Annotated in this window: 37 protein-coding genes; 5 read left to right on the plus strand and 32 right to left on the minus strand. The window is 58.4% G+C overall.

The features are described 5' to 3' along the window. Positions 1–124: 124 nt before the first annotated feature. A complete protein-coding gene (locus JQ632_RS28975) occupies positions 125–748 on the minus strand; it encodes a GNAT family N-acetyltransferase (RefSeq protein WP_249152603.1) in 624 nt (207 codons plus the stop codon). An 84-nt stretch (positions 749–832) separates the two neighbouring features. Between JQ632_RS28975 and JQ632_RS28980 the strand changes: the two genes are divergently transcribed. The 3 genes from JQ632_RS28980 to JQ632_RS28990 all read left to right on the plus strand — a co-directional run bounded on the left by JQ632_RS28980 (position 833) and on the right by JQ632_RS28990 (position 6,436). Next, on the plus strand, positions 833–2,758 hold the full coding sequence (locus JQ632_RS28980) for an HAD family hydrolase (RefSeq protein ID WP_249152604.1): 1,926 nt from the start codon (positions 833–835) through the stop codon (positions 2,756–2,758). Continuing rightward, positions 2,745–2,987 (plus strand): acyl carrier protein, encoded by a 243-nt coding sequence (locus JQ632_RS28985; protein ID WP_212406060.1) that lies wholly within the window; start codon positions 2,745–2,747, stop codon positions 2,985–2,987. Before JQ632_RS28980 ends, JQ632_RS28985 begins: the two co-directional genes overlap by 14 nt. Before the next feature lie 314 nt (positions 2,988–3,301). Beyond that, a complete protein-coding gene (locus tag JQ632_RS28990; RefSeq protein WP_312015675.1) occupies positions 3,302–6,436 on the plus strand; it encodes a DUF4082 domain-containing protein in 3,135 nt (1,044 codons plus the stop codon). A 76-nt stretch (positions 6,437–6,512) separates the two neighbouring features. Here the strand turns inward: JQ632_RS28990 and JQ632_RS28995 are convergent, their stop codons facing one another. From JQ632_RS28995 to JQ632_RS29045, 11 genes are all read right to left on the minus strand, one after another. Further along, positions 6,513–7,181: a formyl transferase gene (locus JQ632_RS28995; RefSeq protein ID WP_212406061.1), complete on the minus strand. Its 669-nt coding sequence runs from the start codon at positions 7,179–7,181 to the stop codon at positions 6,513–6,515. A gap of 161 nt (positions 7,182–7,342) precedes the next feature. Further along, positions 7,343–8,257 carry a polysaccharide deacetylase family protein gene (locus tag JQ632_RS29000; protein WP_212406062.1) on the minus strand — a complete coding sequence of 305 codons (915 nt, stop codon included), beginning with the start codon at positions 8,255–8,257 and terminating at the stop codon, positions 7,343–7,345. A 6-nt stretch (positions 8,258–8,263) separates the two neighbouring features. Next, positions 8,264–9,337 carry a glycosyltransferase family 2 protein gene (locus JQ632_RS29005; protein WP_212406063.1) on the minus strand — a complete coding sequence of 358 codons (1,074 nt, stop codon included), beginning with the start codon at positions 9,335–9,337 and terminating at the stop codon, positions 8,264–8,266. A gap of 632 nt (positions 9,338–9,969) precedes the next feature. Beyond that, positions 9,970–10,776: a hypothetical protein gene (locus JQ632_RS29010; protein ID WP_212406064.1), complete on the minus strand. Its 807-nt coding sequence runs from the start codon at positions 10,774–10,776 to the stop codon at positions 9,970–9,972. Positions 10,777–10,876: 100 nt separating this feature from the next. After that, a complete protein-coding gene (locus JQ632_RS29015) occupies positions 10,877–11,488 on the minus strand; it encodes a transglutaminase-like cysteine peptidase (RefSeq protein ID WP_212406065.1) in 612 nt (203 codons plus the stop codon). A 1,019-nt stretch (positions 11,489–12,507) separates the two neighbouring features. Then, positions 12,508–13,185: a 2OG-Fe(II) oxygenase gene (locus tag JQ632_RS29020; protein ID WP_212406066.1), complete on the minus strand. Its 678-nt coding sequence runs from the start codon at positions 13,183–13,185 to the stop codon at positions 12,508–12,510. Between the two features lie 18 nt (positions 13,186–13,203). After that, the gene (locus JQ632_RS29025) at positions 13,204–14,517 is read right to left on the minus strand and encodes an HlyD family type I secretion periplasmic adaptor subunit (RefSeq protein WP_212406067.1); all 1,314 of its coding nucleotides are present in this window, start codon (positions 14,515–14,517) and stop codon (positions 13,204–13,206) included. Then, complete coding sequence (locus JQ632_RS29030) at positions 14,514–16,217, minus strand: type I secretion system permease/ATPase (RefSeq protein WP_212406092.1); 1,704 nt, start codon at positions 16,215–16,217, stop codon at positions 14,514–14,516. The genes JQ632_RS29025 and JQ632_RS29030 overlap by 4 nt, the downstream gene beginning before the upstream one ends. A 324-nt stretch (positions 16,218–16,541) precedes the next feature. Further along, positions 16,542–18,914, minus strand: coding sequence for an Ig-like domain-containing protein (locus JQ632_RS29035; protein ID WP_249152605.1), 2,373 nt, complete (start codon positions 18,912–18,914; stop codon positions 16,542–16,544). A gap of 688 nt (positions 18,915–19,602) precedes the next feature. Beyond that, positions 19,603–20,619, minus strand: coding sequence for an aldo/keto reductase (locus tag JQ632_RS29040; protein ID WP_212406068.1), 1,017 nt, complete (start codon positions 20,617–20,619; stop codon positions 19,603–19,605). After that, positions 20,616–22,283: a GMC family oxidoreductase gene (locus JQ632_RS29045; RefSeq protein ID WP_212406069.1), complete on the minus strand. Its 1,668-nt coding sequence runs from the start codon at positions 22,281–22,283 to the stop codon at positions 20,616–20,618. The genes JQ632_RS29040 and JQ632_RS29045 overlap by 4 nt, the downstream gene beginning before the upstream one ends. A gap of 317 nt (positions 22,284–22,600) precedes the next feature. Between JQ632_RS29045 and JQ632_RS29050 the strand changes: the two genes are divergently transcribed. Continuing rightward, a complete protein-coding gene (locus tag JQ632_RS29050) occupies positions 22,601–23,281 on the plus strand; it encodes a bifunctional 2-polyprenyl-6-hydroxyphenol methylase/3-demethylubiquinol 3-O-methyltransferase UbiG (protein WP_212406070.1) in 681 nt (226 codons plus the stop codon). A 109-nt stretch (positions 23,282–23,390) separates the two neighbouring features. Here the strand turns inward: JQ632_RS29050 and JQ632_RS29055 are convergent, their stop codons facing one another. The 5 genes from JQ632_RS29055 to JQ632_RS29075 form a co-directional block, all read right to left on the minus strand. Continuing rightward, positions 23,391–24,116, minus strand: coding sequence for a polysaccharide deacetylase family protein (locus tag JQ632_RS29055; protein WP_212406071.1), 726 nt, complete (start codon positions 24,114–24,116; stop codon positions 23,391–23,393). Then, positions 24,113–25,279 carry a glycosyltransferase family 4 protein gene (locus tag JQ632_RS29060; protein ID WP_212406072.1) on the minus strand — a complete coding sequence of 389 codons (1,167 nt, stop codon included), beginning with the start codon at positions 25,277–25,279 and terminating at the stop codon, positions 24,113–24,115. The genes JQ632_RS29055 and JQ632_RS29060 overlap by 4 nt, the downstream gene beginning before the upstream one ends. 48 nt (positions 25,280–25,327) lie before the next feature. Continuing rightward, positions 25,328–26,311: a glycosyltransferase gene (locus JQ632_RS29065; protein WP_212406073.1), complete on the minus strand. Its 984-nt coding sequence runs from the start codon at positions 26,309–26,311 to the stop codon at positions 25,328–25,330. 123 nt (positions 26,312–26,434) lie between these two features. After that, the gene (locus tag JQ632_RS29070) at positions 26,435–27,841 is read right to left on the minus strand and encodes an O-antigen ligase (RefSeq protein ID WP_212406074.1); all 1,407 of its coding nucleotides are present in this window, start codon (positions 27,839–27,841) and stop codon (positions 26,435–26,437) included. Positions 27,842–27,935: 94 nt separating this feature from the next. Further along, positions 27,936–29,054 carry a glycosyltransferase family A protein gene (locus JQ632_RS29075; RefSeq protein ID WP_212406075.1) on the minus strand — a complete coding sequence of 373 codons (1,119 nt, stop codon included), beginning with the start codon at positions 29,052–29,054 and terminating at the stop codon, positions 27,936–27,938. A gap of 864 nt (positions 29,055–29,918) precedes the next feature. Between JQ632_RS29075 and JQ632_RS29080 the strand changes: the two genes are divergently transcribed. After that, positions 29,919–30,833 (plus strand): class I SAM-dependent methyltransferase, encoded by a 915-nt coding sequence (locus JQ632_RS29080; protein WP_212406076.1) that lies wholly within the window; start codon positions 29,919–29,921, stop codon positions 30,831–30,833. A gap of 201 nt (positions 30,834–31,034) precedes the next feature. On the opposite strand, the gene JQ632_RS29085 is transcribed toward JQ632_RS29080, so the two are convergent. The 15 genes from JQ632_RS29085 to JQ632_RS29155 form a co-directional block, all read right to left on the minus strand. After that, complete coding sequence (locus tag JQ632_RS29085) at positions 31,035–32,312, minus strand: glycosyltransferase (protein WP_212406077.1); 1,278 nt, start codon at positions 32,310–32,312, stop codon at positions 31,035–31,037. A 52-nt stretch (positions 32,313–32,364) separates the two neighbouring features. Then, entirely contained in the window at positions 32,365–33,522 is a 1,158-nt protein-coding gene (locus tag JQ632_RS29090; protein ID WP_212406078.1) for a glycosyltransferase, read from the minus strand. A gap of 110 nt (positions 33,523–33,632) precedes the next feature. Beyond that, positions 33,633–34,784, minus strand: a complete 1,152-nt coding sequence (locus tag JQ632_RS29095; RefSeq protein WP_212406079.1) for a DegT/DnrJ/EryC1/StrS aminotransferase family protein — start codon at positions 34,782–34,784, stop codon at positions 33,633–33,635. A 181-nt stretch (positions 34,785–34,965) separates the two neighbouring features. Then, positions 34,966–35,478, minus strand: a complete 513-nt coding sequence (locus JQ632_RS29100; protein WP_249152606.1) for a UDP-N-acetylglucosamine--LPS N-acetylglucosamine transferase — start codon at positions 35,476–35,478, stop codon at positions 34,966–34,968. A gap of 182 nt (positions 35,479–35,660) precedes the next feature. Continuing rightward, entirely contained in the window at positions 35,661–36,518 is an 858-nt protein-coding gene (locus JQ632_RS29105) for a glycosyltransferase family 2 protein (RefSeq protein ID WP_212406080.1), read from the minus strand. Between the two features lie 308 nt (positions 36,519–36,826). Further along, positions 36,827–37,828: an NAD-dependent epimerase/dehydratase family protein gene (locus tag JQ632_RS29110; RefSeq protein WP_249152607.1), complete on the minus strand. Its 1,002-nt coding sequence runs from the start codon at positions 37,826–37,828 to the stop codon at positions 36,827–36,829. Next, positions 37,825–38,997, minus strand: a complete 1,173-nt coding sequence (locus tag JQ632_RS29115; RefSeq protein ID WP_212406082.1) for a DegT/DnrJ/EryC1/StrS aminotransferase family protein — start codon at positions 38,995–38,997, stop codon at positions 37,825–37,827. Before JQ632_RS29115 ends, JQ632_RS29110 begins: the two co-directional genes overlap by 4 nt. A 76-nt stretch (positions 38,998–39,073) precedes the next feature. Continuing rightward, positions 39,074–39,616, minus strand: a complete 543-nt coding sequence (locus JQ632_RS29120) for an acyltransferase (RefSeq protein WP_212406083.1) — start codon at positions 39,614–39,616, stop codon at positions 39,074–39,076. 15 nt (positions 39,617–39,631) lie between these two features. After that, entirely contained in the window at positions 39,632–41,104 is a 1,473-nt protein-coding gene (locus JQ632_RS29125) for an oligosaccharide flippase family protein (RefSeq protein WP_212406084.1), read from the minus strand. A gap of 48 nt (positions 41,105–41,152) precedes the next feature. Beyond that, positions 41,153–42,217, minus strand: coding sequence for a Gfo/Idh/MocA family protein (locus JQ632_RS29130; protein ID WP_212406085.1), 1,065 nt, complete (start codon positions 42,215–42,217; stop codon positions 41,153–41,155). A 196-nt stretch (positions 42,218–42,413) separates the two neighbouring features. Then, positions 42,414–42,905, minus strand: a complete 492-nt coding sequence (locus JQ632_RS29135; RefSeq protein ID WP_212406086.1) for a glycosyltransferase — start codon at positions 42,903–42,905, stop codon at positions 42,414–42,416. Between the two features lie 863 nt (positions 42,906–43,768). Then, positions 43,769–45,085, minus strand: a complete 1,317-nt coding sequence (locus JQ632_RS29140; protein ID WP_212406087.1) for an HlyD family type I secretion periplasmic adaptor subunit — start codon at positions 45,083–45,085, stop codon at positions 43,769–43,771. A gap of 107 nt (positions 45,086–45,192) precedes the next feature. Continuing rightward, positions 45,193–47,406: a peptidase domain-containing ABC transporter gene (locus JQ632_RS29145; protein WP_249152609.1), complete on the minus strand. Its 2,214-nt coding sequence runs from the start codon at positions 47,404–47,406 to the stop codon at positions 45,193–45,195. Then, on the minus strand, positions 47,384–47,701 hold the full coding sequence (locus tag JQ632_RS29150; RefSeq protein WP_212406088.1) for a hypothetical protein: 318 nt from the start codon (positions 47,699–47,701) through the stop codon (positions 47,384–47,386). The genes JQ632_RS29145 and JQ632_RS29150 overlap by 23 nt, the downstream gene beginning before the upstream one ends. A gap of 10 nt (positions 47,702–47,711) precedes the next feature. Then, on the minus strand, positions 47,712–50,887 hold a 3,176-nt coding region (locus JQ632_RS29155), incomplete at its 5' end, for a DUF4082 domain-containing protein (RefSeq protein WP_212406089.1).

A 50,887-nucleotide genomic window follows, 5' to 3' on the forward strand; every position in this document is an offset into this window, starting at 1 on the left:
TCCGACATCCGATCTCGACGCGCCCCTGCAAAAAGACCTAAATCACACAAAATCGAGACTTCTTCAGCAGCCTGCTAAAGCGCGATCCGCTGCTCCCGCTGCGCTGGCTGAGTTGGCGAGGCAGTTAATCTTCCCGCGCATCAAGAAGCAGCGCCGACCAGGCCTGCTTCAACCGCGGATAATCTTCGCGCGACATCCGAAACGTAATCACGTCGTCGCCGTTCCACCAAGCCTTCGGCGCAATCTTTTCGATTTCGAAACCAAGGCGAATATGGAAGTTCTTCGAGGGAACGTTCTTGCTTTGCACTTTGGCTACGACGACCGAAAGCCCTAGCTGCACGAACGCGAACGCGAAAAGCAGATCGAATATCTCGGCCAGAAAGAGGCGCGCGCCCGGATCGACGATCAACCGCGCCACCTCGCCGCGTTTCGCCGCGAAATCCAGGTTCGCAAGGGCGATGCTGCCAGCCGGTTTTCGCGAGCGCTTGAACTCGGCGATGAAATAGTAGTCGTCCGCCCTGGCCTGATAGTTTCGGAAAAACTCTTCCTGCTGGAACAAGGTCAGCTTTTCCCGGGTCATGAACTTGCCGAGAACGGGGTCGTTCCGCCACGCGATGATTTGCGCCGAGTCCTCCAGCCGGACCTCTCGGAGGACCAGGTTATTTCCTTCAGGAAGCCGTTTGAGATTCTCAGTCTTGGTGGATAGCGTGCCCGAACTCGGCGGTTCCAGTCCCGTATGCCCCATCATTTATTTATTTCACCTTAATTCAAGACATTTAAATATCTTTAATTGACCCGAACGTTAGCATTATTTAATGTGAGCGCCAATCAAATGATGCTGCTGTCCCCGAGGAGGCTCGCTATTCTCGCTGCTGCACCCGTCCTGCCGGACCGGCACGTCAATGATGCCGAACTCAAGTCCCTGGCGCTGTCCGGCGATACCGCGTTCTGGGGACATCTCGCCGCCCGCTCGCGGCAAGCGGCGAGTTTTTCCGAACTGTTCTTTCTGTCGACGCTTCGAAAAAAGGCGAAGCGACATGCGACCGAAAGTGTCCAGACAAGCCTCCGCCTCGCCTTGATCGGAGGCTACAACCTTTATCCGTTGCACGAACTGGTCGAACATCTGCTGGCTATTCGTGGAGTCGAGTGCGAACGCTTCCTTGGCGACTACGATAATTTCGTCTCGGAAATCCTCGACGGCTCGAGCCCACTCTACGCTTTCAAGCCGGATCTCGCCTTCATTCTTCCGAACGCGGGCCACTGCCGGTTTTCCGGCTCGCTCCTCGATGCCGTCGAATATCAGCGCGAAGCTGCAGTTGGCGCCGCGGAGCAGCTCCTCAACCTCGCCCAGACTTTCATCGCACGCTCGGGTGCAGCGGTGATCCTTGCCAATCTTGCGCTGCCCGGCGACCTCGATCTCGGCTCGTTTCGTTCACGCACGCTTGGCGCCGATTGGAGTTTCCGCAAGGCGGTAAACCTTGAGCTCGGGCTTCGGGCCCCAGCTGAGGTGCAAATCTGCGACGTCGAGTTCCTCTCGGCACGCCGGGGGATCAATGCCGCGGAGGATGCGCGAGCGTGGTATGAATCGAAGCAGCTCGGCTCGCCGGATTTCCTGGTGGACGTCGCGCAAGAGCTGAGCCACCTGATCGCCTCCCGCAAGCAAGGCCCCAAGAAGGTGCTGGCAATCGATCTCGATCACACGCTGTGGGGCGGCGTGATCGCGGAGGACGGTATCGAGGGCATCGAACTTGGCGACTCCTCTCCCCGCGGCGAAGCTTTCAAGGCTTTCCAGAAGTACCTCCTTGCGCTTTCCGAACGCGGCGTCCTGCTTGCGGTATGCAGCAAGAACGACCATGCGCGCGCGATCGAGGTATTCGAGAAGCATCCCGAGATGGTTCTCCGCCTGGAGCACTTCGCGGCCTTCAAGGCCAATTGGGACCCGAAGTCCGACAACCTGCAGCGGATCGCGGATGAACTCCGCGTCGGCCTGGACAGCTTCGTCTTCGCCGACGACAACCCGGCGGAGATCGAGATTGTGCGCCAGTTTCAGCCCCAGGTCGAAGGCGTGCTCCTCGGACCGGATCCCGCCGAATTCATCGGTCGCCTTCAGGCCGGGCGACATTTCGAGCCACGCAACGTCACCGAGGAGGACCTCGAGCGGACGGCACAGTATAGGCAGGAGCGGCGACGTACGGAGCTCGCGGCAACCGTAACCGACATGCCGGCCTACCTCGCCTCGCTCGAGATGCGAGGCGCGATCAAGGAATTCGACTCGCTCGACCTGCCCCGCATTGCCCAGCTGATCGCGCGCAGCAACCAGTTCAACCTGACGACGGTCCGTCGATCCGAAACTGAGATCCAGGGGCTCCTGCGAAGGCCGGACTATTTGTGCTTCACGATGCGGCTCGAGGACCGGTTCGGTGATTCCGGGCTCATCTCGGTGGTCATTGCAAAGATCGAGGGCGGCGTCTTCGTACTTGATACCTGGCTCATGAGCTGCCGCGTTCTTAAGCGCCAGGTCGAGGACGAGATCATGAATGAGATTTTCCGGCTTGCAGAGATCGCCGGCTGCGCAACAGTTCGTGGCATTTATCTTCCGACGGCAAAAAACGGAATCGTCGCCGGAATCTACGAGGAGTTTGGCTTCATACGTACGGAAGACTCCACCGCCCGAAAAGAGTTCGAGCTCGAGGTGGAGAAGTATCAGATGCGTTCGACAAAGATCAGCGTGACCCGGAGGGCTTATGAAGCAAGCTGAAGTACTGGCAAAGTTGCAGGAGGTCTTCGACGGCATCTTCCTTGAGAAGGTCGCGGCCAAGCCCGAACTGTCGGCGGCCGACGTCGAGGAGTGGGACTCGCTCAAGAATATCTCGCTGGTCATCGCCGTCGAGCAGAAGTTTCGCGTACGATTCCGCGTTGGTGAAGTCGAGGCGGCCCGGAACCTGGGTGAGTTCGCCGATCTAATCGCGAAACGGATGGAGCCATGAGAGCTGGACATCGCATGTGTGTGTTCGGGCTGGGCAAACTGCCCAGTCCGCTTCATCCAAATCTTTGACCCCGGCGCGGGATGCGGAACTGGTGCGCGAGATCAGTGACGCGCGCTTCTTCAAGTTCAAGAGAAATTGACGAGTGTCGCTTCTCCAAAGACAAAAACTGCTTTCGATTTAATCGTTTTAATGCTATTTAATATTTTTAATGCAAGCGCCATGGCAGCCTCGGCCGACACTACAACCCGCACAGTTGGGGCTACAACTTTAAGTCGTATCTTACTACGCTGACTAGCTCGGGGGAGTACACCAACGTGGCGGTGAAGCCCAATAACCGCGCCGGTATGGTGAGCGTCAGCGGGACGCCGACGCAGAACCAGACTTTGACCGCGACCGTGAGCGATGCGGACGGAGTGCCAGGCACCGTCACTTACCAGTGGCAGCGGAGCACGAACGGCAACTCATGGAGCAACATCTCTGGCGCAACGGCGAGCACGCTGGTCCTCGCGCAGGCCCAGGTCGGCAGCTTCATCCGTGTCACCGCCAGCTACACGGACCTCCTGGGCAGCACCGAGACCCCGGTGAGCGCCGCGACCGCCACGACAGTGGCCAACGTCAACGACGTCGGCGCCATCGCGATCAACGGCACGGCGACCCAGAGCCAGACGCTGACGACCAGCGTCACGGATCCTGACGGCGTCCCGGCCAGCATCACCTATCACTGGCAGAGCAGCCCCGACGGCACCACCTGGACGAATCTGGCCGCCACCACCTCGAGCCTCACCCTCGACAGCAGCCTGGTCGGCAAGCAGATCCGCGTCAATGCCACCTACACCGACCTGCTCGGCGCCAGCGAGAACGTGACCAGCACGGCCACGGCGACGGTTGCGGCTGCGAGTGCCACCACCACCCTGTTCACCACCCAGACGCCCGCCATAGCCAACGCCACCGACGGAGTGGGTTATGAGCTGGGGATGCGCTTCACCAGCAACAGCACCGGCGCGATCCAGGCGATCCGGTACTACAAGGCCCCGAGCGAGACGGGCACGCATATCGGCCACATCTGGTCGGCCACCGGCCAGGAGCTGGCGACGGTCACGTTCACCAACGAAGGCGCATCGGGCTGGCAGCAGCAGGCGCTCGCCACGCCGCTGACCATCCAGGCCGGCACGACCTACGTCGTCTCCGTCAACATCAACAGCTACTACGTCGCCACCACGCAAGGCTTCGCATCGGGCATCAGCAATGGTGGCCTGAACGCCCCGGTCGGGGCCGGTGTCTTCGACTTGACCAAGGGCGCCTTCCCGACCAACGCCTATCAGAACTCGAATTATTTCCGCGACGTCGTGTTCGCTGCGGGCAACGTCATCTCACTGCTTAACACTTCCACAATCTATGTCAGTGAAGCGGCGGGGACGGCCACCGTCACCGTCGTACGCTCTGGCGACCTCCAGTCTCAAACGACCGTGGAGTACACGACGAACGAAATCGGCACCGGCAGCACTGCTACGGCGGGCCTGGACTTCATCCAGCCCACGTTCAATGGCCGGTCGAACACCGGTCAGGTCGTCTTCAACCCCGGGGAGAGCACCAAGAGCTTCACCATCCCAATTGTGAACGATCAGCTCACCGAGGGTAACGAGACGTTCGCCGTCGGGATTCAGAATCCCGGTTCCGGCTCCCTCGGAGCCCCGCGTACTGTGCTCGTAACCATCATCGACGACGACTCGCCCGCCGCGATCTCAATGGCGGACGCGGCGGTGAGCGTTACGGAGAATACACAGACCGCGACGATCACGCTGCTGCGCAGCGGCAGCACCACTCAAGCAGCAACAGTCGGCTTCACGACAAGCAACGGCAGCGCGCTCGCGGGATCCGACTACACGGCCTCGTCGGGCACGGTGACTTTCGCTGCTGGCCAGGTGACCCAGACCATCACGGTCCCGATCATCAACGATACGACACCGGAGAACGACGAGACCTTCACTGTCACCTTGAGCAACCCGACCGGTGCCACTCTCGGCGCCCAGACGACGACGACGGTGAAAATCCTGGATAATGACAACCCCAATCTCGGCAATCTGGTGGGCGAGACGTTCGTGACGGGATTGAACCAGGGGTATGCCGGCGGACCAACGGCGATCGATTGGACTCCAGACGGCCGCTACATGCTGGTTGCCCAGAAGGACGGCGTGGTGCGCGTGGTGGACAACGGAACACTTCGATCGACTCCGCTCATCGACCTTTCGAGCGAGGTAAATGACGTCGATGATCGCGGGCTGCTGGGTATCGCGGTGAATCCGAATTTCGCAACCAACCACTATGTCTACCTGCTCTATACCTACGATCCACCCGAGACGGCGGGCCAGACCGGTCTTGCGGCCCCCGATCAGGCCGGCAACCGACCTGCGCGCCTGGTGAGGGTCACCGTCGACCCAACCACAATGATTGCCGATCCGGCGAGCGAGGTGGTGCTGGTCGGCAAGAACAGCATCTGGGCCTATACGAGCCGCCCCGACGTAAACAGCACAGGCGATCCCAGCATCGTTCCTTCCGGCATAGTCAACGGCACCACGATCACGGCTCCGGCGAGCCAGATCGAGGTTGGATCGCAGGACAATGATCCGGACCGGCCCGGCATCCAGAACCAGAACATCCGTGACTATCTGGCGACCGATAGTGATTCGCACAGCATAGGTGCTGTTCATTTCGGCCCGGACGGCTATCTCTACCTCACCGTCGGCGACGGCGTGTCGTACAACTTCGTCGATCCACGGGGAGTGCGGGTGCAAGACATCCACAATCTGTCGGGCAAGTTGTTGCGGATCGACCCCATTACAGGTGAGGGGGTGCCGGGCAATCCGTTTTATCAGGCAAGCGATCCAAACAGCAACGCGTCGAAGGTGTTCTACTACGGTGTTCGTAACGCGTACCGCTTCAGCTTCGATCCAGTTACCAATCTTCCTGTGCTCGGAGATGTGGGCTGGAACAGCTGGGAAGAGCTCGATACGGGGCCCGCGGGCTCGAATTTCGGATGGCCCTATTTCGAAGGCCCTGACAAGACCGCCAGCTACCAAACTCTCCCGCAGGCGATCACCTTCTACAATAATGGGAATCGGAACAATACGTCAGACCCGCCTGCCGTATTTCCGATCCTGTCCCGAAGCCACGGGGCTCCCGACAATGCCCACGTGATCACCGCAGGAGATTTCTACAATCAGAACATAATGTTTTTCGACGATGTCCAAAACGGAACGATCTTCGCCGCGACCTTGGACGCAAACCGGCAGATCACCAACGTCCAGTTGGTGGACAACGTACCATTCATCGTCGACATGCAGAAAGGTCCCGACGGCTGGATCTACGGGGCCGATTTGATTGATGGCACCATCCGACGTTGGGTGGACCCCTCAGCTGCTACGGCGCTGGGGCTCGCAGCGGCGTCCTAACGGCCGCCGGCCACGGCTTTCGTCCATCGATGATCACGACTTCGCCCGACAACGCGAATTTTTGCACGATTGCCCGTCAGCGGATTGCTCTGTCGTTTTGACCAATCATCGAGGCTTCGGCGATGGCCCTCAGACGAGCGAGCCGGCGTCGCGCCACCAGCTCCGGGCCAAGAGTCAAATCGGCTCCATGATACTCGCGCCCAAGATTAAGGTCTTGCGGAACGCCGCTCAAGGTGCCCGCCAGATAGCGTTGAACCACTCGTACATATGCCTCTGCACCGACCATAACCGCTCGGCCAAAAATCGTATGTAGGTCGTCCCCTGGTTCGTAACTTGAATGCACTGTCTCGAAGATGGGCCCGCTGTCAACGCCGGGCGTGCATTCATGAACGGTCGCCCCGAGCATGTCCAGCTCGTCATTGACTACCGGCCAAAAACTGCACGCTGTTCCACGATACTGGGGGCTAATACCTGTATGCAGGTTGACGCAGATGTCACTTGCAGAGTCGAGGACCGCATTCTTCACGACCGACGTACCGTAAATGAGAATTGCATCAGGACGTCTCTGCCGCAGGATTTCCAAGGTTTCGGCGCTGTTTATGCCGTTCACGTATTCAATTCGGCCAGTTGCGCAAAATGCTTGAGCCTTTTGCCCCAACACACTTTGAAGTGACCGCGTCCGGGCCTCATCATCTCGAACCATCTTGAGAAACACAGCACGCGTTGCCTTACCCAGGAAATGCACCAGCCCGTTCCGCACAGCACGCCGCAGTCTTGTTCTCCGTGGCGACAGATCCACAATGACACAATCAATGGAGAGTCCAGCGCAAAGCATGTTTACGACGTAGCGATGTTCCGGGCCATCTCGCGTCAGCACCACTATTCGCTTTCGCTCAGGTTGCGCAGCTACCATAACCAATCTCTCACACATCGTACTACAGGCATGATCCGGAGCTTGAACGGAATCTCTTCTGGCGCAGCATTCCCCAGGCTAATGCGATAAAAAATATCAGCAGCCGGTGTAAAGCGGTTGCTCTTCGCGTGCACCAGAAAGATCGCCTTATGACTACGCCGCGCGGCTCGCAGCGCCCCCTCGGTTGCATCAAGTGCGTTCCCGTAAGGAATACTCAGGCATTGGACCGTTTGTCCCGATAACTTCTCCAGAAGCTCGCGACTTTGTACGATCTCGGTCTCCAACTCGGTCGATGAAAGCGAACGAAAAAACGTGTGGCTCATCGAGTGGTTTCCTACTTCAATATCCAGGCTCGCAAACGTCTTGATATCGGTGGCGCCAAGGAAGAGCTTCGATGTACGCCGGAGTTCCAACTCACTCGTGCCCATTGCGACACACAGCCGCCGCTTTGCATCCGCGATTTGTGCCTGAGTCCACTTTGAAATCACGTTAGCGATCAGTCCGGGAACTGATGTGAGTCCTGTTTCGTTGATGTTCAGAAGAGCTATCACCTGCTGCTTACCGAGAACTTCTGCTGCCAACGAAAGGATATTGTCCACCGGCAGGCTGCTCCCGAGCAGCGTTGCAGGATTGACGAAGAACAGCGAGGGCGCATTTGCCGCTTTTAGGACAGTACTTGCGGTATCGAGAACTGAGCGATATGCGTCGTCGAAGGTGATGAGCAGAGGTTTGCGTGGTAGCGAGCCACGTACAAGGTCCGATCCGCTCACCATGTCAAAATGGCGCGCGAAATACCTGATGTGCTTCTCGAACACGTCCGGCCTTGTAACGACTCCAAGCTTGCTGGTTAACGGGTCTTCTTGGTCCGCGATATGATGATAGACCACAATGGTAACCTCGCGCCGCATCAGCAGCTACCCTTGGCGCGAGCGGGTTAACGCGTCCCCTGACGGGTGTTCCGCAACAGCTATCTCGTCTGACGCGTTGTTGCGTGGATTGCCGCGTGCGCTCCTCACGCCGACGTTGCTCCACCCGTTCACCCAGCGTTCACGATATTGCCAGACATGGCGCCAGTTTCGCGCCTTTTCGCGGAAATCACGTCTGCCCGAGACCACGCCGGCTGCTCCGTAAGCAAGCAACCGCAGGAGGGGAAGCATCATATACAATGTCTTGCCTGCGAGAATCGTTGGAGCAGAATTGTGATGCCGCAGCAGCGTGATCCGGCCAGCAAGGACCTTGATGCGTTGCTCTGCCTGATCGGGTTCGGAAGACTGGCCGTAGTGAATGATGGTAGCCGCAGGCGTGATGGTCGGGCATGCACCAAGCCTGCGCGCCCGGCGGCACAAGTCCGCTTCTTCGCCATACATAAAAAACTCAGGATCAAAGCCGTCAAGTTGCTTCCAGAGTTCGCGGTCTATGAGAAGAAAGCAGCCCGTCACGATGTCTACGGCGCGAATGCTGTCACGCTTCCAACCACCGTATCCCTCGGGGTTGAAAACCGCGCTGCTGCGCTTCAAGTTGGTCAGACCAGTAGCAAAACAGAAGATGCTCCATAAGGTAGCATCTCCCCAACACGAGCCAGGGTTCAAGCGGCCGTCAGACAGCACGGTGCGCCCGCCCCAAATCCCACAGCGTGGATTCGCATCAGCGAACTCGTACAGACGATCGATTGCGTGATTCAAGATCAGGGTGTCCGGATTGAGCAGGAGAAACCGGCGACCGCGCGCCCGCAGCGCGGCGATGTTGTTGGCGGAGGCAAACCCAAGATTTTCTTGCGAGGCGACAAGCTCGATTTGAGGGAAGTTTGCACGAATTGCTTCTGGAGACCCGTCTGTCGAAGCGTTATCGAAAACGATGACTTCGTAGAGTACTGTCGTTGTTTGCGCCAAGACAGACCGAATACACTCGAGCGTCATGACGCGTGTGTTGTAGCTCACGATGATGATCGAGATGTCCGGCTCAGCGCCTCGATAAATTGCATCCCGCATAGGGTTCCGCCTTGTGCGATACGTAAGGACCCACTCCCCCGCTCAATGTCCGGGTGAACGTATGCCCGACAACCATCTTGCTCGAGCATGATTCATCAGGCCCTCTTTCGCGATGGTCTCCAAACCATCCGGGATCGGCTCGTCAACGTGGTGAATGTCAGCCGGGCCCGACGCCGAGGGCAACCACGACCGTCGGAGAGTTGATCGTCGTGATAAATAATTCTGGAAATGCAGTTCAGCGGCTAGCCGTCGACGACCGTTAGTCGCTCCTTGCTCCGCCATGCCAAGTGCTCGCTTTGGCAAGCACGAGCTTCTCGGTTCATTAGCGACTGCACCGCCCGGGAGCTGGGCGCCGCGCGCGCCCACAAAACCGCATCCGCGCACCATTTTACCACGCGCTTCCACTGCAAATCCTGATTTCAAGCGGGAACGAGGGCTTTCTCGTCCCCCGCATGCCATAATTAATATTTACCCTAGCCGCTAATTAAACAGCTATAATATTATATTATTTAATTTGCAAGTCGTTATTTCCCGGCGGGCGGTCCCGGTCCGAGAATGCAAGTCGTCAGCTTGCCAATTTGAGGGTCTTCCCGAGACGTTCAGCCCATGCGGGACAAGGGCTGGGAAAGGGATCAGCGGTGGGTTCGAGGGTCAGGAATCAATTTGCCTGGCACGAGCTGGTCATTGACGATAGTTGCGCTCCTGACGTTTTCCCATTTGATGATCGTCATTGTTCCGCCGCCCGCATTGTTTATCAAGAATGCGCCGTATAGGAACGGGCCAACGAAATACACATCCTTCAGGGAAACAGTGACGTTCATGCCATCGGGATGCATTCGTAATCCGTAAGGCCCGCCCCAGAACAGGACGTTTTCAAAACTGACTGAGCCGCCTAATCCGTCAGCGTAAAAGAATCCGGCCGTTGCATTGGTGTTGTTATAGGTTTTGAATGTTGTATTGCGAACCGTGATGGTGTTGGTCTTGCCGGGATCATAACACTGAAGCCCGTCTGCGTGATCGCCCGGCAAGCCTTTCGTTTCGATGTAGACGCCATCAAGGTTGATGCCGCCAACGCCGCTGGAGCCAATACACCGGAATCCCTCATTGGATCGAATGCGGGAATCTTTCAAAGTACAATCGCCGCAGACGACCGAGCTTCCATCGTTATTGTAATCCCACGAACGATGCTCGACCACTTCACCGTTGCCGAAGAACTTGCCGTAACGGCTGTACGGCTCGGAGGTGTTTCCGGCGAAGCGGGGGTCATCAAATGAGAGTGGAGGAGGCGACGCCGGAGCAGGAAGAGGCGAAGGAGAGGAGGCAAGATAAGGCGCTTGGCTGGAGGAAAGCGCTTGATCTGCCAGCGCGGAACCGGAGTAACACAAGCCGGCGATTATTTGAGCCCAGCTGAAGCAGCGCCAACGCGATAATTTCGTCACGGATGTCCCTCTGTTTAGTTGATCGCGGCCGTGCGGATTATAAGTGCCACAAGCCACAGGCGATCTTCACCAGCGATCTGCCATTGAATGGTTGTCGGGTTCATGCCCCCTTCCCGTCGATCCTCGCCCACAGAATGTGGCTCGGCATTTGCACCCGAACCCAGCGATAGAGAACACGCGACCACGGTTTGATCTCGGGCGAGAGATTGTCGAGAACGAGATCGCCACTGCCGGTGCGTACGAGAAGCACCAGGTGGTGCTCTCCGGAACCGACGACGACTTCGCTCAATAGCAGGACTCGCGCAGGCCAGCCGCGCCGAAGCAACTCGTGGCGCTTGCTCACGGCGTAGTCATTGCAATCGCCGCGATCCGGGTTGATGACCCACTCCTCTCCGGCAAGGCCGCGTTCGTTGCGTGCCGGCACGATGGCGAGGTTCACCGCGCGATTGACCTCCTGCAGAGCCGCCCAGCGGTCCTCGGTCAGCCGGATCGGCCCACCGCGAAACGAGCGCCGCAGAAGACATTCCGCCTCGTAGCGCAGGCAGAACACGGTGTACGCAAAGGGCGGCAGCGTCGGGCTTCCGAGCTCGATGTGCTGAGTCCCTGCCCGCAGCGTCGCCGGCAGGGCCATGCGCCCTGCGCCCGCCCATTGAATTCCTCCGATCATGATCGCGAGCGCCGCGGCGACGACGGAGCCGGAGGTTCGATACATCTGCCCCCCTCGCAAACGCCAAACTGAGGCTCGGATCCGCTGGCTGCGCTGACACCGTCAGTACCGCGGCAACTATATTTCTCCTTTTAATTTATTTAATTTAATTGTCAATTAAATATAATACAACAAGGTAAAATGATTCATCCGTGCACATCGATGCCGCCGCAACCCGCTGGTCCCGCGCAGAGGCACTTCGAACGATCTTGCACCCCGCGGTAGCCACATCGCCGGCGCCAGGGCCGCCCCGCCTGGCGTTCAGAATTAAGGCAATAATTTAACGACTCGGACGATTTAATCGTTGATTCAATGCGAACACTCGGCAAATCGTATTCCGAACGGCTTCTCTTTCCTCACGATCGAGATTGCACATGCCGGAAGAACTGCTCGTCATTCTGGGGGTTGAGGCCACCCTGCTTGTCTTCGTCACAGCGATGACTCTGCACCGCAAGCGAACGGATGTGCTGAGCGGGCTGCACCGCCGAGCGGCCCGCAGGTCCGCCGGCCGGCACAACAAGCATTCGGCACACTCGATCCGTGCGGACGCACGGGCTTGGCTGTCGCTGCCGACCACGCGGATCGGTATTGGCAGGCTCATCCCAGCCAATCTCTGGCGGCTGCTCGGAAGCGCCCGATCAGGCCTGACGAAGGTGCGAAAGCTGTCTACCCTTGTGGTTCGTTCCTGGCGGCCTGAGGCCCCTCGAGCCACGCCCTCCGGCTCCAGACGCATTGCAGGGGCTGGTCGTCAGTTCGGTGCACGTTGATGCCGAGGCCCGAGTGGCTTCTGCCACTCGGGCCCGCGTCATTTCGCGTCTGGCAAAGGCTCAGCGTTCCCAAAACGCGCGCCCCGCCTCATAGATTTGATCGATGGCGGCGCGGCGCAATCTGGGGCTCCGGGCGGGCCGAGGCCTAACGATAGGCTTCGGATGCAACGCGACGAGCGGCGAGCCTTCCGCTGTGAGTAGCTATTCTCGCTGATCACCCAGCGCACAGCACGTCCGCAAGCTCGGCATTGCCCTTGTTCAGTTGAATTTCTTTTTCGTCTTGAACATCAATGTTATCCGCAGCAATGGACAGACTCTTGAGATTCCTCTTGCGGCGTGCGGAATATTCCCCTGGAAAAGCACCAACCGATTTGGACGTGGCAGAACTGCTGCGATGATGTCTGGCGGTGGTTGTTGGGTTAGGAAGACGGTCTCGCCCGCCCAATTGGGGTCCCAAGTTGGATTGGAATAGAAGACTGCCGTGTAGTCGCTGGGATTGGCTGAATCCAGATGGGCCGAACCTTCGCATCCGTATGGATAACCGTTTGCATAGCACCTCATCAGGGTGTGGCCTTTGAAGATCGTTTCCTCCAAGAGGCTCCACATTTTCCAGATGACCGGAGATTCTTTCAACAAGGCATCTGAACAATCTGACGTGTCAGCTTCGTCGTATCCCCCGGCAAAATGCTTGTACCAATAGCGATAACTGCCGGGTGCTTTGTATGATACTGCTCCAAATTTCCATGATGTATTTTGCAGATAGTCTTGAACATCGGCCAACAATTGTTGTTCCAGGACATCATCATAGAGACGAACAACGGGGTTTTGTGAGAGTATGATGGGTTGCGATGCCATTTGTCCAATAGCTCCCTGAGCGCGGGCTCGGTGCTCGTTGATGTACAGCCCCGGGTGCGGATGCACCCGGGGCTGTGTCATTTCATGTCCAGCAAAGGCTCAGCGCTCTTTGAATGCGCGCTCCGCCTGATCGTGTAGCGGCTTGAGCAGGTAGGACAGCGCGGTTCGACCTGCCGTCTTGATGAAGACCTCCACCGGCATGCCGGGCAGCAGCTTGGCCGACCCGAGTTTCGCCAGCTCTTCCGGCTTCAGCAGGACGCGCCCCGTGTAGTAGCTCGTTCCGGCGCGCTGATCCTGTGTAATGTCCGCCGAGACCATGCTGACTTCCCCGTCGATTTCGGGCGTGGTCTTCTGGTTGAACGCTGCGAACCGCATTGTCGCGGTCTGCCCGACATAGACCTGGTCGATATCGCGCGGCGCGATCTTGACCTCAACCGCAAGCGAGTCCGCATCGGGCACGATCAGCATGATTTGCTCGCCGGGAGAGATAACACCCCCAACCGTGTGGACGCTCAGCTCGTGGACCCGGCCGGATTGTGGTGCCCTGATATCGATCCGATTCAATTGATCGACCGCCGCAGTTTTGCGCTCGCCCAGCTCAGAGAGTTTCGAGCGCGTTTCGATCAGGTCCTTGCCGACTTCCGTCCGCAGGTCCTGGTCGATCTGAATGATCTGGAGTCCAATTTCGGAGATCTTGCCCTTCGACTGAGCAATCATTCCCGCCAATTGGCTGCGCTCGCCTTCCAGGCGGGCGGAATCGCGCTCAAGGGAATTAAGTCGGGTGATCGGCACCAGATTTTTTTGCCAGAGACTGCGCACGCCCTCCAGCTCTTGGCGGATAAATTCGACTTCCTTCTGTTTGGCCTCGGTCTGCCCCGTATAGCCCTTGATCTCATTTTCCAGCTGCGCACTTTTCTCCTGCAATTGCGCTTTTTGGCCGCTCCTCGCCTGACGACGCAGGTCGAACAGCTTCCGCTCCGCGGTGATTGCACGGGTCGCCTCGGAGTTGCTCTCCTTGGCCCGGTCGAGCAGAACCTTGGGAAACATAACCTGCTCGGCGCCATCGCGCTCGGCCTCGAGACGAGCCTGCCGCGCGAACAGCTCATCGATGCTGTTGGTGACGATGGTCGCATTTGCGAGCGTCTGCGTCTCGTCGAGGCGGATCAAAATGTCCCCTGCATTGACCCGGTCGCCTTGCCGCACGCGCAACTCGCCCACGATCCCACCAGTGGCGTGCTGGACCTTCTTGACGCTCGAATCCACCACGACCACGCCTTGGGCGATCACCGCGCCTGACAATTGGGTCGTTGTCGCCCAACCGCCGATCCCAAAGGTCACCAAGGCGAACATGATCATACCGACGATCATGTAACGTTGGATGGATTGCATCGCCGGTGCCACCTGGCCGTTCATCGGCTGCCTCCTTGAGCTTCCGCGACCACCCTGAGCGGCACAGGATTTCGCAAGACTCTCTTGAGAACCTCCTCCCTGTTGCCGAAGGATTGAACTTTGCCTTCCCCAAGGACCAGCACGTGATCGACGCCCTCGAGCGCCTTCGGGCGGTGCGCGACAACAGCCACGATGCCGCCGCGCCGACGCACGTTCAGGATCGCCTCCGTCAGGGCCTCCTCACCTTCCGCATCCAGGTTTGACGATGGCTCATCAAGGACCACCAGGAACGGCTTACCGTAGAACGCCCGCGCGAGCCCGATGCGCTGCCGTTGGCCAGCCGAGAGCGCCAGCCCTCCTTCGCCGATTTTCGTGCTGTAGCCTTCCGGTAGGGAGAGAATGAGCTCGTGTGCGCCCGCAGCATGCGACGCTTCCAGAACCGCGGCGGCCGTGGCCTGCGGATCGAACCGGGCAATGTTCATCGCGATGCTGCCGTCGAACAGTTCGACGTCCTGAGGCAGATAGCCGATGTGCTTCCCGAGGGCATCCGAAGACCAATGATCCAGCGCGGCATTGTCGAGTCTGATCCTGCCGTGAACGCAGGGCCACACCCCGACAAGCGCCCGCGCCAAGGTCGATTTGCCCGATCCGCTCGGACCGATGATTCCGACGGCCTGCCCGCTTCGCAGTTGGAATGAGACCTCGCTAAGGGTCGGCCTCTGCGAATTTGGTGCACCGACATAGAGATGCTCGACCGAAAGAGTGTCCACCGGTGCGGGCAGCGCGAGCGGTTCCTCTTCGGCGGGCAGCAGCTGCAGCAGTTGGTCCAATCGTTGTCCCGATTGCCGCGCCGCGACGAAGCCCTTCCAGTTCGCAATCGCCATTTCGACGGGCGCGAGTGCCCGTGCTGTCAAGATCGAACCGGCAATGATGATGCCGGCGGTCGATTCCTGATTGATGACAAGGACGGCTCCAACGGCGAGAACCAGCGATTGCAGGATCGACCGAAAGACCTTGGAAGCGCCGCCCAGGCCGCTTGCGACATCACTGGCCCGCTCGTGGGCGGCGAGGTACCTCGCATTGACCTCACGCCAACGCAAAGCCGCCTGTCGCCGCATGCCCATCGCGTGCAGAACTTCGGCATTTCGTCGCCCCTCGAGCGCCAAGGCAGTTCGCGACACGGCCAGCCGCGACGAGGCCTTTGTCGGCCCGCGCATTCGCGTTTCAGCCAGCATTGTAATGCCGACCAGAACCAATCCGCCGACCAGCGCAGTGACGCCGATCCAGAAATGGAAAAGGAAGCAGACGCCGAGATAAACCGGCATCCACGGGAGATCGAACAACGCCGTCGGCCCACCGCCGGACAGGAATCCACGGACCTGGTCGAGATCCCGCAACGGCTGGAGTCCGTCGCCATCGGCTTTCGTCTTGAGAGGGATACGCACGAGCGCGTCGAAGATGCGCGCGCTCAGCTTTTCATCGAGATACCGGCCGACGCGCACGCTGATCCTGCCCCTGACGAAGTCAAGTCCGCCCTGAAACAGGTAGAGCACGGTCGCCAGCACGATCAATGCAACCAGCGTCGGTATGCTGCGCCCGGGCAGCACCCGGTCGTAGACCTGCAGCATGAAGAACGAGCCGGTGAGCATCAGGAGATTGCTCATGCCACTGAAAGCCGCGAGAGCCCAGAAGATCCGGCGGCAGGACCGCAGGAAGGCCGACATCTCCGACCCCGGCTCGTTATACTCGTCAGCCGGCCGCGACCGATCGGAGAACAGTTTTTGCCGCAAGGCTTCGACCAGATGCCTTGCCAAGCCAATCAGCTGCGATGTCCGAAGTTCGGCACGTTCTACCCACCCTCTCGCGATGGCCGGCAGTCCTGCCAGGAATGGAAGCTGGATTCGGTGAGGATTTGCGGGCGGGGGGATCACCCCCCGCCGTGCGAAGTCAGTCATGGCACCCGCCCTTGAAGCACGCCTTGGTTACAGAGCCCCCACGAGGTCCCCAAGGCAGTTGTTGAGCACTACTCCGTGTGATTGGCCCGTCCGCTATGCGAAGTGGAAGTCGGCGCTGGTCAACGAACCGACCTTCATGTCCTTCAGCGTGAGCGTGTCGCTCCCCGTCGTGATCACGACGTCGGCGCCTGATTGGGCCGCGTGGGAGAGAACGCTGGCAAAACTGTCGAACACACTCTTGCTGAACTGAATCGTGTCGTGCGCAGGTCCGCGGGCAGTGAAGCCCTGGATGACGTCGTGGCCGAAGTTCGGGCCAAACACGAAAGTGTCGGGCTGGCTGGTGCCAACGAAGATGTCATTGCTTGAGGCAACGACCTGAGTGGTGCTACCGCCGGATACGGTGGACGACGTAGCTGTGCTGGAAGCACCGATCTGCCCGTCACCGTTGAGATCCTGCTGGAAGCTCGTCTCGAGCGATTTAAGGCCAGAGTTCGTACCCGACACGGCGCCGCCCGACGTGGAGCCGGTCAGGGTGCTGACGTGGGACACGTAGTTGCCGTTGGTGTCGGTGTTCCAGGCCGTGTACAGGCCGGTGCTCGCCTCCTTCCAGACAACCTGATAGCCCGTCGCCGTCTTCTCCGCGCCAATCGGTGCCCAGGTGCCATCTGACCCGTCCACAAAGTCCACACCGTGATACTTCAGCGTGGGGCCCGATCCGCTACTGTCCTTGAGGTAATATTTGTCGCCGCTCTCAACGAGAGTTGTCGCACCAGCCGACTCGATTACCTTGCTGGGGGTCGGCGTTGGCGACGTCGGTGCGGTTGCAGTGGAAGTACCGATCTGCCCGTCACCGTTGAGATCCTGCTGGAAGCTCGTCTCGAGCGATTTAAGGCCAGAGTCCGTACCCGACACCGCGCCGCCCGACGTGGAGCCGGTCAACGTGCTGACATGGGACACGTAGTTGCCGTTGGTGTCGGTGTTCCAGGCCGTGTACAGACCGGTGCCCGCCTCCTTCCAGACAACCTGATAGCCGGTCGCCGTCTTCTCCGCACCAATCGGTGCCCAGGCGCCATCTGACCCGTCCACAAAATCCACGCCCTGATACTTCAGCGTGGGGCCTGATCCGCTGCTGTTGTTGAGATAAAACTTGCCGCCGCTCTCCACGAGACTTGTCACACCAGCCGACTCGACTACCGTACCGGTAGTTGGCGATGTCGGTGTGGTAGGCGCCGAGGTGATGCTGGCCGTGACTACGGTCGAAGCCGCCCCGGTGTTGCCTGCCACGTCCATTGCCTTCGCGGTGAGGCTGTGCGAACCGGCCGCAAGAGTGCCTGAAGTATAGCTCCACACGCCACTGCTGTTGGTCGTCGCGGTCCCGATCTGGGTCGTGCCGTCGAACACCTTTACGACGCTGCTCGCTTCGGCATTGCCCGACATCACCATCTGATTGGCGCTGTTCACCGTTTTGCTGACAATGGTCGGCGCAGTCGGCGCCGTGGTATCGACGGTAACTGCCAACGCAGACGACGCCGCGCTGGTCTGACCCGACGAATTGGTCGCCGTTGCGGTGAGCGTATGCTTGGCGTCGGTCAGGACCTTGGTGATGTAGTCCCAGCCGCCGCTTGAATCCGCGGTCGTCGAGCCGATCTGGGTCGACCCGTCGTAGATCTTGACCGTGCTGCCGGCAGCAGCGGTGCCCTTGAGCTCGAGAGTATTGTCGTTGGTGATCTTGTCGCCAGCGACGCCGCTATCGGTCGAGAACGACGCGATAGTCGGAGCGCCCGGCACGGTCGGTGTCGTCGGCGCGGTGGGCGCGGTCGACCCTTCAACTGGAAGGGGAGCCGGGATGAGATCGCCCGGGATAAGTTGACCGTTCACGATCGTTGCGTAGCGAACATTCTCCCATTGCGTGATGTGTATGTTCGCGTTGACTTCCTCCAACCAAAGCGCGCCATACGCAAATGGCCCCACAAAATACACGTCTTTGAAGGCGAGGTAGTCATCGTGACCGGCTCCTGCATCCGCGGCAATACGCAGACCAAACGGGCCACCTTCGAACACCACGTTATTGAAAGTGAACGTTCCGCTATAACCATCTGCGATGAACATGCCGGCGGTGGCATTTTGGTCGTGCGACACAATAGTCGAATTTGTAATCGTCACATTCCCAGTGGCGCCGGGAGCATAGGCCTGAATTCCGTCGGCGTGATCGCCCGCTAGTCCCGTTGTCTCGATGTACGAGTTATTGATATTGACATCTCCGCTGCCCCCGATGCGCACACCTTCCCTTGAGATAATACGGACGTCGTCCATGGTGAACGAGCCACTCCCTCCGACGGCGACAGTGTCGCTCTGGTCGGAAATACTCACACCCGAAACCGTCTCCCCATTTTGAAGCCAGACCGTCCCCGAATTAGTCACACCGCTAAACAACGGATCATTCCATGTCAGAGGAATGGATGCCATCTAGTTTTCTCCTGTTAATTTCGATCTGGTTTGCCCCTGGTACGCGCCCAATTTTCCCCGAGCGACGCGACCCCAAGTGCGACCCTGCTGGCGCAGCGCCGTTGGGTTCGTCTTCTCGGTGGGTGGAGGCTTTTTTGCGACGACACGACGGCCCACCCAAGGTAATTTCTGAGCTACCCTCGCCAGATTCGCACGTGCGAATTTAAATGCGTCCACAATTCTCTAATTCAATCAACCACTCGCGCACTGCGTTGAAGGAGTGACAACGATCGAAGCATACGAAGGTATGCTGGAATCGAAGGCGCGCCGTCGCCACCAGAAAACAGCTTGCATCGACGACTCTACAGCAGAAAATCATTTAAATAGACCGCCTCTCGAGATTATCTACCGCCAGATATTGAATAATACTTGTCGCGACGATCATTTCATCTGTGGACATTCAAGAGCACGACCGTCCATCGACCTTCAGTTCGATGGCTGTTGGACGGCATTAGACAGACAATCGCCGTGCCGGCGGAGCCCTCCGCCATCTCAGCGAGTTCAAAACTATGGAGATGCTGATTGGGATCTTCGCAGATTAATCGAGCTGTTGCAGTTCGGGCGCGGCATCCCGCCGCACCATCTTGCCTTTGCCGGGGTCGAGCAAACCCACGACCCGACTCTTCCGGCCGACAAGGAACGAAACAGTTCAGAAGTTCAGACCTTGGAAGCTCGCCTCAAAAAACTCGGCAACGTGCTTTCTCGCCAACAATGCGTTCAAGCCCGCGATTTGCTTCTCATCGATAGCTCGACTGCTGACAGATTTCACGTTTGCCACAACATTTACCGGACTGGATGAGAAGAAGATGACGATCCCGTTTTGATTTTCATTCAGCGCATGAGCCAGAAGCAAATGGGCCAATTTTGTTGAATCACGCGGGTCGATCTGCGTCAGCGAATGCCATTCAGCTGCCATTCGTTCGTCCGACAACAATCGATCAAGCAATACGTTGAATCGACTGGTAAGAGAAGAATGCGTTATCACGAGGCCATCAATAGTCGGAAGCTTCCTAACGTTCATATTCCAGATGGCGCTCGGTATCTGCACAACGTCGAACAACGGTGCATGTCTTTTGAGGATAGACGTCGTCTCCTCCATGCCAGTCGCTATGCCAAGTGCGCGAATCTTCCCTTCACGCTTAAGATCATCGAGAAAGCGGAGCAGGTCCGGTTCCTCCAAGTCGGCGGCGCTGCACTCATGCAAGAGTAAGATATCGAGATAGTCTGTACGCAATTCCTTGAGACTGGTCTCGACACTCTTTCGGAATTCCACAAGTCCAAAGGCTCCGAAACGCGGCACGTAGGTGGACGGCACCGGCAGGTAATTCTTTGAACTTGGCGCGACCTTGTGCAGAAGCCGGATGCCGCGCCCCATTGCGCGTACATGAAGCGCTCGACTTTGTGGGAGGATGCCCGCCTTGCTCGCCAGAACCAGGCGCTCCCGCCTGCGCGCCGTCAACTCTCCCAAAATGCCCTCTGCGCGACCGGCACCATACATTCGCGCAGTATCAAAATATGTGACCCCACAATCCATAGCCGCTTCGAGCAACCTCAGAGCCTCACGGCGGGTTCGTCGCTTGCTTAACAGTGCACCGGATCCAAAACCAAGGGGGAGCATGTTTCGCGGAAGGATTTCTCGGAACGGCGCGGCCGTAGCAACCGTCATGACGCGGTGTCTCCGGCCAACCCGAATGCGGCTTCTCGCCTTGTTTGGGCGACGGTGCTCACCGCGTGATGGCATGCGCGCGCGGTCAGAGCGAGAATGGTCAAGGTGGGATTTTGCGTGCCCTGTGACGGGAAACAGGCACCATCCGTAACGTACAATCCCTGCGCGTCCCAGCACTGGTTATTTGGATCGAGCACGGAGGTCGCCGGGTCGATACCCATCCGGGCGGTCCCGCATTCATGAATCGCGGAGCCTGGGGGCGCCGGCCGGTCGTTAACGCGGCTCAACGTCACGCCAGCTGTTGCGGCGATCTCGCGGATGGCAGCCGCCTGATCGCGGGCACGCGCCAAGTCCGCTTCACTATAGCGACAGTCGATATGCAATACGGGGATTCCCCATACGTCCCGTCGTGTGGGATGTAGCGTTACACGGTTTTCGGCACGAGGGAGCATTTCACCGAAACTAACCGCCGTGAAATGGGAGCGCCCGTGCCCTCCTGGAAATTGATACAACTGCACGCCAAAACCTCGCCCGCCCAGGGGCGCGGGCCTGTCGCGCGCATCGAAGCGTGGAAGGTAGATCGCGCACCCATCTTCGAGCACTGGGCCGGGCTTCAGCGGCGCCCCTCCACCCCACCCGGTCACTACAATATGGTCCATCAAGTAGCGCCCCAGCGCGTCAGATTCTGCACCGAGCCCCTGGACCGCTTTTGATGAACGCGAAAGCAATAGTATTCGGGTTGACTCCAATGCCGACGCGCAAAGAAAGACCAATGGAGCGCAAGCGCGTACATCGCTTCCACTCTGTTGATCGAACCAGACCACGCCGCGTACTCGACCTGACCGATCAACATCGATCTGCCTTACGACTGCGCCCTCGCGGCATCGAAGACGCCCGGTAAGAGCAGCGCCCTCCAAGGCATCCAGTGGTGCCGCAAAGCGCGTGAGCATCGGCCGCGAGTGAGGCCATCGTGCGCCAATCGCTGCCATCAGCGCGAATTGATTCAGTGAAGGTTCAAGTTCTCGCGAGAGATCACTGTCAGGCTGCCATGGCACGCCATCCATGGCACCCGCAAGCCTTAGCCGTCGCTCGACCATCGAATACCAGGGATCCAACTCACCTGGCTCAAGCGGCCAAGGCGCGCTCAATCCGTCACACGGCGCAAGGTCGGATGAGTTCAGGCGATAATATTGCCGGCCGTGTCCTGGAAGGCCCACGCGACCGCCGAGCGTTCGCGCGCGTATCCAGACAAAAGGTTGGTTCCGTGGCGTGACATAAGGCAAGTCATGATCATCTACAAACGATTCCGGTGCTCGGCCCCAGATGCTGCAGCGAGATTGGATGGGCTGGCGCAACATGCCGAGGCCTCTCAAGGCCATCCTGCCAAAGGGAACAACCGCAGGAGGAAGCAAACGAAGTGTCGCAGGGTCCGCGAGCCTCCGGCTCATGCTGGCAATAGCTCGGCGCATCCCGGTCGCTCGCGGCGAATGCTGCCACCCGGCCTCGAGCACAAGCACGCGCAGACCAGCCTCGGCGAGTAAGAGCGCTGCCAATCCCCCGGCCGCTCCCCCGCCGATCACGATCGCATCCTGCGCTCCGACGCGCCGCAACTCCTCAATCGCCGTGGTACGCAATACACCTGAAAGCGCCGGCCCGATCTGCATGACAACTCCCTTCAGAAGAATTGGTCAGGTGCTAGCGTGCCAGGCGGGTGGCAATAGGCCATCAGTTGTAAGCAGCGACCCATGATAAATGCGTCGATTAATCCGATAGCCGAGCGACCCGTGTGCGAGCCTTAGGCGCAACCGCCCAAGCACCAATGAGGGGGGATTTATTGTTTCGGCACACTTGGCAAAACCATTACTCATGGCTTTGATTTTCTGCTACAAAATGCAAAGTACAAATAATGATAGGCGGAGCTAAATACACGCGTCAATGGTTAATACGTATTAATTACAGCATTGCACTTGGCAGGTTGGGAATGCTTGCAGCACTTCACTACCACGCATGGCGCCGCGTGCGCGCTGCGTACTATGCCTTCGGACTGGCCCGGCTGCCGTTTGGCGACGCGCTGGGACGCGCGGTCAGCGAGTGGGAGACCGCGCAGGGGTTCGGTGACAGCCCAAAAGCGAAGTCTACGTGGGACGCCGAATACAGCGACGGGCTCTGGACCTACATGCAGCGCGAGCTAGCTCGCCACTGGACGCTCATCGGTTTCATGGACGCTTTTAGGCGTGGCGGCGAGTACCTGGAAATCGGCTGCGGAGACGGCATGCTATTCGAGCACTTTAAGCAGCTCGGATATGAACGCTATGTCGGAGTTGACATCTCAGACGTGGCGATCGAGAAGCTCCGGCTGTACAACAACGATCGCACGAACTTTTCCCAGGCCGACGGCGACGTGTACGAGCCCGACGGCCGTTTCGATGTCATCGTCTTCAACGAGTCTCTTTTCTATTTGCGCGACCCCGTACGGTCGCTCGAGCGTTACGCACAGTCGCTCAAACCGGGGGGCTGCATCATCGTCTCGAACTACACGGCATCGCGGCGATCGTTGGCAGTGTTGCGGGAGGCAAAGCGAGCGTTCGAGGTGATCGACGAGGCCAAGACGACCCAACGGGCGATGTCTTGGCTTTGCACAGCGCTGAAACCGCCCAATTAAAGTCGCCGAGGAGCCCCGTCTAGTATGGGCGCACGGTCTCGATGCTCGCGTTCATCGTTTTGGCTATGGACCGGCACCGAGAAAAATCGTCGATCAACTGTCTACCTCGCTATCGGTACCGCCAGCGCATCAGTTGGCGATAGAGCCCGAGCTTTGTGCTGGTCCTCCAGGCAAAGCCGCGCATCCCATCCGGGTCAAGCAAGTGCCGGCGCAAGTACTCCGCGTCCATGTTGTTCGTCAGACAAAGGCGGGAATAGAGAAAGGCCTCGAATCCGCGATGATACCCAAGCTGGATCGTAAAGAGGTGCGTGTAGCCGGCCGTCAGAGCCGCGTCCCAAACCCGTCGGGAAAAGCGCCCGTATGGGAAAGCGAAGAGAGTAACCTGTTGCCCGAGGCGATCCTCCAGCATCGACTTCGACACCGTAAGCTCCCGACCGAGTTCGACATCCGAGACAGAGGTCAAATCGACGTGGGCCATCCCGTGTGAGCCAATCGCAACGCCGCCCCTGCTAAGCTCCCCAATCATCTCCCAGCTCATTCGTCCCGGCGCGCCCACAAAATTCACTGGAATAAAGGACATGAAACCCGGAATCCGACCGGTCTTCACATAACGCGCATAGACAAGCGTGTAGTCCGAAAGAAAGCCATCGTCGAAAGTGAGGACGACCGCGCCGGTACGGCTGGATTTCGGATCGGTGCAATGCTCCAGAAACCTCTGAGGCGAGACCAGGCTATCCCGACAAAGGGCAAGATGCTCATCGAATGCATCGTGCGTCAGGCACCACGTATTCGAAGGCGAGGCTTCCACCAGCTCGTGATAGTTCAGGACGATCATAGTGATTGTATCAGATCTGAAACGCGCCGGCCCCAAGCCTGCCAGTTCAGTCGGGATTCGAAGGCGTCGCGACTCGATTGTCTCAGGCGTGCCATTTGGCCCGGGTTCGCAAAGGTCTCGAAGATGACCGCCGCATAGTCCGCCTTCGTCGCTTTCGGTGGCAACAACAAGCCCGTCTCCCCGTTGCGGATAGCGCAGGGGACGCCGCCAGTGGCCGGCGCAATGCTCGGTACTCCGTGGGCCGCGGCTTCACAGAACACGATTCCGTAGCAATCTGCCCGGGTCGGCAGCAGAAAGAAATCCGCGTCGCGATAGAGTTGATCCAATCGGTTGCGCTGTTCGCGATCACTCTTGTCGAGATAAGGGATGATCGTCAGACCGGCCTGAGTAACTGGCTTACGCGGAGTACATCCGCAGATCACGAGCTTCGCCTCCATGCCCCTGTTCCTTAGTTCAGCGAGGGCCCCGACCGCGATGTCCGCGCCCTTCTCTTCCCAGTTGGCGCCGATGAAGAGGAGCCGGCAGGGGCCCGGCTTGCGGCATCCAAGCACGGATGCACGATCCGGCGCTTCTTCGAGGTTGGCGCCCCAAGGAATGACATGCACCCGATTACGGTCGGCACCGTAATCCCTGATGGCAGATTCGGCTGCCCATTCCGACGGGTAGAGGATCAGATCCGCGCGCGCGATCGTGTCGCGTTCCAGGCGTTCAGCGATGTCCCGAGCACCGCGCGACAAGTTTCGATAGTTAGGATGGTAGTTCTCAACGAGCCGAAAGGTCGCATCGGACGCATAGACGAGCGGAACGCCGTCAGGCACACTCCATGCAAAGGTGGAGCCAGCCGGCGCGAAGACGACATCGGGCGACACCGCGCGGATTTTGCGCGCTGAGTCCGCTGCATACTGTGCAACAACAGCCCCCGCATGGAACGGGGAAGGGCCGCGTCTACGAAAGGTACGGCAAAGCCTGGAATACGTCTTAAATAGAGGCAGGATCGGTGCGCTCAAGGGGCCGATATGGACCACCTCGTGACCTTCACCTGCGAGCGATTTCGACATGTGAAACGGGGTACCGGACCAGAACCTGACCTCGCGCCCATCGCCGACCGTGGCGAATGCAATCCGCCGCGCCGCCTGGCTGTCGCAGATGTGGCTCTGAGTCATTCCATTCCCGTACATGCGGCGCAACCGCCTACTCGCTCGACATGCGCCTCATCGAGCAAGCGAGCGATCGCTGGATAGAAGTACCTTTTTCAAACCGGCAGTAAGAGAAAGGGGCATAAGAGCCACACCGGCTCGCATAATGAGAGGGACGTGGCCCGTTTCCGCAAATCCCCGAGCGTAGGTTGAGATCGATTTCATCCGCCTTCCCGAGTGCAGATAGATCCACCCCAAATCCTTGCAATGCCGCGCGATTGCACGATTTGCCGCCTCGAGTGCTTCGCGATCTCGCCGAAGCCCCCTCTTCTCGCTCACTGCCAGCCGCAGTAACGAGAACTTATCCTCTTCCTGGAACTTCGAAAGGGTCGAATCGTCGAGAACTCGCATAACCGCAAGCTTGCGATCGACGTATCCAAATCCATGGTGCTTCGAGATTCTGAGGTACAGCTCCCAGTCCTCGCCAGAACACCATGACTCATCGTAACCTCTAAACTCATCCAGAATAGTGCGCCGGATCAACACTGCAGTCGGCTTGATGGGCACTTCCTCCAACAAACATAGATACATCTCTCGGCTGCTGAAAAGAAACACGCCAGACTCCGGGTGCGCGTGCGATGCAAGCAGCTTCGGAAATGCCCGCATGCTCGAGATAATCGACGAGACGGATTTGCCGCGATCGACTTCAACGTCACAGAATACCGCGCCAACCTGACGGTGGCGCCGCAGAACGTCAACGAGACTGCCGAGCATCTCCGGCTTCCACAGGTCATCTGAATCCAGATGAGCAATGATATCGCCTCTGGCGGCCCTTATACCCGTGTTGCCCGCCGCACTGACCCCGCAATTCCGATCGTGCCGAATGTAACGAATCTTGTCGCTTCGAAATCTTTCCACCGCTTCGGCCGTGCCGTCCGAGGATCCATCATCAACGACGATTATTTCAAAATTGCCATACGTCTGATTCAAGGCACTCTCGATCGCTTCCCCAATGATGTACCCGCGATTGTAAGTTCGTATGATAATGGAAACCTTCATGCGTCAGTCCTGCGCACCGCCAAAACTCCTGATCGGCATACCTGCCGGCGCTTCCTTGCAATCAGCCCGGAAAGGCGGCTCCTCCGCTTGGCGCGCGCGTCCCGGCCTCGCAGTCAAACGTTCTCAGTAGATGCCTCCAGCAATCGGGTCACACATCGTTTGCGCTGCTCGTGCGGCTCTATCGCGCAATATCGCGGCTTCCGCGAGGTTCGCTCGCATCCCGGTAAAGACAGCGATAAGGATCCAACAGATGCCCCAAAAGTGCACCATGAACCCTAGAAGAACGATCGTCGTTATGACAATTCCGAGCGCCACTGATAGCCGTCCCTCTTCGGGAGTGAGGTGAGGCGATTTGTCAATCGAGCCGAGCCAGCATGCGCTGGCAATTGTCAAAAGGATCAACGCGCTTCCGGGAATTCCATACGACATTGCGGTCGCAAGCCAAAAGGCATCCACGCTCGAACTCACGAGCGCGCCGTGCGACTGCCAATTCCAGTCGCCGTTCAAACCAATTCCGAAGATCGGCGAACCGAGGACCACAGGTCCCCCCGTGTCCCAGATCGCTTGACGTGCCCAGGCCGCCTCCGGGCTTACTCCGCTAAGTCGCACAAGCGTTGCGACAGGACTGCCAGAGAAAGTGAAGACAGTAAGGAGCACGACGGTCACAGCCAATCCAACTAACTTCCATCGAGCTGTGAAGCGAGGGCTTGCAGCATAGAAAATCGCCAGCGCAAATCCGATCACATAGCCCAGCAACGGACTGCGCGCCTGCGAAAACCACACACCGATGAGGGCGATGCCTGCAATACCCCAGCCGAGTACCTGGTGCCTGAACGTAGTGAAGGCCACGATCCCGAACCAAACGCAAACAGCACCGAACAATATCGAATGCTCCAGCGGCCCCATGGCGCGAACGACACCGTCCCGATAGAACGTGTCAGCCTTCATCGCTAATGGCCCATCATAACTGAGCTTCGCATAGCCGGTAATACCTTTGACAAACTCATAGGTGAACAGCTTGTCACTCAACGGGTCGAGAAGAGCGATGCCGACAATCAGAATGATCAGCTTGCAGGAGAAGCGTGCGAGCCGCACGGAACTGTCGACGGGACCGAGAAGAAACCGGAACGTCAGGTATGCACCCGTGAATTCAATTGTCTCGATTCCAGCCCCTTTAAAGCCCGCAAGACCATCAGTGACCGTGGCAGCCAGCATCATCCAAACGCCCGCAAGCGGAGCCAAGATGTCTGATGGGACGCAGACTACAGCTCCCGTGCTCAGGCGCCGGGCCAGCTGCTGTATCGCGGCGATGGAGAAAGCAAAAATCAGAACCCGAGAAACCGAGAGGCGAAAATCGCCGACGAAGAAAGACAGGCCTTCGGGCAAAAAAATCGCGACCAACAATAGCTTCAAATACAGTTCCGTCCCTGAGCGCGAGGCGCGCGCAGCACGCCCAACTGGACCCCGCCGCCGATCGTACAGATAGGTGAGCTCAAAACCCGAATTCAATTCCAAGCTTTTGCGGCTCAACGCGAATACCTCTAATGTCTGGGACGTTCCGCAAACCAGCAGCGCTCAAGACCGAGGCGCCGCATCAAGCGACGGTTCCCTGCCAAGAAGCGTTTCATTTCATCGTCTCCAAGGGAGTAGCCAGGAAGTCACGACGTAGCCGGCTCGCTACGCTGGGCGAAATCAGCGCATAAACCAGCGCCTTGTAATAGTGCGGATCCGCGGGGTGCAGACATGCACATTGCCAACCCGTCCTTAACGCCGACAAGCGACGGTTTGACCGACGCCAATCCAGCACGCTCCTTATGAAATGGGCGGCGAGGTTGTTGTCCAGCAAACTGTTGCGAGACCGCCTGTAGCCGCACATCGCATCCGCGCATTCCTGCTCAAACCGCAAACCGCGCCGCTCGCACGCTCGCCTGAAGACATCGACCTCAAACCGCTTGCGCCACGTTGGCGCACGTCGGCTAAGTGAATTGGGAAGAATGCGGTAGGCGTAAAGGCACTCGCCCAAAACGATCATCGGATGCACCTCCCCGATTCTCCATATGTAATCGCAGGTCTCGGCAACCTTCAATGACGGCTCGAACCGCAGATCGCCAACCAATGACATTCGAAACATTCCCGTGGGATCAAGGGCAGGCATTTGAAAGGCCCTGATCTCGGACCGGCAGTCGCCCTCGCTCTTCGGCGCAAAAACGGGGGCCATGAACCTCTCGTTAATGATGAGCTCGTTACCGCAAAATACGGCAGCCAAATGCGGACTGTTGAGCAGCGCACGAACCTGTTTTTCAATTCTCGTTGGATGGCTGATGTCATCCGCGTCTTGAATTGCGTAAAACTCGCCGCGGATCCGATCGAGCGCTCGATTGACAGCGACAGGCTTGCCTGAGTTAGCTTGATGGATCACGCGAACACGCTCATCTACCAGCAAATCCTGAATTGAACTGAAACAGCCGTCCGTACTGCCATCGTCGACAATGAGAATATCCAAGTTTCTGTATGTCTGATTAATTATGCTCAACAGCGAAGGCCGAAAATACTTGCCTGCGTTGTACACGCACATCACGACAGTGACCAAGGGGCCTTCAACCATCCCTTCAGCCTTGGGCGGATGTGCCTGGGACATCACGAAATGCTCCTCGTCAATCGAGTCCAACACGCTAGCGCCTTCTGCAAGACCCTCCCAGTTCGCTCGGCAGACCTTTGCACGATGCCTCAGCGCGCTGGCCAAGAATGTCTTTTTCGAATTCCGTCAGCGATGCCGTCCGCACGCACATGGAATTCCAGTTGCTCACTGTCTGTCTGCGTTCTGCGTCCTACGCTGCGTCCACAATAGAACTCGGCGTCATCGCAGGCGGCATGGCACACCGCCTGTCAGACCCGAGACGATGCTTCGTGCCCTGGATCAAGTCGGAAGGCTCCTCGCCGCCCCAACATAAATAAATCTATTTTAACTTTCAATTGCCGTCCAATTAAATAATCGCGCTGACCGTCACCTCGGTTAACTTAACATATGCAGATTTAATTTGGACACGGAAGAGGAGCCGACACACGTATTGTTCCCGGGGCGTGGATCGCCAGATCGCAGCGAAACTCGGCCGTAACACTAGCCTCGCGAGCCGCGCCAGCCTTCCTCCTTCCGGGATTCGACCGGCAAAGGCCCGCGTTTGCACGATTTACCCCCTGCTGGCGCAGTGTGCGCCGCACTCGATATCCGCGAGTTTCGGTTAACTTCTAGAGCCTACTCCCTCGAAATTCAATTAAACACGAAAATCAACCGTCCAAGTTTGGACAGAGTCGCTTTTATTTTGTATATTATATCCCCGTGCGACAACCGACCCCGGGCATTATTCGGCATTCAGTTAAACCTCATGCTGGTGCGACCGTGCCCCGGCGGGAACGATTGGCGGGGCATATGTTGCAAAGTGACAGGATCCATGACCCGATCAAAAGGGTTGGGCGGAGCGATCAGGCCGAAGGCATCGGCAAGCTCGTCAGTTTTGCCGCGGCTATCATGGCGACGACACTATGCCCGCTACGGCTTCTCCGATGGCTGAGCCGGAATTCGATCTCCCGTTGTGGTTAGGTGCTCGCGATGATCTGTAAAGCTTGCTTGTCAGACGGCAAACATCGCCATCACGTGTTTATTGAGATGATGTTTGGCACGAGAGAGCGGTTTGACTACCAAGAATGTAATGATTGTGGGACGATCCAGCGCCTGTCGGATGTCGCCGATGAGGGTCGCCTTTACCCCGATGGGTATTACTCGTTCTCCAAACCTTCGCGAAATTCGCGAGTTGCCGCAATCAGGGACGCGCATGCTCTCGGCACCAAGAGCATATTGGGAGCCGTGGCGTCCTTTGTGAGGCACGACCCCGTCGTAGCGGTCATCGGGTGTTTTGGAATTGATCCTAGCTCTCGGGTGCTGGACGTCGGCTGTGGGTCTGGGAAACTTCTTCACAGAATGTCTGCCGCGGGGTTCAAGAACCTTACAGGAGTCGACCCCTACATTTCCAAACCAACATCAGGTGCCGTGACGATCCAGAAATCTGATCTTCAGACCATGTCCGGCGAGTTCGATTTCATCATGTTCAATCACTCCTTGGAACACGTGCCTGAGCCGGACCAAAGTCTTAGCAATGCAAGAAAGCTACTTGCGCCCGGCGGCCGCATTCTGGTTCGCATCCCAACTTCGTCCTCGCATGCATGGAGGGAGTACGGCCCGAACTGGGTGCAACTGGATGCGCCGCGCCACGTCGTGATCCCCTCTCGCAAGGGAATGAATGCACTGGCAGAGCGCTGCGGCTTGTGCGTCAGACAATCAATTGACGATTCTACTGCGTTTCAGTTCTGGGGAAGCGAAATGTACCGGAACTCCAAGCCGCTCGCATCATCCGGACCAAACGATGTGTTTAGCCGCCGGGAGTTGAGAAGGTTTGCCAAAAGAGCGGCAAAGCTAAATATCGAACAACAGGGAGATCAGGTTGCTTTCCTGTTGAACGCGGCTTAGGGCTGGACCATCGCAAGCGCCAAGCCGAGGCTCGGGCGTTGAAGTGCCAGGGCATGAGAGCGTTTATCCGAGAGATCGGCCAACCCTGCGCGATCCGCTCGAGAGTTTGTATTCCGGTAAAGCCGGCCAGATGGCGTCCAGATCGCGACATACCCAGCAAGACTGTCAGGTCTTACCGACATCGCACTTGGGCACCGCACGTTACCCTGCGGGAGCGTGAGAGCTGGAAAGGGCGGAAGAGAGCTCGCCCTTCTTGAAATCGATATAAGTAACCACCTTGCTCATTGAAGTAGAAAGAGCGCCGTGTGAATATTTTTCCAGAACTATATTTTCGGCCCTCGCCACCAGCGCGTCATAGGTCCTTTCGTCGCTCAAAGTTCGATACGCCTCACAAAAGCTATGGCCATCATCGAACTCCAAGAAATGAACGCCAGAGACGACATCCAATCCTTCTACACCTTTCCTTGTAGAGATAACGGGTCTATCCAAGAGTGCTGCCTCCAAAACCTTCAACCGCGTTCCGCTCCCCTCGAGTAGCGGGACAATAACCGCTCTACAATCCTTGTAATACTTGATGACGTCAGGCACATCGGCATGCAACTCGACTCCCTTTGTTCGAGCACAAGCTTCAATTACCTCTGGCAATGGGCACCTTCCAACAACCAAAAGACCGGCGTCGGGGTACACATTCCTGTAGTGCGGATACACGCTCTCCAAAAACCAGAGTAGGCCGCTGACATTGGGCTGATAGTGAAGCGCACCAATGAACAACAAAATGTGCCGCCTGCTGAACCCGCTCTCAATGGGGAGTTCGCCTGAACCTCTCATCCCCAGCGTATTTGGTACAACGAAGATGCTCTCAGAGGCCTGTTCACCCCACAGATCTGACTTATCCTTCTCGGAACATACCAAGCAGGCGCCAAAGACCGTCACACAACGAGTTTGATAGTAAGCCAGAAGCACCTTGTTTATGGTGCGGAACAGTATCCTCAAAGCATTATTCGTCGGAGTAAACAGCGTATCATAGAGCGACCGGGTTAGTACGTCATCGATATCAATGATGACCTTCCCTTTCGCTATCTGTGACAAGCCGAAGAACCCGGCAGTATTCCGGAGGTACCGCACGAGCACATAATCGTAGCCGCCAAGCTCTATTAGAGCGAACAGCTTTTCCATCGAGGCATTGCTGTACTCTCTGACAGGATACGGAAAACCACGAACCGAAATTCCGAACCGTCCCCGCAAACTTCTAGGGTACTCGAGCTTCTGCAAGCAATACTTCCCGGAAAATATGTCATCCTTCCCGAGATATTCGTCCGCTCGTTCCGCCTGTACGGGACCGGAGCGCAAATCCGAGAGATACGCAATATCGACGGGCCCAAGGCTAGCAAAGTACCTTGCTAGATTCATGGTTCTGATGTCAGCTCCAGACCTCTCAGGCAGAGGAAACCTGTCGCTGATCACGAGAGTTTTCTTCATCGAACATTCAGTACTTAAAAGAGTCGGTTAAACTTGGAAACTGATCTCGCAATCAGCCACGCACCAAATGATCTCGAGCGGATCGCAGACACTCGCGAACTAGCCGGCCTGGACCACCGAATGAAAGAACAACCAACTTTAAAAACACCGGCAACATAAACGGCTTCAGCTTCAATCCCTTCAAGTAATATGATCTCGCTGATACAAAATCGCCCCTTGAGTAATAGAGATCAGCCAGCGCCACCATGATGCGTGAACGGATCCACGCCTTCTCCTGCTCGTTGTAAGGACTGCGATTGAGCGTCGATTCCACCTGCTCGAAATCTATAGTGGACCAAGATGTCTGGCCCATCCACGCATAGGGTTTAGAGGCACAATGCTTGGCATAGAAGTTGGCAAGCGCATCCAGACAGGCCCTGTAAACTGTCAGGGCGCCTTTTTCCTTGGCTGCCTGCGATATCATCGTGATCACGGCCAGCTCGGAATGCCAGCAGATATCGATCCTTTCTCGAGTAATGGCGTTTGTCATGCTGAGCTCATGCTCTCGATAACACACCATCGGCTCTGCAAAATATGCGACGTCATAACTCAAGGAAAATAGTAGCCACAGGTACCAATCGCCGCCCCATATGAAATCGACTGGAATTCCCGCCCACACCACGTCGACCGGGTAAAGGCTCAATTTCTCGTAACAGTCGCGTCGGACAAGCACCGACGCAGCCAAAATTGCATTTCCCTTTATTTTGAATGAGTGCTTGATGATCTCCTCTCCCCTGACAATCACATCAATGTCGCCATAGGTCGAGTAATCTATCACTCCACCTTCTTTCCCACCTTTCAGGCTAATCCCTGGACAGAAGGCAAGGCCGACCTCCGGATGATTTTCCAGGGTTTCGACGTATCTTTGCAGTATGTACGGTTGGCGCAAGCGATCATCAGCCGATAGATGCCAAACATATTTCCCTCGACTTAAAAGTATCCCCTTGTTGTAATTCCGGAGCGCTCCCAGGTTTTGCTCGTTCCTGACATAGGTAACTCGGCTATCTGTGAATGTTTTGGCGACTTCTTCCGTGTCATCTGGAGAGCAATCATCCATGATGAGGATTTCAAAGTCTTCAAAGGTTTGCGAGAGAATGCTGGCGACACATTCGGGCAAGAGAGCCGCCAGGCGGTAACAAGGAACGATAAAGCTAACCAGCGGCTTTTGCATTACAACCACTCGCCTATTGTGAATCTTCACCTAAAAAGCATAAGCCGCAACTGACTCGATTACGCGCCCTGTAGAACGCGCAGGGCGTCGCCGGCTTCGTCGAATGCGGCCTATTGCAATGCATAGGCCTGGAGCTCCCTCCGCAGCGCGCAGGCGACCCGTTCCTGATCTTCCTTGCTCATCTGCGCGTAAATTGGCAGCAGGATCGAATTATCCTGTGCGAGCTCCGACTGCTTCAGGTCGTGGCGCTGCTTGTCGTTCGCGTACGGCGCTTCCCGGTGCGAGCACATAATGCCGCGTCGAGTCGCGATGCCCTGATCGAGCATCCTTTGCATGACGGTGCGCTGGTCGACGCGGTCCGGCAGCCTCACGCAATAGCTCTGCCAGTTGGACCGCGCCCAATCGGGCTCGGCCGGCAGTCTCAGGCCTTCAAAGTTGCCGAGCAGTTCTCCATAGCGCGCCGCGATCGCGCGGCGTCGAGACACCAGTTCAGGCAGCCGCTCGAGCTGCTTGCGTCCGACCGCGGCCTGTATATCGGTCATCCGGTAGTTGAAGCCGACGACCAGATAATCCTCGAAGATCACTTGCGGTGAACCGTGCCGCACGATGTCCGGAACGCTCATGCCATGCTGGCGCAACAGCCTGAACTTTTGGTCGAGCTTGGCATCGGCGGTGGTGAGCATTCCGCCCTCGCCGGTCGTGATCACCTTGCGAGGATGAAAGGAGAAGCAGGCGATCTGCCCGTGCGGCTTGCCGATGCGCTCCCAGCCGCCGTCCACCCGGATCTGGCTGCCGGCGGCGCAGGCCGCATCTTCGATCAAGATGATGCCGTGGCGATCGGCCAGCGTGGCGAGGGCTGCCAGATCGCAGGGCATGCCCATCTGGTGGACGGCAATCACCGCGCGGGTGCGCGGGGTGATCGCCTCCGCAACCCGGTTGGGATCGATATTGTAGGTGCCTGGATCGATGTCGACAAAGACCGGCGTCGCGCCGCAATACCGGATGCAATTGGCCGTGGCGATAAACGAGTGGCTGGCCGTGATAACCTCGTCGCCAGGCCCGATCTCCAGGGCGGCGAGCGCCAGATGCAGGGCGATCGTGCAGTTGGACACGGCACAGGCGTAAGGGGCGCCGACCAGGGCCGCAAAGTCGCGCTCGAAGGCGGCCACCTGCGGGCCCTGCGAAACCCAGCCGGAGAGCACGGCTGCGCGCGCCGCATCGGCCTCCTCCTCGGTAAGCAGCGGTAATGCGATCGGAATCACGGGGCTATCGCCCTCCTGCTGGCGCAGCCGCCGAAACCGATCCGCGCTCGAATGCAGCCCATGCCGTCATGGGAAATCATGATCCGCGCGAAGACATCAGCTCCGTTGTGCCTGCCGGCCCGCTGGCCGAGGGGGTGGATCAGCTGACCAAACTGTCGCGGCGGTCCGACTGTCGCGACAATCATAGCACCGCGCCTGTGTAATGGGGTCCATCGGGTCGCGCCAGATGGGGCCACTGCGTCAACCAGAGGTCTGCGCAATGGCCAATTCGGTCTCCCGACATCGAAAGCTGCTCGATGTTGGCGATGCTGTCGAGCCAGATGGTGCGCGCACCCATCATTTGTCCGAACCGCAGCGCCAAATATCCCGGAGCGGCACCCGTCGAAACGACGATGTCCGGCTTTTCATTCCAAACGATCCAGGCGATTCTGCGCGCCGCCTTCAACAGCGCGATCTTGGTCCACCGGTTGGCATCATTGACAAGGTAGAATTTGTGGTCGGGCACCTGCGCGCGATAGGAGTCATGGACGGTGACGAACGTGACTTCGCAATGCTCGAAAGCGGGTTTGATCCGCAACAGCTGCACCCAATGGCCCCCACCCGAAGAGACCGCCAGCAGTTTCGGCCGGATGCCGGATGACCGCGGTGTGCCGTTGTTCAGCGACGTGTTGCGGTGAAAGACCGGGCTCCGCATTGGCTGGCCTCCCTAGAACGGTGCAAGCCTCGCAAGCTCCCATGACCGGATCGGGCGCCTCGAACCGCCTGCATTTAATGTTTTAAATTCGATTTAAATTAACAGGCGGTCATTTAAAATCAAGCGATTTATATGTCCCGGCGTCCGATTTTCGTGTAACGCGACCCAGCCGAATTACAGCCTCATTTGATTGAATCTGATAGTACCGCACGGGAAGTTTCGTCGCGTTGCCAGAGTTGAGCTCCACGTCCGAAGCCTCTGGTCGCCTTGCACCGGGCAACGATGTTGACACCACAATAGATCAACAATCCTGGCCATAAGCGAGGTTCTTTGAACAGTGCAATGAGCGTCCGATTATTTGCCGCTCCTTTGTTTGCGCGCAGCTCGGGAAAGCGCCGGGCGAGCTCGAATGTTCCCCTATAGGCACGAGTTCTGACGGCGATCAGCTGCAGCAGAGAGCGGGGGGCGAATACCGTGGACCTCACGCTGGGCAGCGTCTCGCGCTCTTCGCGTCTGAACTGAAGTCGAACATAGGTATCATCAGCAGTGATGTCTGGAAATTGGCCGAACCGCCTGCGTCCCGCCTGGGATAAGGCGTAGACGCCGGAACCGCCGATTCCCTCGCTCGAAGATGGCAACCGCGACCGCACTCCGAAGTATTTGCGGACGAGCCAGGAACAGCCCGCCAGATTGATGTCGGCCGTAGGCGCCACCGCCAAAACGTCACCTTGATCAAGGCGTCTTGCCAAGGCCAGAATGGCATCAACGGTAATGACGATATCGGCGTCGGCATAGATCCGCGGAAATACGTCCGCGATTTGATCACCGAGGTTCAGAGCGTGGGTCTTCCCTGCTATCTCCGATTCCACGACATTGACCGTTGGGCCGAAACGCCGGGCGACGTTCGCAGTGTCGTCTGTACACCCGTTGCAAACGACGACCACACGGATCTGGTCCGAAGCTGGGTTGCCTACCCATTGGCTCAACGTCCGTGCAATCACAGAACTCTCATTGTGTGCTGGGACGACGATCGAAATCATGGCTGGCCCGGTCGGAATCGATCAGATTTGCGTACCTCTCTGAGGCTGCCACAGCTTCGGTCAGTCTCATCGCGGTGGTTCAGCCTCACAGGCTGATGACTATGCGTGGGTGCGGCGCAAGCATCGACCGCGCCGATTAAAGCGGCAAACCCGTTCTCACTGCCGTCTGCGACCCCCCGCGAAATCCAGCCGGATGGCAGGCCGCGCGTTCCGCCTCGGCCTCGAACACCGCCACGGCCAAGCGGACAGGACGGCTGGGCGCGCCGCTTCGGTCTCTGGATCCGCAAGCAGCGGCGCAGCGATCGGACTCACGATGCCGCCGCCTGGCGCTGATGGTCCGAAGTGAGCTCTCGTTCGGATCGCCACCATTTCACGAGGTCGGCGAGCCCCTGTTCCAGCGAAACCGTGGTGCGGAAACCCAGCAAACGCTCTGCCTTGCCCGTCGATGCCAGCCGCCGCGGCACCGGATTAACCGAGCGCTCCGGCGCGAATTCGGGTGTCAGACTGCGGTGTCCCATCACCGACGCAAGCACCGTAGCCAGCTCGGTCAGGCTGGTTTCAGTACCACTCCCAACATTAAAGACCTCATCGGTAATCTTTGCCCTGGCTGCAAGGATGTTGGCACGCGCGATGTCGCGGACGTGGACGAAATCCATGGTCTGACGGCCGTCACCAAAGATAATGGGAGGCAGTCCGGCTTCCAGCCGCTCCATCCAGCGGATCAAGACCTCGGTGTACCGTCCGTGGATGTCCATCCGGCTGCCATAGACGTTGAAATACCGGAATGCCACATAGTCGAGGCCGTATGCATCGTTGAAGGCGCGCAGGAGCCCTTCGTTAAACGCCTTGGCGGCTCCATAGAGAGTTCGGTTATTGTAGGCATTCTGCCGCTCTGTCGTCGGAAACTCCTCGGCCATGCCATATACGGATGCCGAAGACGCCGCGATGATCTTCTCAACATCGTGCTTGATACACAGCTCCAGCAGGTCGTAGGTGGCATCCACCATGACCTCCTTGGCCAGGCGTGGTTCGGCCGCACAATGAGTGATGCGGAGCGCGGCCTGGTGAAAGACGATGTCGGCAGCCTTGACCAACGCTTCCATCAGCTTGCGATCGCGAATGTCGCCGTGAACCAGTCTCACCGGCCCACGCCCGAGCGCGCGCCGGAGATTCTCGGGCCGGCCTCTGATCATGTTGTCGAGGGCAACAATCTCGATGCAGCCCTCGTCGCAGAGCAGATCAACGATGTGGGAGCCGATGAATCCGGCCCCGCCGGTGACCAGAACGCGTTTTCCCTTGAGATCAATCAAGACGCTCTCCTGTTGTGGGACCATGTCATGACGCTTTGTGGATGCTCCACCCGGGTGGCTGCGCTAGGCTGCTGTGCCGCCGCACTCCTCAATGTTCCGACAACCTCGGCCGCCCGTTCCGGCGGCAGCTCCGGATAAATGGGAAGAGAGAGGAAGTCGTTCGCAAGCTTCTCAGTGACGGGGAGATCACCGGCGCGATAGCCGAGTTCCGCATACGCTCTTTGCAGGTGCACCGGTACGGGATAGTGAATCCCGGCGCCAATTCCGGCATCACGCAACAGCGTCAGCGCGTCGTCGCGTCGCTCCAATCTGACTGCATAGACGTGATACACGTGGCGGGCGTACCGAGGCGGCTGGGGACGTGCGAATGGGAGATCAGACAGCAGCGCATTGTATCGCTCAGCCAGCGAGCGACGCGCTTCCGTCCAGCGCTCAATGTAGTCCAGCTTGACGTTCAGCACCGCGCTCTGGATTTCGTCCATGCGATAGTTGTATCCGGGGATGACGTGATCGTATTTCGCTTCCTGCCCCCAATCCCGCAGCAGTGACACGCGGCGTGCGAATTCAGGCCGGTCGGTGACGACCGCCCCACCCTCGCCAAACGCTCCAAGGTTCTTGCCGGGGTAAAAGCTGAAGCATCCCAGATCGCCGATCGAGCCTGCGCGACGTCCGCGATATTCTGCGCCGTGCGCCTGCGCGGCATCCTCGATGACGACCAGCCCGTGACGACGCGCGATGGCCATTATCGAATCCATGTCGGCCATCAACCCGTGGAGGTGAACTGGCAGAATCGCCTTGGTTCGCGCTGTTATCGCAGCTTCGATCAAGTCGGGATCCATCGTCCATGTTACCGGGTCAACGTCGACAAACACCGGCCTGGCGCCGCTGTAGAGAATGGCCGCAGTTGTTGCGACGAACGTCATGGATACCGTGATGACTTCGTCACCGGGGCCGACACCCGCCGCCAGCAAGGCAAGGTGAAGCGCCGATGTGCCACTGTTCACCGCGCGGCAATGGGCGGTCCTGCAATAATCAGCAAAGCGTTCCTCGAAGGCTGTGACCTCGGGTCCGAGCACAAAGTGCCCGCTGCTGACGACCCTCGCCACCGCGGCGTCGATTTCCGGCTTGATCTGGCTATATTGCGCCTTCAGATCCAGGAAGGGTATCAAGATTCAAAACCTTGGATTGGACTGAGATTATATCTGACATTTAAATATAATTGTGCGATTTAATCAAGAATTAAATTCAGGTCGGATATATTAACGGCAATATTCTATCCGGAGCGCCCTCTGAAAAGCCGCGACCGCTCAGGACCGTGTCTTCAGCTGCGGACAGCACCCGGGCGGGCACTCCGGCGACGATGGCGCCGGGTGGAATGTCCTTCGTCACCACCGCACCCGCGCCTACGGAGGCCCCCTCTCCGATCGTCACACCGCATAGAATGGTGGCGTTCGAGCCGATGGAAGCCCCCCTCCCGACGTGAGTGCGCTGAAGTGTCCAGTCCGAAGCCTGCTGAGGGCGACCATCCGCGGTTGTTGCCTTCGGATATTTGTCGTTCGTGAACATCACGCCGTGACCGACGAACACTTCGTCCTCGATCGTGACGCCCTCGCAGATGAAGCTGTGCGACGATATCTTGCAACGCGCACCTATCTTTGCCCCCGCCTGGATCTCGACGAAGGTTCCGATCCTGCTCTCGTCGCCAATCTCACAGCCGTAAAGGTTGACCAGCTCAGGGTGAAATATCCTGACGTCACGGCCGAGCTTTACATCCTTCGTCATAGGCATAGTTGCTCTCCGAGATCATGCCGAACGCGATAGACGCAGCCTCGGCGCACCCCGGAGGAGCCCGCCTGCAGCATGGCGAAGCTGATGCAGCAGCGGATGGCCGGTCATTATCAATCCGCACCACCAGCCGAGCCCGGCAATGGGAAACGACAGCATCAGGCCGGTCAGGGCCGTAAGCATGCCCGTCTCGGTCAACGCGGCACAACCCAGCACACCAGGGGCCATAGCGAACGTAACCAGGACGCTTTTCAGCGAGGCGTGGAAAAACTCTCCTGAACTGAAGGCCAGATGCCGCCTGAGGAAATATATCACCACGGCTGTCTGGAACGGCAGCGTCACGAGGGCCGCGCCCGCGACAGCCTCTACGCCGAAAAACGACGCGCACAGAACGACCAGAAGCGAAGGCGGTAGCGAGATAAGCGAAGAGACCAGTGCGTCGCGCACGCTTCCAACCGCGAGGAACACGGGATAGGTCAGGCAAGCCGCAAATACCGCGAGATTTGCAATGCAGAGAATGCGCACCAGGGGAACTATTTCCAGCCACGTCTGCCCAAGCCAGACCAGAACAATCGGCCGAGCCATGAGCGCGATAAAAATCAAGAACGGCCACTGCACAGCCGAAAGGAGCTGAATGGCCTCGAGATAGACAGCTTTCAGATCGGCCCCTGCCCTGCGTTGTGCGACAATCGCCGGCATAATGACGGGATTTAGAACCTGCGCGATCAGCCTGTCGAACATTTGCGTCAGGTTGGTAGCCCGGCTGTACAGACCGACAGAGCCAAAATCCAGGATTTTGGCGAGCAATAGCTGCGGCGCGAGATTGTAGAAGAGATTGATGATGCTGACCGCGCTGGAGTAAAGACCAAAATTGACAACCTCGCGATGTTCGAGCAGCGAGGGACGCAGGGCGCTCCAGTCACGATGACTGGCAAGCAGCATCCCCGTGAATACGATGCTCCCTGCCAATCCGCCCCAGATCGGAGCCATGTAGCTGAATCCCGCCATCGCAAGCGCGATCGATGCGAGGGCTGTCGCTGCTCCGGTCGCCAGGTTGCATACGGCCAGCGTGCCGAATTTCATATCGCGGCGCAGCAAAGCAGATATTGTCCCGTGAAACGGGACTAGAATAAAGTTCAGTGCTGACACCTCGATGCCCCTTTTGAGAGTGTCCTGGGCGAAGAGCTCCGAGAGCGCGCCCGCAAGTACGAACAGCACAAGTGCAATCGCTACTGAGATTCCGAGCGTGATGGTGAAAGCGGAGCGAACGTCCGCCGTGGACAATTCGCGCTTCTGAATCAGATAATTTCCGCCCCCAAACTCAAGAAAGGATGCACCAATTACCGTCGTGATAGCACTGACGACTGCATAGACTCCGAATTCTGCCGGCGAAAGCAGGCGAGCGAGGATCGCGGTGGCAACGAAGGCTAGCACAACGCTGCCATAACGGTCGGCCGCCGAAAACAGGATGGAACGTTGTACCGAATTCATCGCGAGACCGTCGCGCTGTTCGCGGATAGAATGTAGCCCGCCAATGATTCAGACCGTCGCAGTCGCACGTTCCGGACTCCTGTACGGCTGCCGTTTCAGCAGGACCGGTTTGCCGTGTTCGGCGATCGAGCGGGATGCAGCCTCCAAGACCTCGATCACCCGCAGTCCGGACATGCCACTCGAAATCGGTCGCGTGCCGCTACGCACGCAATCGATGAAGTGCTCGACCTCGACCTGCAGCGCTTCCTTGGGTGAGACGTGGGGCGCCCACATATCGCCAGCCCGATAACCGATCCGGAATTGATGGGCGTTGTCGGAGGGACCGTCCACGGTGATACCCTTGTCATACACCTTGATCTTTTCCGTCGGCTCAAGATCGTCATAGACGATCATTTTCTTGCTGCCTCCGATGAACGTCTGGCGGACTTTGATTGGCGAGAGCCAATTGACGCTAATATGGGCCACGCATGCGCTATCGAAGAACAATGTGATATGGGCCATGTTTTCCGGCGAGCCGACCACATGGCACGATCCTGTCGCCGAAACCGCAACGGGCTTCTCATCCAAGATATAGTGGATGATCGAAATGTCGTGCACCGCTAAGTCCCAGATCACATTGACATCGCTCTGGAACAGGCCAAGGCTCGCGCGCGTGCTGTCGTAGTAATAGACGCTACCAAGCTCTTTCTTAAGCAAGAGCTCGCGGATTTTCCGTACGGCTGGCGTGTAGACGAAAGTGTGGTCCACGCTCAGTATCAGACCACGCCGGTCCGCCTCGTCGATCAGGCGTCGGGCCAAGTCCGAATTTTGTGCAAGCGGTTTCTCGACCAGAACGTGCTTGCCCGCCTTGAGTGCGGATAGCGCCAATTCATAATGCGTATGAACCGGCGTGGCGATGGCCACGGCATCGACGGCTGGATTCTTGAACAGCTCGTCGTAACAGGACGTCGTGATCACGCCCGGATAAAGACGCTTGCTGGTCGCGAGCTTTTCCGGATCAAGGTCGCTTACACCAACCAGACGTACCGAAGGATGAGCAGCGAAATTGCGGACCAGGTTCGGTCCCCAATAGCCGTATCCGATAACCCCAATTCCAACTGTGTCGTTCGACATAACTGCACCAGTGATTAAAAATCGCGTGAGATGTTGAATTGTCTTGATTGACTCGATAGCTCCGGCGATAGCCAAACTGCTGGCCGTATCCGGTCAAAATGAACGCGGACAGACACGCAGTGTGTCTCGGACATTCCAGGTCATGATCGCGATGGATGCGTGTAGCTTCATATTAACCGCCTAAGCTGAAGCGCTGTTAGGGTCGAACATGTCCCGTTTCGATAAAGGTCCGAATTGCCAGGATCAGCTGTGGCGATGCTTCACCGCCGAGGCGTTCGCATCGATTGAGGACATCCAGATGATCCAGTTTGTCGGCTAGTTCCCGCTCCTCGAATGCGACCTCAATACGACCCTGTGCGGCGAACTGTTTTGCCGTTGCGATCTGATGATCGTTTCGGTGTTCGCCCAGGCTCGCACGACGTGGCATGACAATGATTCGTTTTCCAAGCTCGAGGGCGGTGATAATCGAGCCCATGCCTGCATGAGCGATCACCAAGCTTGCCGCCTCGACGCAATTTCTGAATCCGCTCGGGTCGATGAATCGTTCGGTGCGGATGTGCTTGGATGGATAGTTTGATGGCCCGATCTGAGCGAAAACATCGCTTCTTGCGTGTGCGCCGGCCCATTCGTCGACCGTTCGGATCAGACGGTCAAATTGTACTTGCGTACCGACTGTTACAAAAATCATGACGCGGGTCCTTCATAGATGCGGGACATGCGAACAAGGTATTGGTCCTGACGTACCGCCACCACGCGCGCCCTGGCTCCTGACGAATGCGATACAGGCGAGGTCGAATTGCTGCGCGCGAGCCGACGCCCGCTGCGCTGCGCCTGCGAGGACGTCGAACGCGCCGCCCGGCCCACGGCCGCGCTCGCGAGATCGACGGTCTCGGCCATGCTTCGAGTATCGACGGGGCATCCCAACAACCACGCGCGCATCGCAGCTCCTGCGAGGAAATATGATTATTCGACTTGATTGAATATCTTGCTATTTAATTATTATGCGATAATACCGAGTAAATAGTTATTTTCAAGAAATTATCTGATTATAATTTTAAAATGCGCAACCCCTTGCAGAAGCAGGCTATTCGGAGCAGACCATAGACAACAGTTCTGGAACCGGCCTGTCGCAAGACGGATGACCTGGGATCAAACGGGTCATGATCTCGGCTCCGCACTGAACTAGCCAAGCGCGCTTAACGCATGCCTGTGCAGTCTCGACGCGCAGAACCTTCCCGCGATCAGTCCGGTCCCGCTCGTAGAAGGGACTTGCTGGGCGAGGAACATCCATCCGGACGATAGATGTGCGGCCAGTGGCCACGTTCGGGCATCCAGCACCAAGCCTCAAAGGCGTAGTTCGAATTTTGCGAGCCCGCCTCGGAGGAGGTCAGGAGTCCGACACCGGCATTGGAACTGATCTTCGGTGAACCGGCATCTCCGCTGAACTGCCTAGAGCATGATCCGGAAAAGTGCGTAGCGGTTTTCCGAAAAGATCATGCTCAAACAATGAGCTAAAGCGCGATGGAGATTCAGCCTAAAGGCCATCGCGCTTTAGTACTCCCGGATGCTTTCATCCAGACCGCGAAGCAAGGGGTACAGGAAATAGGAAATCACGGTGCGCTTGCCGACTTTCAGTTCGGCCGTCACCGCCATACCCGGAATTAGTTGAATACGCTCAGGCGGCAGCCGAAGGTGCGTGTCGGACAAATCGACCAGTACGCGGTAATAGGGAGCTGGCGCGCGGCGCGCACCTTCGGCCTTCGTATCCGGCGAGAACGTGTCCTGACTGATGACCCGGACTTCTCCCGTTGCAGTTCCATATTTCTGGAAAGGGAACGCTTCGAACTTGATCCGGACCGCTTGTCCAAGCGCCACCTGACCGATATCCCGCCCCTCGACGTTGACTTCCGCCTGAAGAGGCACGTCCCGCGGAACCAGGACAAACAGCGTTTCGGCTTCGCGAACCACCGAGCCGACTGTCCGGTTTGCGATATCGAGCACCACGGCATCTGCCGGCGCCTGCAGGACGATCAACTGTCGACGAAGCTCGGCCTTCTTCAATTCCTCTGCCGCGCTATTGCGCTTCGGCAGCGTCTCCGCCAGCTCTTGATAAGTGGTACGACGAAACTCCTCGGCGAAGACCTTCTGGTCAGCACGAGCCTTGTCCAGCCGATGCGTCGTATCGGCGATACTGCCGCGAACGCGTGCCAAATTGCTCTCGACCTCGAGCCGTGCATCGCGAGACAGCAGAAAATTCAGCCGCGAACCGACCTCCTTGTCCATCAGCGTGGTGCGCATGGCTTCAATTGAACGCATCGTGTCGAGTCGCTGAAGGAGAACCGCCTCTTCGTTCTGCGCTGTTTTAAGATTGGCTCGAGCGGAAGCGATCTGCGCGTCGTAGTTCTGGATCTGCGCCTCATAGGCGACCCTCCTCTGCAAGAACAACTTGCCCTGCAGGATCTGGTCCGCATTCCCGAGCTCCTTGACGGTATACTCGGTTCCATCCAGTTCGGCGCCCAGGCGATCGATCGACGCGTCGAATCCAGCCACTTTGCCGCGCAATTGATCGAGATCCGCCTGCGAGAACGTCGGATCGAGGGTAGCCAGAACGTCGCCGCGGTTGACGCGATCACCGGCCTTAACACGGATCTCGCGTATGACCGACGTTTCCAACGGCTGCACGACCAGGTTGGGATGTGTCGTGGTCAATTTTCCCTGGGCGGTGACGATCATCTCCACTTGCGAAACGGATGCCCAGGTGACCGCGAAGGTAATCAGTGCAAGTACGCAGTAAAGGGTGAGACGCGCGAGCCGCGGCGGCGCTTGCTGCTCGACCTCGGTTGCATCGGACTGGAATTCGGCGATCACTGGCGCTCGCCTCGGCACTGGCCTGAACAGCTTTCGCCGTCGCTCGACCGTTCTGGCGAGGACCAGACCGTCCGGCTTCGCATCCGAACGTGATTTCCTTGTCTCCTTCATGCAATCTGCTTCATCTGTTGGTTCCACAAATGCCTGTAGATGGTGCATTTCGACAGGAGGTGGTCGTGGCGATCCACGTCGACGATCCGGCCGCGGTCCATCACCAGGATCTGGCTTGCTTCGGTCAGCATTGATAGCCGATGCGAGACGATGATGACGGTGCGCCCTGCCGCCAAACGGCGGAGATTGCGCCTGATGATCATTTCGCTTTCGGAGTCGAGGGCACTCGTCGCTTCATCGAAAATCACGATCCGTGGATTGACGATCAGAGCCCTCGCAATCGCGAGCCGCTGCTTCTGTCCGCCGGACAGGTTCGAGGCGTCTTCCTCGAGCATGGTGTCGAAGCCACGGGGCAGCCGCTCGATGAACTCGTCGGCGCCTGCGAGCTGCGCCGCAGCGACGACCTCGGCAAAGGTCGCGTCACGTTTCACGCAGGCGATGTTGTCGCGAACCGTACCGCGAAACAGGAAATTGTCCTGTAAGACGATGCCGAGGTTTCGGCGCAGATGCGCCAGGTCGAGCTCCCGCGAATCATATCCGTCGATACGCAACAGCCCCTGCTGCACCGGATACATGCCCGAGATCAGCCTTGTGAGGGTCGTCTTGCCGGAGCCGCTCCGGCCCACGATCCCGAAGATCGAACCTGGCTCGACAGCGAAGGAGACATCATCAAGCGCCGGCGCTCCCTCAGCTCCGTAGCGAAAAGAAACGCTCTCGAACTCGATCTTGCCGGCGAAGTCGGGCCGCAGCCCATCTTTCCTACCATCACGCTCAGGCTTCTGATTCATCACCTCGCCGAGCATTTTCACGGCAAGAGCAACTTCCTGGTACTCGTGCACCATGGTCACGAGTTGGACCAGCGGTCCGGAGACCCTCCCGGCCAACATGTTAAAGGCGACGAGCGCGCCGATTGTCATCTCCCCAGAGAAGACATCGAGTGCGCCGACAGCGATAATCCCAAGTGTCATGATCTTCTCGAGAAATCCGGTGAGCGCCTGGGCGCCTGCGGAGATCTTCTCGACACCGAATCGCATGGTCACCGACTGTGCACAGCGGCTATCCCAGATCCTGCCCTGCAAGGGCTCCATCCCCAGCGACTTCACGGTGCGCATACCGTGAACCGTCTCGACCAGGAGAGCCTGCCGCGCGCCTTCCGCCTGGTAGAGATCGTAAAGACGACGCCGGAAAGGACCCATGAGCAGGCCTATAACAGCGCCGCTCGTGGCAGTGAAGGCCAGAACCATGAAAGTCAGTTTGACGCTGTAGAGCGCAAGTACCGGCAGGAAGACGAACAACGAAAGCACGTCGAGGGTCGTCAAAAACAGGCGCCCGGTCAGAAACTCACGAATCCGCGCCGCTTGCTGCATGTGCTTGACCAGGACACCCGCGGCCATATGCTCGAAAAAAGTGACCGGCAACCCGAGGAGATGACCGAACGTCTTTGTAGCAACTCGAATGTCGACCCGATTGGTCGCATAAAGCAGCAGGTAACGCCGTAGAAAGCCGAATATCGCGTCAAAGATGAGTGCGACGGTCGCCCCTGCCGCGAGGACGTAGAGCGTGGTGAAACTCTCGTGAACCAGAACTTTGTCGATGACGAGCTGGAAGAAGATCGGGATGACGAGGCCCAACGCATAGAGCAGGATGGCGGCAATCGCGACGTCCCCAAACAGTCGCCATTGACGAAGCAGTTCCGGTACGAACCACCGGAGGCCGAAACTCCTCCGACCATCCTGTGTCAACTGCCCGCGTTTGACCAGGATCGTGTCTCCGGCCCATTGGGCACAGAAGCGGTCCCGGTCGACAACCAAGACCTCGTGCTTGCGGTCGGCGAGCGGGTCGAAGACGCTGACGACCTCAGCCCCCTCAGCTCCCCGCCCCGCGGCAAGAACAACGATCCAGTTGCCATTGGCGAGCCGAACCAGCGCCGGATAGGCCTCTCCGAGACGAATCAGCGCGCCCCAGTCCAGTTTCGTGCTTCTGGCGCGCAGGCCTGCATCCTTGGCCATGCGCAACAGGAGATTCAACGAGAGCGGCGCGGCCACGGCGTAGGCGTGCTTCAGACGCTCGACCGGCAGATCGATGCCATGATGACCGGAAATCTTGGACAGGCATTCCAACGCCGTCTGCGTCGCCAATTCCGGCGCGTCCGCAACCCGGTCCTCCGCGCCGCCAGCGGCGTCGATTTCAGCGGAAATTCGAAGAGACATTCAGAGACCGTGTGTTGGGCGCAAGCGCATCACGTCCACCCGCACCGTTGTGCGACTCAGCTGGCTGATTCCGCCGGACCACGCCCGCATCAACCAGGCCCTGAAGTGCCTTCTGCATCACATCGACCGAATTGGCGAAGGATTCGACCGAAAAAATCAGTCGCTGAGAGAACACTCGTTTGGGAACGTTGTTGGCGTCACGCTCCGTCGGTGAAAGACTGACCAGATCGATGCGGACGATGGTGCCGCTGACGGTAATTTCTTCGATTCCATCGGTATAAAGTTCGGCGTGCATCTTACGTCTCCTATGCTGCTAGCTGAGGTCTGAATAGTACGTCCACCGCGTAACTCGTCGCATTGAAAGTGTTCGTCGGGAACAGACTATCGGTCCCGTACGCGTAGACGCCGTTGCCGCCGCTGGACGAAGACGACGGAGCCGTTAGCGGCCCGCTCGTGACGGAACTAGCAAAGAGGTTTGGATCCGAAGAATAACCTCCCGCACTGTGGTAGGACGCAACATAGGTGGTCCCCGCAGCGATCGTCACCGGAGTGCTGAAGTTGACCTGCTGCCAGCCACTCGCCGTTTCATTGGTGAACGTGGCCGTCGCCAGAAGCGTGCCGGTACTGCTCCACAGATCGGCAACGTGCGTCCCCGTGTTGGACGCTCCCTTATAGAAGCGCAGTCCGATGATATCACCCGAGGTGGACGCCTGGAATTTCATACCAACCTCAATCGCCTTGCCATCGTTGGCCGATACAACACTCGGCGTGGGATTGGAGCTGAACAGGCTAACGACGTTGGACGATGGGGCATGCACCGTCACGTTGACGGAGGCGCTTGCAGTGCCGCCCCGGCCATCTGAGATGGAGTAGTCGAAAGAAGTCGACCCGGTAAAGCCGCTCGCTGCCGTAAACGTCACCGAATTGTTCTGGGCGTTGAAGCTGGCGGTCCCATTAGCGGCACCGCTCACGCCAGTAATCGTCAGAGCGTCCCCGTTCGGATCGGTATCGTTGGCAAGCAGTGCCGTCCCAGCGATAGTGAAGGGGATGCCTTGAGTGGCGTCGAAGCCGCTATCATTCGCAGCCACCGGCGGCTGGTTGCTACCGCCGGAGCCGTTGAAGACGACGTCGACCCAGTAGTTGCTGGCGTTATACGTGCTGGTTGGGAACAGATTGCCGGTTCCGTAGGCATAGAGGCCATTGTTGCTCGCAGGAGCCGTGAGCGGACCGCTGGTGCGAGCGGTGGTGAAGTAGTTGGAGGTGGAAGCATAATGACCATTGCTGTGAAAGCTCGCCACGTAGGTCGTGCCGGCCGCGATGGACACGGGATTGCTGAATGCGACGGTCTGCCAGCCACTGCTGCCCTCATTGGTGAAAGTCGCGCTCGCCAGTAGCGTGCCGGTGCTGCTCCACAACGAACCCGTATGAGTCCCGGGGTCATTTGCACTCTTGTAATACTTGATGCCCGTGATCGTGCCTGCCACGGAGGACGTAAACCGCACGCCAAGATTGACTTGCGACGAATCGGAACCCGACAGGATGGCCGGCGTGTCCGAGCTCGAGAACAGGCTCACGGTTGAGGGCGTTGTCGTCACCGTGAGATTGAACGTCTCGCTGGCTGACAGACCGCCGAGATCGGTGGCCGAGGTCCTGACGCTGAGGGTGCCAGCATCGGTGGACGTTGGTGTACCGCTGAAGGTCCGTGTCGAGGCATTGAAGGTCAGCCATGCGGGAAGTGCCGTGCCGTCGGCGGCAGTCGCTGTGTAGGCGAGCAAATCCCCGGAATCGACGTCGGTGAAGGTGCCCGCAGGCAGCGTCAAGGAGAATGATGTACCGATTGTCGCGGTCTGGTCGCCGGTCTGGGCGGCCAGCACCGGCGCGTCGTTGGCGCCATGAATTGTGACGGTGAGCGTGGTCGATGACGTGGCGCCGGCGGTGTCGCGCATCGTGTAATTGAAGGCATCGGTGAGCGTGTCGGTCGACAGCCGCAAGGCCTGCACGGCCGGATCCGTCTCGGTGACCGTATATGTGAAGGTGCCCGAGGCATTGAGCACGAGGCTGCCGTGCGCTCCAGACAGCGCTGAACCGAGTATGCCGCCGGTCGAGCCGAAACTGACGGCGGTGACCGTCTTGGTATCGCCCGCGTCGGGATCGGTATCGTTGGTCAGCACGTTGCCAGTGGCCGCCGTACCACCGGCACTGTTGTTCACGCCGCCCTTCTCGGTGGCATCACCGGCGTCAGCAACCGCGGTTGGTGGCGTATTGTTGGGATTGGAGGAGCCGTTGAAGACGACGTCGACCCAGTAGTTGGAGGCGTTATACGTGCTGGTTGGGAACAGATTGCCGGTTCCGTAGGCATAGAGGCCATTGTTGCTCGCAGGAGCCGTGAGCGGACCGCTGGTGCGAGCGGTGGTGAAGTAGTTGGAGGTGGAAGCATAATGACCATTGCTGTGAAAGCTCGCCACGTAGGTCGTGCCGGCCGCGATGGACACGGGATTGCTGAATGCGACGGTCTGCCAGCCACTGCTGCCCTCATTGGTGAAAGTCGCGCTCGCCAGTAGCGTGCCGGTGCTGCTCCACAACGAACCCGTATGAGTCCCGGGGTCATTTGCACTCTTGTAATACTTGATGCCCGTGATCGTGCCTGCCACGGAGGACGTAAACCGCACGCCAAGATTGACTTGCGACGAATCGGAACCCGACAGGATGGCCGGCGTGTCCGAGCTCGAGAACAGGCTCACGGTTGAGGGCGTTGTCGTCACCGTGAGATTGAACGTCTCGCTGGCTGACAGACCGCCGAGATCGGTGGCCGAGGTCCTGACGCTGAGGGTGCCAGCATCGGTGGACGTTGGTGTACCGCTGAAGGTCCGTGTCGAGGCATTGAAGGTCAGCCATGCGGGAAGTGCCGTGCCGTCGGCGGCAGTCGCTGTGTAGGCGAGCAAATCCCCGGAATCGACGTCGGTGAAGGTGCCCGCAGGCAGCGTCAAGGAGAATGATGTACCGATTGTCGCGGTCTGGTCGCCGGTCTGGGCGGCCAGCACCGGCGCGTCGTTGGCGCCATGAATTGTGACGGTGAGCGTGGTCGATGACGTGGCGCCGGCGGTGTCGCGCATCGTGTAATTGAAGGCATCGGTGAGCGTGTCGGTCGACAGCCGCAAGGCCTGCACGGCCGGATCCGTCTCGGTGACCGTATATGTGAAGGTGCCCGAGGCATTGAGCACGAGGCTGCCGTGCGCTCCAGACAGCGCTGAACCGAGTATGCCGCCGGTCGAGCCGAAACTGACGGCGGTGACCGTCTTGGTATCGCCCGCGTCGGGATCGGTATCGTTGGTCAGCACGTTGCCAGTGGCCGCCGTACCACCGGCACTGTTGTTCACGCCGCCCTTCTCGGTGGCATCACCGGCGTCAGCAACCGCGGTTGGTGGCGTATTGTTGGGATTGGAGGAGCCGTTGAAGACGACGTCGACCCAGTAGTTGGAGG

The sequence above is a fragment of the Bradyrhizobium liaoningense genome (genome assembly GCF_018130955.1).
Lineage (GTDB): Bacteria > Pseudomonadota > Alphaproteobacteria > Rhizobiales > Xanthobacteraceae > Bradyrhizobium > Bradyrhizobium liaoningense_C.

Bases quoted from the DNA above. Each gene is read 5' to 3' on its own strand.
- JQ632_RS28975 (WP_249152603.1), bottom strand. From the start codon at position 748: ATGATGGGGCATACGGGACTGGAACCGCCGAGTTCGGGCACGCTATCC.
- JQ632_RS28980 (WP_249152604.1), top strand. From the start codon at position 833: ATGATGCTGCTGTCCCCGAGGAGGCTCGCTATTCTCGCTGCTGCACCC.
- JQ632_RS28985 (WP_212406060.1), top strand. From the start codon at position 2,745: ATGAAGCAAGCTGAAGTACTGGCAAAGTTGCAGGAGGTCTTCGACGGC.
- JQ632_RS29000 (WP_212406062.1), bottom strand. From the start codon at position 8,257: ATGCGGCGCGAGGTTACCATTGTGGTCTATCATCATATCGCGGACCAA.
- JQ632_RS29005 (WP_212406063.1), bottom strand. From the start codon at position 9,337: ATGCGGGATGCAATTTATCGAGGCGCTGAGCCGGACATCTCGATCATC.
- JQ632_RS29015 (WP_212406065.1), bottom strand. From the start codon at position 11,488: ATGTATCGAACCTCCGGCTCCGTCGTCGCCGCGGCGCTCGCGATCATG.
- JQ632_RS29020 (WP_212406066.1), bottom strand. From the start codon at position 13,185: ATGACACAGCCCCGGGTGCATCCGCACCCGGGGCTGTACATCAACGAG.
- JQ632_RS29025 (WP_212406067.1), bottom strand. From the start codon at position 14,517: ATGAACGGCCAGGTGGCACCGGCGATGCAATCCATCCAACGTTACATG.
- JQ632_RS29030 (WP_212406092.1), bottom strand. From the start codon at position 16,217: ATGTCGGCCTTCCTGCGGTCCTGCCGCCGGATCTTCTGGGCTCTCGCG.
- JQ632_RS29035 (WP_249152605.1), bottom strand. From the start codon at position 18,914: ATGGCATCCATTCCTCTGACATGGAATGATCCGTTGTTTAGCGGTGTG.
- JQ632_RS29040 (WP_212406068.1), bottom strand. From the start codon at position 20,619: ATGACGGTTGCTACGGCCGCGCCGTTCCGAGAAATCCTTCCGCGAAAC.
- JQ632_RS29045 (WP_212406069.1), bottom strand. From the start codon at position 22,283: ATGCAGATCGGGCCGGCGCTTTCAGGTGTATTGCGTACCACGGCGATT.
- JQ632_RS29050 (WP_212406070.1), top strand. From the start codon at position 22,601: ATGCTTGCAGCACTTCACTACCACGCATGGCGCCGCGTGCGCGCTGCG.
- JQ632_RS29055 (WP_212406071.1), bottom strand. From the start codon at position 24,116: ATGATCGTCCTGAACTATCACGAGCTGGTGGAAGCCTCGCCTTCGAAT.
- JQ632_RS29060 (WP_212406072.1), bottom strand. From the start codon at position 25,279: ATGACTCAGAGCCACATCTGCGACAGCCAGGCGGCGCGGCGGATTGCA.
- JQ632_RS29065 (WP_212406073.1), bottom strand. From the start codon at position 26,311: ATGAAGGTTTCCATTATCATACGAACTTACAATCGCGGGTACATCATT.
- JQ632_RS29080 (WP_212406076.1), top strand. From the start codon at position 29,919: ATGATCTGTAAAGCTTGCTTGTCAGACGGCAAACATCGCCATCACGTG.
- JQ632_RS29085 (WP_212406077.1), bottom strand. From the start codon at position 32,312: ATGAAGAAAACTCTCGTGATCAGCGACAGGTTTCCTCTGCCTGAGAGG.
- JQ632_RS29090 (WP_212406078.1), bottom strand. From the start codon at position 33,522: ATGCAAAAGCCGCTGGTTAGCTTTATCGTTCCTTGTTACCGCCTGGCG.
- JQ632_RS29100 (WP_249152606.1), bottom strand. From the start codon at position 35,478: ATGCGGAGCCCGGTCTTTCACCGCAACACGTCGCTGAACAACGGCACA.
- JQ632_RS29105 (WP_212406080.1), bottom strand. From the start codon at position 36,518: ATGATTTCGATCGTCGTCCCAGCACACAATGAGAGTTCTGTGATTGCA.
- JQ632_RS29120 (WP_212406083.1), bottom strand. From the start codon at position 39,616: ATGCCTATGACGAAGGATGTAAAGCTCGGCCGTGACGTCAGGATATTT.
- JQ632_RS29125 (WP_212406084.1), bottom strand. From the start codon at position 41,104: ATGAATTCGGTACAACGTTCCATCCTGTTTTCGGCGGCCGACCGTTAT.
- JQ632_RS29130 (WP_212406085.1), bottom strand. From the start codon at position 42,217: ATGTCGAACGACACAGTTGGAATTGGGGTTATCGGATACGGCTATTGG.
- JQ632_RS29135 (WP_212406086.1), bottom strand. From the start codon at position 42,905: ATGATTTTTGTAACAGTCGGTACGCAAGTACAATTTGACCGTCTGATC.
- JQ632_RS29145 (WP_249152609.1), bottom strand. From the start codon at position 47,406: ATGTCTCTTCGAATTTCCGCTGAAATCGACGCCGCTGGCGGCGCGGAG.
- JQ632_RS29150 (WP_212406088.1), bottom strand. From the start codon at position 47,701: ATGCACGCCGAACTTTATACCGATGGAATCGAAGAAATTACCGTCAGC.